The 55,974-nt window shown below is 71.2% G+C and carries 58 protein-coding genes (2 of these 58 only partly in view); 38 read left to right on the top strand and 20 right to left on the bottom strand.

Annotated elements, in window-relative coordinates; genetic code table 11:
• The 7 genes from AB0J53_RS35360 to AB0J53_RS35330 form a co-directional block, all read left to right on the top strand.
• Positions 1-1,907, top strand: the 3' portion of a protein-coding gene (locus AB0J53_RS35360; protein ID WP_364180375.1) for a nitrate- and nitrite sensing domain-containing protein. 850 nt of this gene lie to the left of the window's left edge; only the last 1,907 of its 2,757 coding nucleotides appear in the window; the start codon falls outside the window, past its left edge; the stop codon is at positions 1,905-1,907.
• On the top strand, positions 1,904-2,326 hold the full coding sequence (locus tag AB0J53_RS35355) for a roadblock/LC7 domain-containing protein (RefSeq protein ID WP_219512126.1): 423 nt from the start codon (positions 1,904-1,906) through the stop codon (positions 2,324-2,326). The genes AB0J53_RS35360 and AB0J53_RS35355 overlap by 4 nt, the downstream gene beginning before the upstream one ends.
• Before the next feature lie 58 nt (positions 2,327-2,384).
• Positions 2,385-2,732, top strand: coding sequence for a DUF742 domain-containing protein (locus tag AB0J53_RS35350; protein ID WP_049565051.1), 348 nt, complete (start codon positions 2,385-2,387; stop codon positions 2,730-2,732).
• 13 nt (positions 2,733-2,745) lie between these two features.
• Positions 2,746-3,306 carry an ATP/GTP-binding protein gene (locus AB0J53_RS35345; protein ID WP_219512166.1) on the top strand — a complete coding sequence of 187 codons (561 nt, stop codon included), beginning with the start codon at positions 2,746-2,748 and terminating at the stop codon, positions 3,304-3,306.
• 101 nt (positions 3,307-3,407) lie between these two features.
• Complete coding sequence (locus AB0J53_RS35340; RefSeq protein ID WP_364180373.1) at positions 3,408-4,784, top strand: aldehyde dehydrogenase family protein; 1,377 nt, start codon at positions 3,408-3,410, stop codon at positions 4,782-4,784.
• A gap of 3 nt (positions 4,785-4,787) precedes the next feature.
• Positions 4,788-5,231 (top strand): DUF3598 family protein, encoded by a 444-nt coding sequence (locus AB0J53_RS35335; RefSeq protein WP_364180371.1) that lies wholly within the window; start codon positions 4,788-4,790, stop codon positions 5,229-5,231.
• Complete coding sequence (locus tag AB0J53_RS35330; protein ID WP_364180369.1) at positions 5,228-6,226, top strand: nitrilase-related carbon-nitrogen hydrolase; 999 nt, start codon at positions 5,228-5,230, stop codon at positions 6,224-6,226. The genes AB0J53_RS35335 and AB0J53_RS35330 overlap by 4 nt, the downstream gene beginning before the upstream one ends.
• 4 nt (positions 6,227-6,230) lie before the next feature.
• Here the strand turns inward: AB0J53_RS35330 and AB0J53_RS35325 are convergent, their stop codons facing one another.
• The 8 genes from AB0J53_RS35325 to AB0J53_RS35290 all read right to left on the bottom strand — a co-directional run bounded on the left by AB0J53_RS35325 (position 6,231) and on the right by AB0J53_RS35290 (position 13,642).
• A complete protein-coding gene (locus tag AB0J53_RS35325) occupies positions 6,231-7,007 on the bottom strand; it encodes an ABC transporter permease (RefSeq protein ID WP_364180367.1) in 777 nt (258 codons plus the stop codon).
• Positions 7,004-7,771: an ABC transporter permease gene (locus tag AB0J53_RS35320; protein ID WP_364180365.1), complete on the bottom strand. Its 768-nt coding sequence runs from the start codon at positions 7,769-7,771 to the stop codon at positions 7,004-7,006. Before AB0J53_RS35320 ends, AB0J53_RS35325 begins: the two co-directional genes overlap by 4 nt.
• A gap of 11 nt (positions 7,772-7,782) precedes the next feature.
• Complete coding sequence (locus AB0J53_RS35315; protein WP_364180363.1) at positions 7,783-8,754, bottom strand: ABC transporter substrate-binding protein; 972 nt, start codon at positions 8,752-8,754, stop codon at positions 7,783-7,785.
• 23 nt (positions 8,755-8,777) lie between these two features.
• On the bottom strand, positions 8,778-10,019 hold the full coding sequence (locus AB0J53_RS35310; protein ID WP_364180361.1) for a flavin-dependent oxidoreductase: 1,242 nt from the start codon (positions 10,017-10,019) through the stop codon (positions 8,778-8,780).
• A gap of 55 nt (positions 10,020-10,074) precedes the next feature.
• Positions 10,075-11,010, bottom strand: a complete 936-nt coding sequence (locus tag AB0J53_RS35305; protein ID WP_364180359.1) for a methyltransferase — start codon at positions 11,008-11,010, stop codon at positions 10,075-10,077.
• 93 nt (positions 11,011-11,103) lie between these two features.
• Entirely contained in the window at positions 11,104-11,916 is an 813-nt protein-coding gene (locus AB0J53_RS35300) for an ABC transporter permease (protein WP_308126088.1), read from the bottom strand.
• Entirely contained in the window at positions 11,880-12,656 is a 777-nt protein-coding gene (locus tag AB0J53_RS35295; RefSeq protein ID WP_219512059.1) for an ABC transporter permease, read from the bottom strand. Before AB0J53_RS35295 ends, AB0J53_RS35300 begins: the two co-directional genes overlap by 37 nt.
• Positions 12,653-13,642, bottom strand: coding sequence for an ABC transporter substrate-binding protein (locus AB0J53_RS35290; protein WP_219512049.1), 990 nt, complete (start codon positions 13,640-13,642; stop codon positions 12,653-12,655). Before AB0J53_RS35290 ends, AB0J53_RS35295 begins: the two co-directional genes overlap by 4 nt.
• A gap of 429 nt (positions 13,643-14,071) precedes the next feature.
• Here AB0J53_RS35290 and AB0J53_RS35285 point away from each other — a divergent pair, with 429 nt between their 5' ends.
• From AB0J53_RS35285 to dprA, 17 genes are all read left to right on the top strand, one after another.
• Positions 14,072-16,915: a nitrate- and nitrite sensing domain-containing protein gene (locus AB0J53_RS35285; protein WP_364180356.1), complete on the top strand. Its 2,844-nt coding sequence runs from the start codon at positions 14,072-14,074 to the stop codon at positions 16,913-16,915.
• On the top strand, positions 16,912-17,334 hold the full coding sequence (locus tag AB0J53_RS35280) for a roadblock/LC7 domain-containing protein (protein WP_219512032.1): 423 nt from the start codon (positions 16,912-16,914) through the stop codon (positions 17,332-17,334). Before AB0J53_RS35285 ends, AB0J53_RS35280 begins: the two co-directional genes overlap by 4 nt.
• Positions 17,335-17,432: 98 nt before the next feature.
• Positions 17,433-17,741, top strand: a complete 309-nt coding sequence (locus AB0J53_RS35275) for a DUF742 domain-containing protein (protein ID WP_231618833.1) — start codon at positions 17,433-17,435, stop codon at positions 17,739-17,741.
• Complete coding sequence (locus tag AB0J53_RS35270) at positions 17,695-18,309, top strand: ATP/GTP-binding protein (RefSeq protein WP_219512022.1); 615 nt, start codon at positions 17,695-17,697, stop codon at positions 18,307-18,309. Before AB0J53_RS35275 ends, AB0J53_RS35270 begins: the two co-directional genes overlap by 47 nt.
• Before the next feature lie 56 nt (positions 18,310-18,365).
• Positions 18,366-19,913, top strand: coding sequence for a signal recognition particle protein (gene ffh / locus AB0J53_RS35265; RefSeq protein ID WP_364180353.1), 1,548 nt, complete (start codon positions 18,366-18,368; stop codon positions 19,911-19,913).
• A gap of 196 nt (positions 19,914-20,109) precedes the next feature.
• Positions 20,110-20,550, top strand: coding sequence for a 30S ribosomal protein S16 (gene rpsP, locus AB0J53_RS35260; protein ID WP_364180351.1), 441 nt, complete (start codon positions 20,110-20,112; stop codon positions 20,548-20,550).
• Between the two features lies 1 nt (position 20,551).
• Complete coding sequence (locus AB0J53_RS35255) at positions 20,552-20,797, top strand: RNA-binding protein (protein WP_043634919.1); 246 nt, start codon at positions 20,552-20,554, stop codon at positions 20,795-20,797.
• Between the two features lie 69 nt (positions 20,798-20,866).
• Positions 20,867-21,370 carry a ribosome maturation factor RimM gene (gene rimM, locus AB0J53_RS35250; protein ID WP_364180349.1) on the top strand — a complete coding sequence of 168 codons (504 nt, stop codon included), beginning with the start codon at positions 20,867-20,869 and terminating at the stop codon, positions 21,368-21,370.
• A complete protein-coding gene (gene trmD, locus AB0J53_RS35245) occupies positions 21,367-22,149 on the top strand; it encodes a tRNA (guanosine(37)-N1)-methyltransferase TrmD (RefSeq protein WP_219511995.1) in 783 nt (260 codons plus the stop codon). The genes rimM and trmD overlap by 4 nt, the downstream gene beginning before the upstream one ends.
• 138 nt (positions 22,150-22,287) lie before the next feature.
• Positions 22,288-22,650: a 50S ribosomal protein L19 gene (rplS, locus tag AB0J53_RS35240; protein WP_219511985.1), complete on the top strand. Its 363-nt coding sequence runs from the start codon at positions 22,288-22,290 to the stop codon at positions 22,648-22,650.
• Positions 22,651-22,790: 140 nt separating this feature from the next.
• Positions 22,791-23,654: a signal peptidase I gene (gene lepB, locus AB0J53_RS35235; RefSeq protein ID WP_219511964.1), complete on the top strand. Its 864-nt coding sequence runs from the start codon at positions 22,791-22,793 to the stop codon at positions 23,652-23,654.
• Positions 23,651-24,241, top strand: coding sequence for a signal peptidase I (gene lepB / locus AB0J53_RS35230; RefSeq protein WP_364180346.1), 591 nt, complete (start codon positions 23,651-23,653; stop codon positions 24,239-24,241). Before lepB (AB0J53_RS35235) ends, lepB (AB0J53_RS35230) begins: the two co-directional genes overlap by 4 nt.
• A gap of 95 nt (positions 24,242-24,336) precedes the next feature.
• Positions 24,337-24,954, top strand: a complete 618-nt coding sequence (locus AB0J53_RS35225) for a ribonuclease HII (RefSeq protein ID WP_364180498.1) — start codon at positions 24,337-24,339, stop codon at positions 24,952-24,954.
• Between the two features lie 39 nt (positions 24,955-24,993).
• Positions 24,994-25,317, top strand: a complete 324-nt coding sequence (locus AB0J53_RS35220; RefSeq protein WP_219511909.1) for a DUF2469 domain-containing protein — start codon at positions 24,994-24,996, stop codon at positions 25,315-25,317.
• Positions 25,318-25,628: 311 nt separating this feature from the next.
• Positions 25,629-25,982, top strand: a complete 354-nt coding sequence (locus AB0J53_RS35215; RefSeq protein WP_219511891.1) for a YraN family protein — start codon at positions 25,629-25,631, stop codon at positions 25,980-25,982.
• Positions 25,983-27,725, top strand: coding sequence for a YifB family Mg chelatase-like AAA ATPase (locus AB0J53_RS35210; RefSeq protein WP_364180343.1), 1,743 nt, complete (start codon positions 25,983-25,985; stop codon positions 27,723-27,725).
• Between the two features lie 66 nt (positions 27,726-27,791).
• Positions 27,792-29,687 carry a DNA-processing protein DprA gene (gene dprA, locus AB0J53_RS35205; RefSeq protein ID WP_364180341.1) on the top strand — a complete coding sequence of 632 codons (1,896 nt, stop codon included), beginning with the start codon at positions 27,792-27,794 and terminating at the stop codon, positions 29,685-29,687.
• A 15-nt stretch (positions 29,688-29,702) separates the two neighbouring features.
• Here dprA and AB0J53_RS35200 read toward each other — a convergent pair whose 3' ends face one another.
• On the bottom strand, positions 29,703-30,206 hold the full coding sequence (locus tag AB0J53_RS35200; protein ID WP_364180339.1) for a hypothetical protein: 504 nt from the start codon (positions 30,204-30,206) through the stop codon (positions 29,703-29,705).
• Positions 30,207-30,808: 602 nt separating this feature from the next.
• Here AB0J53_RS35200 and AB0J53_RS35195 point away from each other — a divergent pair.
• Together AB0J53_RS35195 and AB0J53_RS35190 are read left to right on the top strand one after the other, a co-directional pair.
• Positions 30,809-31,774 (top strand): hypothetical protein, encoded by a 966-nt coding sequence (locus tag AB0J53_RS35195; protein WP_364180337.1) that lies wholly within the window; start codon positions 30,809-30,811, stop codon positions 31,772-31,774.
• A gap of 221 nt (positions 31,775-31,995) precedes the next feature.
• Positions 31,996-32,901, top strand: a complete 906-nt coding sequence (locus AB0J53_RS35190) for a tyrosine recombinase XerC (protein ID WP_364180335.1) — start codon at positions 31,996-31,998, stop codon at positions 32,899-32,901.
• A 22-nt stretch (positions 32,902-32,923) separates the two neighbouring features.
• On the opposite strand, the gene AB0J53_RS35185 is transcribed toward AB0J53_RS35190, so the two are convergent.
• Complete coding sequence (locus AB0J53_RS35185) at positions 32,924-33,793, bottom strand: M23 family metallopeptidase (protein ID WP_364180333.1); 870 nt, start codon at positions 33,791-33,793, stop codon at positions 32,924-32,926.
• Between the two features lie 86 nt (positions 33,794-33,879).
• Positions 33,880-35,142: an MFS transporter gene (locus AB0J53_RS35180; protein ID WP_364180331.1), complete on the bottom strand. Its 1,263-nt coding sequence runs from the start codon at positions 35,140-35,142 to the stop codon at positions 33,880-33,882.
• 111 nt (positions 35,143-35,253) lie between these two features.
• Between AB0J53_RS35180 and AB0J53_RS35175 the strand changes: the two genes are divergently transcribed.
• The 6 genes from AB0J53_RS35175 to AB0J53_RS35150 all read left to right on the top strand — a co-directional run bounded on the left by AB0J53_RS35175 (position 35,254) and on the right by AB0J53_RS35150 (position 41,192).
• Positions 35,254-35,856: a winged helix-turn-helix domain-containing protein gene (locus AB0J53_RS35175; RefSeq protein WP_219510003.1), complete on the top strand. Its 603-nt coding sequence runs from the start codon at positions 35,254-35,256 to the stop codon at positions 35,854-35,856.
• Positions 35,857-36,094: 238 nt separating this feature from the next.
• The gene (gene rpsB, locus AB0J53_RS35170) at positions 36,095-37,045 is read left to right on the top strand and encodes a 30S ribosomal protein S2 (RefSeq protein ID WP_364180329.1); all 951 of its coding nucleotides are present in this window, start codon (positions 36,095-36,097) and stop codon (positions 37,043-37,045) included.
• A gap of 901 nt (positions 37,046-37,946) precedes the next feature.
• On the top strand, positions 37,947-38,780 hold the full coding sequence (gene tsf, locus AB0J53_RS35165; RefSeq protein ID WP_219510001.1) for a translation elongation factor Ts: 834 nt from the start codon (positions 37,947-37,949) through the stop codon (positions 38,778-38,780).
• A gap of 231 nt (positions 38,781-39,011) precedes the next feature.
• Positions 39,012-39,710 (top strand): UMP kinase, encoded by a 699-nt coding sequence (pyrH, locus tag AB0J53_RS35160; protein WP_246646054.1) that lies wholly within the window; start codon positions 39,012-39,014, stop codon positions 39,708-39,710.
• A 43-nt stretch (positions 39,711-39,753) separates the two neighbouring features.
• On the top strand, positions 39,754-40,311 hold the full coding sequence (gene frr, locus AB0J53_RS35155) for a ribosome recycling factor (RefSeq protein WP_219509999.1): 558 nt from the start codon (positions 39,754-39,756) through the stop codon (positions 40,309-40,311).
• A gap of 56 nt (positions 40,312-40,367) precedes the next feature.
• Positions 40,368-41,192, top strand: coding sequence for a phosphatidate cytidylyltransferase (locus AB0J53_RS35150; RefSeq protein ID WP_308125995.1), 825 nt, complete (start codon positions 40,368-40,370; stop codon positions 41,190-41,192).
• A 22-nt stretch (positions 41,193-41,214) separates the two neighbouring features.
• Here AB0J53_RS35150 and AB0J53_RS35145 read toward each other — a convergent pair whose 3' ends face one another.
• Positions 41,215-42,141, bottom strand: a complete 927-nt coding sequence (locus AB0J53_RS35145; protein WP_364180325.1) for a suppressor of fused domain protein — start codon at positions 42,139-42,141, stop codon at positions 41,215-41,217.
• A 184-nt stretch (positions 42,142-42,325) separates the two neighbouring features.
• Between AB0J53_RS35145 and rlmN the strand changes: the two genes are divergently transcribed.
• Positions 42,326-43,426 (top strand): 23S rRNA (adenine(2503)-C(2))-methyltransferase RlmN, encoded by a 1,101-nt coding sequence (gene rlmN, locus AB0J53_RS35140; protein WP_219509996.1) that lies wholly within the window; start codon positions 42,326-42,328, stop codon positions 43,424-43,426.
• A 61-nt stretch (positions 43,427-43,487) separates the two neighbouring features.
• Here the strand turns inward: rlmN and AB0J53_RS35135 are convergent, their stop codons facing one another.
• Together AB0J53_RS35135 and AB0J53_RS35130 are read right to left on the bottom strand one after the other, a co-directional pair.
• On the bottom strand, positions 43,488-44,159 hold the full coding sequence (locus tag AB0J53_RS35135) for a hypothetical protein (protein ID WP_364180322.1): 672 nt from the start codon (positions 44,157-44,159) through the stop codon (positions 43,488-43,490).
• Entirely contained in the window at positions 44,156-44,887 is a 732-nt protein-coding gene (locus AB0J53_RS35130) for an ATP-binding cassette domain-containing protein (protein WP_364180320.1), read from the bottom strand. Before AB0J53_RS35130 ends, AB0J53_RS35135 begins: the two co-directional genes overlap by 4 nt.
• A 118-nt stretch (positions 44,888-45,005) precedes the next feature.
• Here AB0J53_RS35130 and AB0J53_RS35125 point away from each other — a divergent pair, with 118 nt between their 5' ends.
• Positions 45,006-45,527 carry a DivIVA domain-containing protein gene (locus AB0J53_RS35125; RefSeq protein ID WP_364180318.1) on the top strand — a complete coding sequence of 174 codons (522 nt, stop codon included), beginning with the start codon at positions 45,006-45,008 and terminating at the stop codon, positions 45,525-45,527.
• A 15-nt stretch (positions 45,528-45,542) separates the two neighbouring features.
• On the opposite strand, the gene AB0J53_RS35120 is transcribed toward AB0J53_RS35125, so the two are convergent.
• The 6 genes from AB0J53_RS35120 to iolC form a co-directional block, all read right to left on the bottom strand.
• The gene (locus AB0J53_RS35120; protein ID WP_364180316.1) at positions 45,543-46,181 is read right to left on the bottom strand and encodes an HAD-IA family hydrolase; all 639 of its coding nucleotides are present in this window, start codon (positions 46,179-46,181) and stop codon (positions 45,543-45,545) included.
• Positions 46,182-46,230: 49 nt separating this feature from the next.
• Positions 46,231-47,244 (bottom strand): AI-2E family transporter, encoded by a 1,014-nt coding sequence (locus AB0J53_RS35115; protein ID WP_364180314.1) that lies wholly within the window; start codon positions 47,242-47,244, stop codon positions 46,231-46,233.
• A gap of 67 nt (positions 47,245-47,311) precedes the next feature.
• Positions 47,312-49,168, bottom strand: a complete 1,857-nt coding sequence (gene iolD / locus AB0J53_RS35110; protein WP_364180312.1) for a 3D-(3,5/4)-trihydroxycyclohexane-1,2-dione acylhydrolase (decyclizing) — start codon at positions 49,166-49,168, stop codon at positions 47,312-47,314.
• On the bottom strand, positions 49,165-50,004 hold the full coding sequence (gene iolB / locus AB0J53_RS35105) for a 5-deoxy-glucuronate isomerase (protein ID WP_219509988.1): 840 nt from the start codon (positions 50,002-50,004) through the stop codon (positions 49,165-49,167). Before iolB ends, iolD begins: the two co-directional genes overlap by 4 nt.
• Positions 50,001-50,897 (bottom strand): deoxyribose-phosphate aldolase, encoded by an 897-nt coding sequence (locus tag AB0J53_RS35100; RefSeq protein ID WP_364180496.1) that lies wholly within the window; start codon positions 50,895-50,897, stop codon positions 50,001-50,003. Before AB0J53_RS35100 ends, iolB begins: the two co-directional genes overlap by 4 nt.
• A gap of 5 nt (positions 50,898-50,902) precedes the next feature.
• The gene (gene iolC, locus AB0J53_RS35095; protein WP_364180309.1) at positions 50,903-51,841 is read right to left on the bottom strand and encodes a 5-dehydro-2-deoxygluconokinase; all 939 of its coding nucleotides are present in this window, start codon (positions 51,839-51,841) and stop codon (positions 50,903-50,905) included.
• 274 nt (positions 51,842-52,115) lie between these two features.
• Between iolC and AB0J53_RS35090 the strand changes: the two genes are divergently transcribed.
• The 4 genes in view from AB0J53_RS35090 to AB0J53_RS35075 are tightly spaced (each overlapping or abutting the next) and all read left to right on the top strand, a layout consistent with a single transcriptional unit that may run on beyond the window.
• Positions 52,116-53,501, top strand: a complete 1,386-nt coding sequence (locus AB0J53_RS35090; protein WP_364180307.1) for an extracellular solute-binding protein — start codon at positions 52,116-52,118, stop codon at positions 53,499-53,501.
• Positions 53,476-54,411 (top strand): sugar ABC transporter permease, encoded by a 936-nt coding sequence (locus tag AB0J53_RS35085; protein ID WP_364180305.1) that lies wholly within the window; start codon positions 53,476-53,478, stop codon positions 54,409-54,411. The genes AB0J53_RS35090 and AB0J53_RS35085 overlap by 26 nt, the downstream gene beginning before the upstream one ends.
• On the top strand, positions 54,408-55,226 hold the full coding sequence (locus AB0J53_RS35080; RefSeq protein WP_219509985.1) for a carbohydrate ABC transporter permease: 819 nt from the start codon (positions 54,408-54,410) through the stop codon (positions 55,224-55,226). The genes AB0J53_RS35085 and AB0J53_RS35080 overlap by 4 nt, the downstream gene beginning before the upstream one ends.
• Positions 55,227-55,974, top strand: partial view of an ABC transporter ATP-binding protein gene (locus AB0J53_RS35075; protein ID WP_364180303.1) — the 5' portion only. It continues 323 nt past the right edge of the window; the window shows 748 of its 1,071 coding nt (coding positions 1-748); the start codon lies at positions 55,227-55,229; its stop codon lies off the right edge, out of view. It abuts the gene before it with no gap.

Below are 55,974 nucleotides of genomic sequence, written 5' to 3'. Positions count from 1 at the left end.
CCGGCAAGATCGACGCGTTGCGGAACGTGGAGAAGAGCATGTCCGCCTCCGTCATCCTGCGCGCCCGCGCGCTGGAGGACGCGGCCAACAGGTCGGCGCTCATCTCCGGCGTGCTCATCCTGATCCTGCTGGCCGTGGTGATCGCGATCATCTCGCTCATCGCCCGCTCGCTGATCAGGCCGCTGCGCAAGCTGCGGGGCGAGGCGCTGGAGGTGGCGGGCAAGCGGCTGCCCGAGACCGTGCGGACGCTGCGCGAGAGCGGCGACGGCGCGGTCCCGGCGGTCGCGCCGATCGGCGTCACCACCCACGACGAGATCGGCGAGGTGGCGCGGGCGTTCGACGAGGTGCACCGCGAGGCGGTCCGCCTGGCGGGGGAGGAGTCCCGTCTGCGCTCGAACGTGAACGCGATGTTCGTGAATCTTTCACGGCGTTCGCAGACGCTGGTGGAGCGTCAGATCACCCTGATCGACGGGCTGGAGCAGGGCGAGCAGGACGAGCAGCGGCTGGGCAACCTGTTCAAGCTGGACCACCTGGCGACCCGCATGCGTCGCAACAGCGAGAACCTGCTGGTCCTCGCCGGCCAGGACCCGCCGCGCCGGTGGAGCCAGCCGGTCAAGCTCGTCGACGTCGCCCGCGCCTCCCTGTCGGAGGTCGAGAACTACGAGCGGGTCCTGCTCCAGGTCCCCGACGGCATCTCGATCGCCGGCCAGGCCGTCAACGACATCATCCACCTGCTGGCCGAGCTGGTGGAGAACGCCCTGTCGTTCTCGCCCAGGGAGACGCGCGTCTCGCTGTCCGGGAGCAGGATCGACGGCGGCGGCGTCATGCTGTCCATCACCGACTCCGGCATCGGCATGACGCCGGAGGAGCTGGCCCAGGCCAACGACCGGCTGACCGACGCGCCCAGCATGGACGTGTCGGTGTCGCGGCGGATGGGCCTGTTCGTGGTCGCCAGGCTGGCCCACCGGCACGGCATCCGCGTCCAGCTCAGGCCGCACGGCGCGGGCGGGCTCACCGCGATGGTGCTGGTGCCCGAGTCGCTGCTCGCCCAGTCGCCCGCGCTGGCCGGCGCGTCCAGCGGCCCGCAGGAGGAGCCCTACACCGGACCGCAGCCGGCGCCCATGCCCTACCAGCTCGGCCCCGGCCACCCCTCCTACCCTTCCTATCCGTCCAACCCGGAGGGCCCCGGCTGGCCCGCCCCGCCCTGGCCGCCCGAGCAGCGCGGCCTCACCGGCAGCGGCTGGCCCGCCGACCCGCGCGGCAACAGCGGCAACAGCGGCGGCTTCGACTCCGCCGACGTGTGGATGCCCCCGCGCCCGCCCGGCGCCGGCAGCTCCGGGGGCTGGAACGGCTCGTCGGGCTCGCCGCCGCTGCCCCGGCGGCCGACGCCCGGCCCGCAGCTCGGCGACTGGACGCAGGCCGAGCGTCCCGACCCGCCGCTGCCGCCGGAACGGCCCAGGTACGACCTCCCCGAGCCGGAGAGCCCGGCCGGCAAGCCCGCCTCCGCCGGTGACGAGTACCTGCCGATCTACGCGGCGGTCGAGTCGGCCTGGTTCGAGCGGGGCGGCAGCGCGAGCTGGAGCTCGTCCAAGGCGGACGAGGGCTGGTCGGCCGCCAAGGCCGTGGTCGAGCCCGTGCGCGACGGCGCGACGGCCGCCGGGCTGCCGAAACGGGTGCCGAAGGCCAACCTGGTGCCCGGCTCGGCCGAGACCGCGACGGCCCCGTCGGGCGTCTCGCCGGTGCCGTCCGTGTCGCCGGACCGGGTGCGCTCCCGGCTGTCCAGTTTCCAGCAGGGCTTCCGCGCCGCCCGCGACGACATCAACGGCGGCCGCGCGAACGCCGGACCCGGATTCGGCCCGCCGCCCCGCTCCGCGGACGGCGGGGAAGGCCGCGAGGAGGAATCATGAACGAGCTGAGCCATGCCGCCCGTGGCGTGGACTGGTTGATCACCGATTTCGTGAGCACCGTCCCCGGTGTCGCGCACGCGGTGGTGGTGTCGTCCGACGGGCTGCCGCTGGCGGCCTCGTCGGGGTTCCCGGCGGACCGGGCCGACCAGCTCGCCGCGATCGCCTCCGGGCTCGTGTCGCTCACCGCGGGGGCGGCGCGGGTGTTCGAGGGCGGCGCGGTCAACCAGACGATCGTGGAGATGCAGCGCGGGCTCATGCTGATCATGTCCATCTCGGACGGGTCCTGCCTGGCCGTGCTGGCCGCTCCCGACTGCGACATGGGACTGGTGGCGTACCAGATGACGTTGATGGTCGAGCGCGCCGGACAGGTGCTCACGCCGGCGGTGCGCGCGGAGCTGCGCGCGTCCCAGACCAGGTGATGTGGTGACGGATCCACGATGGAACAGCGGCGGCTGGGAGCCGGAGTCCCAGCCGCGGCTGCAGGCCGACCCGGCCTCGCCGGTGCGGCCGTACGCGGTGACGGGGGGCCGCACGGCCCCCCGGGTCAAGCTGGCGATGGAGGCGCTGGTGTCGTCGGCGACGGCCGAGCACCGGGAGTTCTCGCACATCACGCCGGAATACCAGGCGATCTCCCAGCTCTGCCGGCAGGTGCGCTCGGTGGCCGAGGTCTCCGCCCTGCTGCGGATCCCGCTGGGAGTGGTTCGCGTGCTGATCGCGGATATGGCGGCGGAGGGCCTGGTGCGCGTGCACCAGCCCGCGCTGGACGCCGGTCAGCCGGATGTCGACTTGCTGGAGAGGGTGCTCAGTGGACTACGCAGGCTCTAGTTCGGGCGTGGGTCTGACTTCGACGAAGATCGTGGTGGCCGGTGGGTTCGGCGTGGGGAAGACGACGTTCGTGGGGGCCGTTTCGGAGATCATGCCGTTGACCACCGAGGCCGTGATGACCGACGCCTCGGCGGGCATCGACGACCTCGGCATGACGCCGCTGAAGTCCACCACCACCGTGGCGATGGACTTCGGCCGGGTGTCGCTCGACCGTGACCTCATCCTCTATCTGTTCGGCACGCCGGGGCAGCACCGGTTCTGGTTCATGTGGGACGACCTGGTGCGCGGCGCCATCGGCGCGGTCGTGCTGGTCGACACCCGGCGGCTGGCCGACAGCTTCCCGGCCATCGACTACTTCGAGGAGGCGCAGCTCCCCTTCATCGTCGGCGTCAACGGCTGGGACGGGCAGTACCCGCACAGCGACAGCGAGGTCCGCGACGCGCTCACGCTGGCCCCGCACATCCCGCTGATCCGGCTGGACGCCCGCTCCAAGGACTCGGTCAAGGGCGCGCTCATCCACCTGGTCGAGCACGCACTCAACATCAGGACCGCGGTGCCGGGCTGGAGCGGCTGAAGCCGTTGACGCGCCGCCGCCGGCATGATCACAATGGCGGCGGATCGCCTCCAGTCCGAGGGAGCACGCAGCATGGCCGCAGTCCGGGGCACGGCCCTGTCGTGATCAGGAACCCGCTCACCGGGCGGCCGGACCGGCCGCCCGCGCCCGTCCCGCCGGACCGGCTCGCCGCCACGGCGGCCGAGCTGCGCGCGCTCGCCCCCGCGTGGCGGGCCGCCGGGCGCGGTCCCGTCCTGACCCGGTTCGGGCAGGCGATCGCCGCCGACGACGACCTGCTCGCGGCGCTGGTGGCCGACACCGGGCGGGTCGCCGAGTCGGTGCTGGAGCGGCAGATCGTGGCCGGTCTCGTCGACCGATGGGTACGGGCCGCGCCCGCGCTGCTGGAGCCCCCGGCCGAGTTCCCCGCCTCGCTGCCCGGCGTCTTCGTCGGCGGCGACGCGGTCCCGTACGACCTGGTGGGGGTGATCAGCCCGTGGAACTTCCCGCTGCTGCTCGGCCTCATCGACGCGGTGCCGGCGCTGGCCGCCGGGTGCCCGGTGCTGGTCAAGCCGAGCGAGGTGACGCCGCGCTTCATCGAGCCGCTGATGCGGCTGGTGCCTGACGACCTGCCGCTGCGCGTCGTCGAGGGCGACGGCGAGACGGGCGCCGCGCTGGTCGGGCTGGCCGACGCCGTCGTGTTCACCGGCAGCGTGCCGACCGGGCGGCTGGTGGCCGAGGCCGCCGCCCGCGCGTTCGTGCCGGCCTTCCTGGAGCTGGGCGGCAAGGACCCGGCGATCGTGCTGGCCGGCGCCGACCTGGACCGGGCGGCCTCGGCCGTGCTGTGGGGCGGCACGGCCAACGCCGGGCAGTCCTGCCAGTCGATCGAGCGGATCTACGTCGAGCGGCCGGTGCACGACGAGTTCCTGGACCTGCTGGCCGGCAAGGCCGCCAAGGTGGGGCTGACCTGCGAGGGCGGGCCGATCGGGCCGATCATCGGGCCCGGCCGGGAGGACGTGATCGCCGCCCACCTGGCCGACGCGGTGGCCAAGGGCGCCGTCGTGCACACCGGCGGCACGGCCGAGCGCCACGGCGGCGGCCACTGGTTCCGGCCCGCCGTGCTGTCGCGCGTCGACCACTCGATGCTCGTCATGACCGAGGAGACGTTCGGGCCGGTGCTGCCCGTCATGGCGGCCGACCACGCCGACCACGCGGTGGCGCTGGCCAACGACTCGGTCTACGGCCTGTCGGCGGCCGTCTTCGCCGGCTCGGAGGAGCGCGCGCTGGCCGTCGCCGCCCGGATCAGGGCGGGCGCGATCAGCGTCAACGACGCCGCCCTGACCGCGCTCGTGCACGAGGGCGAGAAGCACTCCTTCCGCCTCTCCGGCCTCGGCGGCTCGCGCATGGGCGCCGCCTCCATCGGCCGCTTCCTGCGCCGCCGGGCCTTCCTGGTCAACCGATCCCACGCCGCCGACCCCTGGTGGCACCCGAGCGAGGAGTGAGAGATGGGACTGCGCGCCGAGATGCCGCTGCTGGCGCGGCACGAGGGCGAGTGGGACGGCACGTACGTGCACGTCGACGCCGACGGGACGGTCGTCGACCGGCACCGCGCCCAGCTCACCTGCGCCATCGTGGACGACGCCGTCTACCACCAGACCAACCGCTACACCTGGGACGACGGGCGCGCCGAGGTGCACGAGTTCCCCGGGACCTACCTGGGCGGCGGCCGGTGCGGCTTCGACACCGACCGGCTCAGGGGCGAGTTCTGGGAGCTCGACGAGAGCAGCATCTACCTGTCGTGGCAGTTCAAGGCCGAGGGGGAGGACCTGAGGCTGTTCGAGCTGATCGTGCTCAGCGACGACGGCGACACCCGCAGCCGCGTCTGGCAGTGGATCAAGGGCGGCGAGGTCGTCCGGCGCACGCTGATCAACGAGCGCAGGGTCGGATGACGGCGCTGCGCGCGCTGGCGCTCCAGCTGGAGACCCGGGCGGTCAACGACGCCGCCGACCCGCGCGCCGCGATCGGCGCGGCCGTCACCCGGATCGACCGGCAGGTCGGCGCGTCCAAGGCGTGGATCGGGCCGGACCTGCGGCTGGTGGTGCTGCCCGAGTACGCGCTGACCGGCTTCCCGCTGCGGGAGAGCCTCGGCGAGTGGCGGGACAAGGCGGCGCTCGCCCCCGGCGGCCCCGAGTACGCGGCGCTGGCCGGCGTCGCCCGGCGGCACGGCGTGTTCCTCTGCGTCAACGCCTACGAGAGCGACGAGCACTTCCCCGAGCTGTACTTCCAGGCGTCGGTGATCTTCTCTCCCGAGGGCGAGCCGGTGCTGCGCTACCGGCGGCTGCACTCGATGTTCACCCCGAGCCCGTACGACGTCTGGGAGCGCTACCTGGAGGTGTACGGGATCGACGGGGTCCTGCCGGTCGCCGAGACGGAGATCGGCGTGCTCGCGGTGGTCGCCTCCGAGGAGATCCTCTACCCCGAGCTGGCCCGTTCGCTGGCGCTGCGCGGCGCGGAGATCATCTGCAACCCGACCTCCGAGGCGTCGTCACCGGAGCTCACCCCCAAGGCGATCGCCCGCCGCGCCCGCGCCGTGGAGAACCTGGCCTACGTGGTCTCCGCCAACAGCGGCGGCCTGAGCGGGATCGCCATCCCCGGCGACTCGACCAACGGCGGCTCGGAGATCGTCGACCCGGAGGGCCGGGTGCTGGCCAGGGCCGGGGCGGGGGAGTCGCTGGTCGCCGCCGCCGAGCTGGACCTGGCCGCGCTGCGCCGGCTGCGCCGCAGGCCCGGCATGGGCAACCTGCCCAGCCGGGTCAAGTCGCGGCTGTGGGCCGAGGAGTACGGCCGCCACGACGTCGAGCGGCCCGGGGCGCTGACCGGCGCCCCGGACCGCGCCTGGTTCGCCGCCCGCCAGCGCGAGGTGATCGAGCGGCTGTACGGCTGACCGCTCAGGCGCGGGCGCCGTGGTGCCAGCGCAGCACCAGCCGCTCGACGGCCAGGAACCCCGCGTTCAGCAGCACGCCCAGCAGGCCGAGCAGCACGATCCCGGCCCACATCGCGGGAATGTCGAACTGGCTCTGCGCCTCCAGCAGGCGGTGGCCGATGCCCTCGGTGCTGCCGTACAGCTCCGAGATCACCATCATGATCAGCGCCAGGGACACGCTGAGCCGCAGCCCGGCGAAGATCTTCGGCGCGGCGGCGGGCAGGATGATCCGCAGCAGCCGGGCGCCCGCCCCCATCCTGAACACCAGGCCGGTCTCGACGTACTGGCGGTCCACGTACCGGCTGCCGTCCATCGAGTTGATCAGCACCGGCCACACCACGCCGTACACGATCGAGGCCACCTGCATCGGCGTGCCGATCTCGAACAGCAGCAGGAACACCGGCAGCAGCGCCGACGGCGGCACCGAGCGGCCGAAGTGCAGCAGCGGCTCCACCAGCGCCGACAGCGTGCGCGAGCGGCCCAGCGCGACGCCGAGCACGACGCCCGCGAGCGCCGCCAGCGCCCACCCGCCGAACAGCCGCGCCAGGCTCGGCAGCAGGTCGGCCACCGCCTCGTCCGTCAGGAACAGCCGCCCGGCCGGCCCGGAGAACCACAGCTCCCGCAGCCGGGGCACGATCACGCTCGGCGGCGGGAAGTAGACGGCCTGCGCCGCGCGGGCGGCGACCTCCCAGGCCAGCGCCGCCACCGGCAGCATCCAGTACCAGCCCAGCCGGGTGATCATGACGTCTCTCCCGTCCTGGCGTGGTGCCAGCGGAACAGCCGCCGCTCCCCGGCCGTGAACAGCAGGTTGGCGGCCAGGCCGAGCACGCCCGCCCACACCGTCGCCGCCAGCACCCGGTCGGTGCGGGCGGCGCTGCCCGCCTGCACCAGGTAGGCGCCGATGCCGCCGTCGCCGCCCGCGATCAGCTCCACGCTCACCGCCACGATCAGCGTCACCCCCACCGCGATGCGCACCCCGGTCGCGATGAACGGCGCCGCGCTCGGCAGCGACACCCGCACCGCCACCGCCACCGGCCCGAACCCGAAGGCCCGCAGCGTGTCCTTGCCCAGCGGGTCCACGTCCGCCAGGCCGTACAGCGTGTTGACGAGCAGCGGCCACGCGCACGTGTAGACGATCAGCGATGTCTTGGCGTCGCCGCTGTCGGGGAACAGGAACATCGCCAGCGGGATCAGCGACACCGACGGGATCGGCCGCAGGAACTCCACCAGCGGACGCACCGAGCGCTCCACCACCGGCACCGTGCCCAGCAGCAGCCCCGCTGGCACCGCCACCGCCACCGCGATCAGCAGCCCGGCCGCGCACGCCGACAGCGTGATCAGCACGTGCCGCAGGAACTCGCCGTCCGCGGCCAGCTCCGCCGCCGTCACCAGCACCACCGAGACGTACGGCAGCGCGTCGCGGTCGATCAGGCCGATCCGGCCCGCGGCCTCAAGCAGGACGAGGAAGCCCAGGACGCCGGCGGCGCCCAGGACCCCCCGCCTCATGCGCGCTCCGGTCATCCGCCGACGGCGGCGATCTGCTGCGTCACGTCCGGCTTGGTCTTGAGGTAGCCGTAGCCGGCCAGCAGGTCGGCCAGCTTCTGCAGGCTCGCCTTGTCGACCTCCATCGAGAACACGCCGAGCTTCATCGCGGCCGCCGCCTGCGCGTCGATCTGCGTGTAGGTCGGGATGACCTCGTTGATGGCGGCGCGGTCCTCGCTCGCGATCTTCTGCGCCTTGGCCAGCGCCCGGTGGAAGGCGGCGGCGGTCTTCGGGTTCTGCGCCAGCCACGCCTCCGACACGCCCCAGCCGTCGATCGGGATGCCCGCGGTCACGCCGTCGGTGGTGTCGATCACCTCGGTCGCGCCCATCTTCGTCTTGGCCGCCGTCAGGAACGGCTCCACCAGCCAGGCCGCGTCCACCTGGCCGCCCGACAGCGCGTTGAGCTGGTCGGCGAACGGCACCGCGACGAACTTGACGTCCTCCGGCTTCAGCCCGGCCTCCTGCACGTGCGCGTTCGTGAGCGTCTGGCCGAGCGCCTTCAGCACGTTGACCGCCACCGTCCTGCCCTTGAGGTCGGCCGCCGTCTTGATCGGCGAACCCTTGGGCACCACCACGCCCGCCACCCCGGGCGCCGCCTCCTGGCTGTGCTGGAGCAGCTTCAGTTTCGCGGCCCCCGAGTCGTTGATCGCCAGCAGCGACACGTAGCTCGTCAGGAAGGCATCCATGCTGCCGTTCAAAATCTTCGGCATGACGGCCTGCGGCGCCTGGATCACCTCGGTCTTGACCGTCAGGCCCTCCTCCTTGAAGAAGCCCCGCTTCTCCGCGATGAACAGCGGCGCCGACGACGGCACCGGGACGATGCCCACGGTGAGCTGGGTCTTCTCCAGCCCGGAGCCGCCGGTGGCGGGGGCCGGGCCGTCGTCGCCACAGGCCGCGAGGCCGAGGACCAGCGCGAGCCCGAGGGCGCACGTGCGTGCCAACCGCATGTCACTCCTTACTGAACGCAGGTTCAGCGCACGCTCCACGAGGGTCGCTCGTTGAGCGCGCGCACATCGGAATCGGTGATCGCGTGCTGGGCGTCCGCCAGGGCCGCCAGCTCGTCCTCGGCCAGGACGTCCCGGATGTCGGCGAAGCCGCCGGGAGCCCGCCGCTCCACCAGCAGGACCATCTCGTCGGCCGGCAGCGAGCGGTGGCCCAGCACCAGCTCGGAGGTGACCGGCCGGCGTTCGGCCTCGTAACCGGCCAGCGCCTCGGCCGGATCGGCCGTGGTCGCCAGGTGGCGGGCCAGCACCCGGGCGTCCAGCACCGCCTGCGACCCGCCGTTGGAGCCGACCGGGTACATCGGGTGCGCGGCGTCGCCGAGCAGCGTCACCCGGCCCGTCCCCCAGAACGGCAGCGGATCGCGGTCCACCATCGGGTATTCGAGGATGCGCGCGGAGGAGGCGATGAACGACGGGATGTCGAAGTGCCGGTACGCCCACCCGGCGTAGTGCGGCGCCACGTCCTCCAGCCGCCCCGGCCGCGACCAGTCGGCCGCGCCCGTCACGCCCGGCTCGGCCACCTTGACCTCGGCGACCCAGTTGACCCGGCGCGGATGGGCGGGGGAGATGTGGTACGAGACGAACTTGCCCGCCGCGTTGGTGCCGGAGACCAGCACGGTCGAGCCGTCGAGCACCCGGTCGGCGTCGGCCACGCCGCGCCACATGCGGATCCCGTTCCAGCGCAGCGGGTCGCCCGACGGATGGAGCTGGGCGCGCACCGCCGACAGCACGCCGTCGGCGCCGACCAGCACGTCCGCCCGCTCGCGCAGCACCTCGCCCGACGCGGTGTCGCGCAGCGTGACCGTGACCCCCGCGGCGTCCTGCTCGAACTCCTCGAACCGGACGCCCAGCCGGACCGGCCCGACCCGCTCGCGCACCGCGGCGAGCAGGAGCATCTGCAGCTCACCCCGGTGGATCGAGTACTGCGGCCAGCGGTAGCCCGCCAGCCGGCCGCGCGGCAGCGCCAGGATCTCGCCGCCGAACCGGTCGGTGAAGGTCATGTACGTGGTCTCGACGCCGGTCGCGGCCAGCTCGGCGGCCAGGCCCAGCTCGGTGAGCTCGCGCACGGCGTGCGGCTGCAGGTTGATGCCCACGCCGAGCGGCAGCATCCGGGCGGCGCCCTCGACGACGACGCAGCCGATCCCCGCGGCGTGCAGGCTGAGCGCGGCCGTCAGGCCGCCGATCCCCCCGCCGACGATCAACACCCGCATCGGATGTCCCCCTGTCATGAGGCGGGGAGCGCCGCACCGGACGCTCCCCGGGCGATCACTTGGGAACGGCCTCGATGAGGCTCGCCGCCGCGCCCAGCTCGATGACCTCCGTCAGCCGGAGACCGGCCTCATCGAGAAGTGTGGCGTACTGCGCGGCGCTGCGCTCGGTGCCGCCGTCGAAGATGGCCAGCATGCGCATGTCCAGGTCGTTGCCCAGGTGCGGAGCCGGCTCGTCCGGCAGCACCACCTCCAGCACCAGCACCCGGCCGCCGGGGCCCATCGCGGCGCGGACGTTGCGCAGGATCCGCACCGCGTCCTCGTCGTCCCAGTTGTGCAGGACGCTGGACAGCAGGTAGACGTCGGCGCCGGCCGGGACCCCGTCGAAGAAGCTGCCCGCCACGACCTCGGTCCGGTCGGCCAGGCCCTCGGCCGCCAGCGCCTCGCGGGCGCTGCCGGTCACGTGGTCGAGGTCGAACAGGATGCCGCGCATGCCGGGGTTGGCGTGCAGCACCGTGGCCAGGATGTGCCCCCGGCCGCCGGCGACGTCCACCATGGAGGCGGCGCCGGCGAAGTCGTAGCGCTTGACCAGGCCGTCGGTGAACGTGATGGCCCGGGTGCTCATGTACTCGTCGAACAGGCGGCTGGCCTCCGGCTGCGCCGCCAGGTGGTCGTACAGGTGGCCGTGGCGCCTGGCGAACGCCGAGCTGCCCTCGCGCACGGTGGACGGCAGGTTGCCCATGGCGTACCAGAAGCTCTCCTCGCCCAGCATGCGGATCGAGCTGCGGATCGAGCCGGGCACGTCGGAGCGCAGCGCGGTGCCCCGGGCGGTCAGGTCGTAGCCGTCGTCCCCGTGCGGCCTGACCACGTCCATGCCGGCCAGCTCGCGCAGCACCCGGCGGAGCGCGGGCGGGTGCGCCCCGCTGCGCCGGGCCAGCTCGCCGGTGTCGAGCGGCCCGTCCGCCAGGTGGTCGGCCAGGCCCAGCTCCGCCATGGTCAGCAGAGCCGCGAATCGAGAAATGTCGGATACGGCCCCCCAGAGGAGGTCTTCAGATGGGGACATGTGCCCTTCCGTAGAGATAAGAGGTCAAACCGTGCGGTTGGCCTGCCGGTGCCACACCAGCACGCGGCGCTCCGCCAGCACGAACAGCCCGTTGACGGCGTACCCGAGCACGCCGAGCAGCGCGATGGCCGCCCAGACGCCGGGCGCGTCGAAGGTGCGCTGCGCGTACAGGAGCTGGTAGCCGATGCCGTCGGTGCCGCCGAACAGCTCCGAGATCACCATGAGGATCAGCGCGAGCGACAGGCTCATCCGCAGTCCGGCGAAGATCTTCGGGGAGGCCGCCGGGATGACGACCACGCGCAGGCGCTCGGCCCTGGACAGGCCGAACACGGTCGCGGTCTCGGTGTAGGTCCGGTCGATGGCCCGGGCCCCGTCGATCGTGTTGAGCAGCACCGGCCAGATCACGCCGAACACGATCACCGCGAGCTGCGTCGCCAGCAGGCCCTGCAGCAGGACCACGAACAGCGGCAGCAGCAGGGGCGGCGGGATGGCGCGGCCGAACTCGATCAGCGCGTCGACGTAGTCGGTGGCCACCCGGGAACGGCCGAGCAGCACGCCCAGCACCACGCCGATCAGCGAGGCGAGGATCCACCCGCTGAACATGCGCCCGAGGCTGGGCAGCACGTTGTCCATCGCGTCGTCGGTCAGGAACAGCCGGGAGGCCGGGCCCGAGAACCACAGCTCGTACATGCGCGCGACGATCGTCGTCGGCGGGGGGAAGTCGAGGTCGCCGGCGGCGCGCGTGACGAGTTCCCACACGACGAGGACCACCGGGACGAACCACAGCTTGTTGAGCGTCTTCACGAGCGTGCCGCCCCCGTCCGCAGCGCGTGCCACCGGAACAGGCGGCGCTCCCCGGCCAGCAGGGCGAGGTTCGCCAGCACGCCGAAGACGCCCGCCCACACGGTCGCCGCCATGATGAGGTCCATCCGGTTGGCGCTGCCGGCCATCACCACGTACACCCCCAGCCCGTCGGAGCCGCCGGCGACCAGCTCGGCGCTCACCGCCAGCACCAGCGCGATGCCGGCGGCGATCCGCACGCCCGTCGCGACGAACGGCGCGGCGTTCGGCAGGCTCACCCGCCTCAGCACGGCCAGCTCCCCGAACCCGAAGGTCCGCAGCGAGTCCTTGGCCAGCGGATCGACGTCGTGCATGCCGTACAGCGTGTTGATCAGGATCGGCCACAACGACGCGAACACGATGACCGAGACCTTCATCCACTGGTCCGACGGGATCAGCAGGATCGCGAGCGGGATGATCGCGACGGACGGGATGGGACGCAGGAACTCCACCAGGGGCCGCACCGCCTGCTCCACCGGCGGCACCGCGCCGAGCAGCACGCCCAGGGGGACGGCCACGGCCACGGCGATCAGCAGGCCGAGCCCCCAGTTGCCGATCGTCGTCAGGCTCCCGGCCAGGAAGTCCGGGTCGGCGGGGAGCCGCGCGGCCTCCAGGAAGATGACGGACGGCGGCGGGAACAGCAGATCCTCGCTCATGACGAAGCGGATGAACAGCTCGCCGGCCACAAGGAAGCCCGCGGCGCCGATGACGCCGCGGGTCAGGCGCGCTCTGGTCATCCGCTCGTCGGCGCCGGGACGATGACCGAGGAGACGTCGATGGGGCTGCTCAGGTACTTATACTCGGCCATGAGGTCGGCGACCTTCTGCAGGCGGTCGCGGTTCAGCTCACTCGGGAAGGTGCCCAGGGTGATGACCGACGCGGTCTTGGCGTCGATCTTCGTGTAGGTCGGGATCATCTTCTCGATCTCCTTGCGGTCGCTGGAGGCGAGCTCCTGCGCCTTGGAGATGGCCCGCTGGAACGCGGCCAGCGTCTTCGGGTACTTCTGCACCCACTCGTCGGTGGCCATCCAGCCCGCGATGGGCAGGTTCTCGGTCTGGCCGGTCATCGTGTCGGCGAGCTTGGTGAAGCCGAACTGGCTCTGGTTGGCGGTGATGAACGGCTCGGTGATCCAGGCCGCGTCCGCCTGGCCGCTGTTGACCGCGTTGCCCATTTCGGGGAACGGCTTCTCGGCGAATTTGACGTCGTCTTTAGTTAGCCCCGCGACCTTCAGCTGAGTCTCGACCGCGAGCTGGGCGACGTTGTTCAGGTTGTTGACCAGGATGGTCTTGCCCTTGAGTTCAGCCACCGTCTTGATGGGAGAATCCTTGGGCACCATGATGTTGAAGGTGTTCGGACCTGCCTGATACATGTCGGCAACGAGTTTGATCTTCTCGCCCTGTGCCACGGCGGCGAACGTCGAGACGTAGTTGGTCTGCGAGATGTCGAGCTCGCGGCTCTTGATTTTCGGGATGGCCGCCGCGCCACCGGTGATGATGACCGGCTCCACGGTGAGGCCTTCCGCCTTGAAGAAGCCCTTCGCGTTGGCGATATAGACGGAAACGGGGTCGGGGATGGGGAGCACCCCGACCTTGATGGTCGTCTTCTCGAGCCCTGAGCCGTTCGCGGACGTCGTGCCGGCCTCCTCGCCGGCACCGCAGCCGGCGAGGGTGAGCGCGAGCGCGGCGCCGACGACGACCGCGCGACCGCGCAAAGTGCGTGTCATGGGAAGGTCTCCTACCAGGGGGGAAGCTTTTAGAGACTGGCAATCGGTTGCCGGGCGTGAGCGTACCGGAGCAGGGGATCATAGCTGAAGCACTATGCCGCGTATATGTTAATTTTTCTGCTTTGAGGTGTAATTATCGCGTTATGCCGCTAGAACCTGCCCTATTGGGTCTTACGGGGTATATGTCCGGATTGGCGGCGGTCGCGCTCCGTGTATGAAACCTCGCGACGTGCACCAAGGCGGGCTTGGAACGGTCTAATACTTGTGAGACGTTGGCTGAACTATGAGGTTTGTGCTCAAATTGGGCCCGAACTTGCCTGCGATCACTCCGTCGGCGTGACAAAGCCGCTCATCCCCCAGCAGGCCATGGCGAGAGGCTCCACAGTGAGGACAACAACGACCGAAGCCGGTCGTCGTAGGGCTCCAGACATGCCGCAAGAGCCCGCGCCGGCTCGGGCGCCGGTGCCGGAGGCGCCCAAACCGGGCAGCGCTTTCGCGCTGCGCAACTGGCGTGTACGCACCCGCCTCATCGCCCTCATCGCCATCCCGACCATCGTCGGCGTCATCCTGGGCGCGCTGCGCATCACCACCTCGTTCAGCAGCGCCCAGGAGTACCAGCGCATCGGCGAGACGAGCGCGCTGGTGGCGCAGGTGGGCGAGCTCTCCCGCGAACTGGCCCTCGAACGCGACCTCGCCACCCGCTTCGTCGCCCAGAACAAGCGGCAGGCCGACCTCCAGGCGCTCACCTCGCAGTACGAAATCGTGAACGTCAGCGTCAAGCGGGCCGAGGAGGCCGCCACCTCGGCCGAGGCGTCGCTGTCCGACCTGGGCCGCAGGCGCCTGGCCAACATCCGCGTCCGGCTGGACCAGATCCCCTCGATGCGCGAGACGGTCACCAAGACCCAGCTGCCGCCGCTGCCGACGATGGAGAAGTACTCCGAGACCATCGCCGAGCTGCTGCAGCTCTACGACGAGGTGGCGCAGGGCTCGACCGACGAGCAGCTCACCGCGACGAGCTCGGCCATGCGCGCCGTCGCCCGCGTCCAGGAGGAGGCCTCCAAGCAGCGCGCCCTGCTGTCCATCGCGCTGATCCGCGGCGAGTTCAGCGAGCCCGGCTTCAACGCGTTCCTGGACGCCCGCGCCCGCCGCGAGAGCGAGCGGACCTCGTTCCGCGCCGTCGCCACCGCCGCCCAGCGCCAGTTCTACGACAACACCGTCACCAGCCAGGAGATCGGCCGCGCCGAGTTCTACGTGGCCAGAGCCGTCTTCCTGCACAACGGCGGCGTGCCGCTCCAGCGGCTCGACACCACCTCCAGGAACGACGTCAGGCTCTGGTTCGACGCCATCAGCGAGACCGTCGACAAGCTGCACGTGGTGCAGAAGTCGCTGTCGCAGCAGATCGCCACCCGGAGCGCCGACCTCCAGAGCGCCGACCGGCAGGCCGCCGCGATCAGCATCGGCGTCGTCGTCGCGCTGCTGCTGCTGGTCCTCGCCGTCACCGCCGTGATGGCCCGCTCGCTCGTGCGCCCGCTGCGCCGCCTGCGCGGCGACGCGCTCAAGGTCGCCGGCAACACGCTGCCCGAGCTCGTCCGCCAGCTCCGCGAGAACGAGGTCCAGCCCGAGCAACTGCACGTGCCGCCCATCGACATCGCCTCCAAAGACGAGATCGGTGAAGTCGCCCGCGCCTTCGACGAGGTCCACCGCGAAGCGGTCCGCCTGGCGGCCGAGGAGTCCCGCCTGCGCTCCAACGTCAACGCGATGTTCGTGAACCTTTCACGGCGTTCGCAGACGCTGGTCGAGCGTCAGATCACCCTGATCGACGGGCTGGAGCAGGGCGAGCAGGACGAGCAGCGGCTGGGCAACCTGTTCAAGCTCGACCACCTGGCCACCCGCATGCGCCGCAACAGCGAGAACCTCCTGGTCCTCGCCGGCCAGGACCCGCCGCGCCGCTGGAGCCAGCCGGTCAAGCTCGTCGACGTCGCCCGCGCCTCCCTGTCGGAGGTCGAGAACTACGAGCGCGTGCTCCTCCAGGTCCCCGACGGCGTCTCCGTCGCCGGCCAGGCCGTCAACGACGTCATCCACCTCATCGCCGAGCTGGTCGAGAACGCCCTGTCGTTCTCCCCGCGCGAGACCCGCGTGACCGTCTCCGGCAGCCGCATCGACGGCGGCGGCGTCATGCTGTCCATCAGCGACTCCGGCATCGGCATGACCCAGGAGGAGCTGGCCCAGGCCAACGACCGCCTGACCGACGCGCCCACCGTCGACGTGTCCGTCTCGCGGCGCATGGGCCTGTTCGTGGTCGCCAGGCTGGCCCACCGGCACGGCATCCGCGTCCAGCTCAGGCCCCAGGGCGGCGGCGGGCTCACCGCCATGGTCCTGGTGCCCGAGTCGCTGCTCGGCGCCCAGACGGCCGCCTTCGACACCCCGGCCGCCGCGGGCGCCGCCCCGGTGGCGCCCGCCCCGGTCGCCGACCGCGGCGGCCGCATGGACGCCTTCACCCCCGCCCAGCCGGCGACGGCCGCGGCGCCCCCGTGGCAGGGCGGCTCGTTCCAGATGAGCCCCGCCCACCCCTCGTACCCGGGCGCCGACCCCACCGGGTCCTGGCCGTCCGCGCCGCAGTGGCCCTCCCAGGCCGACGGCTGGCCGTCCGACCCGCGCAGCACCAGCGGCGGCTACGACACCGCCGACGTGTGGATCCCCTCCCGCGTCCCCGGCGGCTGGGCCGGCGAAGGCGAGCCGCTGCCCAAGCGGCCCACCGAGCAGCCGGTCCCGCGCGAGTTCGACGACTGGCCCGACACCGGCGCGCAGAAGCGCAACCGCTACGACTTCCCGGAGACCGAGTCCGCCGCCACCGGGCCCATGCCCGTGGTGGGCGGCAACGCCCCCTCCGCCGGCGACGAGTTCCTGCCGATCTTCGCCTCGGTGGAGTCGGCCTGGTTCGAGCAGGGCGGCAGCGGCAGCGCCAACTGGGGCTCGTCCACGGCCGACGCCGGGTGGAGCGCCGCCCAGGCCGCCGCCGAGCCGGTGCGCGACGGGGCGACCGCCTCCGGGCTGCCCAAGCGGGTGCCGAAGGCCAACCTGGTGCCGGGCTCGGCCGACACGGCATCGGCCCCGAAGGGCGTCGTCCCGATGCCCACGGTCTCGCCCGACCGGGTACGCAGCCGCCTGTCCAGCTTCCAGCAGGGCTTCCGGGCGGCACGCGACGACATCAGCGGGGGCAGGGCATTCTCCTCTGACCCGAGGAAAGACGACAACAGGGAGGAGGGCGCGTGAACGACCTGAGTCATTCGGCGCGCGGCGTCGACTGGCTGATCACCGACTTCGTGAGCACCGTCCCCGGCGTCGCGCATGCGGTGGTGGTGTCGTCCGACGGGCTGCCACTGGCCGCGTCGTCGGGGTTCCCGGCGGACCGGGCCGACCAGCTGGCCGCCATCGCTTCCGGCCTGGTGAGCCTGACGCAGGGCGCCGCCCGGGTGTTCGAAGGCGGTGCGGTCAATCAGACCATCGTGGAGATGCAGCGGGGGCTGATGCTGATCATGGCGATCAGCGACGGCTCCTGCCTGGCCGTGCTCGCGGCCCCCGACTGCGACATGGGACTGGTGGCGTACCAGATGACATTGATGGTGGATCGCGCCGGACAGGTGCTTACCCCGGCGGTGCGCGCGGAGCTGCGCGCCAGCCAGACCAGGTGATGTAGGTGACGGACCCCAGATGGAACACCGGCGGCTGGGACCCTCAGCCGCCCCCGCAGCCGGCCTCCGACCCCGCGTCGCCGGTCCGTCCCTACGCGGTGACCGGCGGGCGCACCGCGCCCAAGCTGAAACTGGCGATGGAGGCGCTGGTGTCGTCGGCCACGGCCGAGCACCGGGAGTTCTCCCACATCACGCCGGAGTACCAGGCGATCAGCCAGCTCTGCAGGCAGGTGCGCTCGGTGGCCGAGGTCTCGGCGCTGTTGCGGATGCCGCTGGGCGTGGTCCGGGTGCTGATCGCCGACATGGCCGCCGAAGGCCTCGTCCGCGTCCACCAGCCGCAGCTGGAGGCCGGAAGGCCGGATGTCAACCTGCTTGAAAGGGTGCTCAGTGGACTTCGCAGGCTCTAGCCCCGGCCTAACCTCGACGAAGATCGTCGTGGCCGGGGGATTCGGGGTGGGCAAGACGACGTTCGTGGGGGCCGTGTCGGAGATCATGCCGCTCACGACCGAGGCCGTGATGACCGACGCCTCGGCCGGCATCGACGACCTCGGCATGACCCCGCTCAAGTCGACCACCACCGTCGCGCTCGACTTCGGCCGCGTCTCGCTCGACCGCGACCTGATCCTGTACGTGTTCGGCACGCCCGGGCAGCACCGGTTCTGGTTCATGTGGGACGACCTCGTACGGGGCGCCATCGGGGCCGTCGTGCTGGTCGACACGCGGCGGCTGGCCGACAGCTTCCCCGCGATCGACTACTTCGAGGAGGCCCAGCTCCCGTTCGTGGTCGGGATCAACGGCTGGGAGGGGCAGTACCCGCACACCGACGCGGAGGTGCGTGACGCGCTCACGCTGGCCCCGCACATCCCGCTGGTGCGGCTCGACGCCCGTTCCAAGGACTCGGTCAAGAGCACGCTCATCAACCTGGTCGAGCACGCGCTCTCGGTCCGGATGGCCGTGCCAGGCTGGAACGGCTAGCGAAGCGGATAGGCTGAGACCAGACCCACATTCGCTTTCGAGGACTGGCCAACCACGTGTTCGAGACGCTATCCGACCGGCTGACATCGGTCTTCTCCTCCCTCCGATCCAAGGGGCGACTGTCCGAAGCGGACATCGACGCCACCACCCGCGAGATCCGCATCGCGCTGCTCGAGGCCGATGTCGCGCTGCCGGTGGTCAAGGCGTTCGTCGCCCAGGTGAAGGAGCGCGCCCGCGGCGCAGAGGTCTCCCAGGCGCTCAACCCGGCGCAGCAGGTCGTCAAGATCGTCAATGACGAGCTGATCGAGATCCTCGGCGGCGAGACCCGCAGGCTCCGCTACGCCAAGACGCCGCCGACGGTCATCATGCTCGCCGGCCTCCAGGGCGCCGGCAAGACCACGCTGGCCGGTAAGCTGGCCCGCTGGCTGCGCGAGCAGGGCCACGTGCCGCTGCTCGTCGCCGCCGACCTCCAGCGGCCCAACGCCGTCGGGCAGCTCCAGGTCATGGGCGAGCGCGCCCAGGTCGCCGTCTACGCCCCCGAGCCCGGCAACGGCGTCGGCGACCCGATCGCCGTGGCCCGCCAGTCGATCGACGAGGCCCGGCGCCAGCAGCACGACATCGTCATCATCGACACCGCCGGCCGCCTGGGCATCGACCAGGAGATGATGAAGCAGGCCGCCGACATCCGCGACGCGGTGCGGCCCGACGAGGTCCTGTTCGTCGTCGACGCCATGATCGGCCAGGACGCCGTCACCACGGCCCAGGCGTTCATGGAGGGCGTCGGCTTCGACGGCGTCGTGCTGACCAAGCTCGACGGCGACGCCCGAGGCGGCGCGGCCCTGTCGGTCAGGCACATCACCGGCCGGCCGATCATGTTCGCCTCCACCGGCGAGAAGCTGGAAGACTTCGACGCCTTCCACCCCGACCGGATGGCCTCCCGCATCCTCGACATGGGTGACATCCTCACCCTGATCGAGCAGGCGCAGAAGACGTTCGACGAGGAGCAGGCCGCCAAGATGGCGGGCAAGCTCACCTCGGGCGAGAACTTCACGCTCGACGACTTCCTCGAGCAGATGATGATGGTCCAGAAGATGGGCCCGATCAAGAACCTGCTCGGCATGATGCCCGGCATGGGGCAGATGCGGGACCAGCTCAACGCCATCGACGACCGCGACCTCGACCGCATCGCCGCCATCATCCGCTCGATGACGCCCGGCGAGCGGCAGGACCCGAAGATCATCAACGGCTCCCGCCGCGCCCGCATCGCCGCCGGCTCCGGCGTGACCGTCAGCGCCGTCAGCAACCTCGTCACCCGCTTCTTCGAGGCCCAGAAGATGATGAAGCGCATGGCGGGCGGCATGGGCATCCCCGGCATGCCGGGCGGCCGGGGCAAGGCGCAGAAGGCTCAGAAGAAGGGCAAGAAGGGGCGCCGCGTGAGCGGTGACCCGCGCAAGGCGGCCCTCGGCAAGCAGGCCCAGGAGGCGCCCGCCGACGAGCCCAAGCCGGGCGGCGTGCTGGGCAACCTGGGCGGCAAGCTGCCTCCGGGCATGGAGCTGCCGCCGGGCTTCGACCCGTCCAAGCTCAGGCTGCCGGGCCAGAAGTAATTTTTGCCGCGCGACGCCGGTGCGGAGTGCGGGGCAGTGGCGCGCGTCTGGCACAATGGCATGTTGGAACACCGTGACCAGGCGGGTGCCCTCTCACCTCCCGCCGGCCGCGTTTGTCCCTGGAGTCGGATTCGCATCGTGCCCCACTCGATGAGGAGCCGCTCACCCGCGCTCTAATGCAGGAGAGACCACACCCGTGGCAGTCAAGATCAAGCTCAAGCGGCTCGGCATGATCCGCAACGCTCAATACCGTATCGTCGTCGCCGACAGCCGCACCAAGCGTGACGGCCGGGCGATCGAGGAGATCGGCCTGTACCACCCGAAGGAGAACCCTTCGCGCATCGAGGTCAACGCCGAGCGCGCCGCTTACTGGCTGGGAGTCGGCGCGCAGCCGACCGAGCCGGTGCTCAAGCTGCTCAAGCTCACCGGTGACTGGCAGAAGTACAAGGGCGAGCCCGCGCCGGCGCCGATGAAGGTCGCCGAGCCCGCGCCCGACCGTCAGGCCCTCTACGAGGCCGCGGCCAAGGAGGCGCTGTCCGGTGGCGACACCGGCACGGCCGCCACCACGCCGAAGAAGGCCAAGAAGAAGGACGAGGCCGAGGCCCCTGCCGAGACCCCGGCCGAGGCGGAGGCCTGAGGTGCTCGAGGAGGCCCTCGAGCACCTCGTCAAGGGCATCGTCGAACATCCCGACGATGTCCGGGTCCGCGCACGCCGCATCCGCAGCGGGCGCGTCCTGGAGGTCCGGGTGCACCCCGAGGACCTGGGAAAGGTCATCGGACGCGGTGGGCGCACCGCCAAGGCGCTGCGCACCGTCGTGAACGCCCTGGCCGACGGGAAGTACGTCCGGGTCGATCTGCTCGACCTGCACGAAGCAGTCCGTTAGCGTCAGGAAATTCCCGCGCCCTCATCGGTTGCCGCCGATGGGGGCGCTCCGCGTTGGAAAGAGGTACAGGTGCAGCTGGTCGTCGGCCGGATAGGCCGCCCGCACGGCGTACGCGGCGAGGTGACCGTCGAGGTGCGCACCGACGATCCCGAGGTGCGCTTCGCCGCCGGCACGTCGATCGCCACCGACCCGCCGGCCCGGGGGCCGCTCGTCGTCGAGAGCCGCCGCTGGCACAAGGGCATGCTCCTGGTCGCCTTCGCCGGCGTCGCGGGCCGTGACGCGGCCGAGGAGCTGCGCGGCACCATGCTGGTCATCGACTCCGCCGACGTGGCGCCGACCGGCGACCCCGACGAGTTCCACGACCACCAGCTCATCGGCCTCGCGGTCGTCACCACCGGCGGCGAGCCCGTCGGCGAGGTCACCGACGTGCTCCACCACGGCCAGGACCTGCTCGTCGTACGGCGCGCGGGCGGTGGGGACGACGCGCTCATCCCGTTCGTCAAGGCCCTGGTGCCGGAGGTGGACCCGGAGGGCGGCAGGCTGGTCGTCGACCCGCCGGAGGGCCTGCTGTGACCCGGCTCGACATCATCTCGATCTTCCCCGAGTACTTCGCGCCGCTCGACGTCTCCCTCATCGGCAAGGCGCGCGAGCGCGGCATCCTCGACGTGCGCACCCACCAGCTCCGCGACTGGGCGCACGACGTGCACAAGACCGTCGACGACACCCCGTACGGGGGCGGTCCCGGCATGGTGATGAAGCCGGAGGTCTGGGGTGAGGCGCTCGACGACGTCATCGGCGACGGGGCCCCGCGCATGATCGTGCCGACGCCGAGCGGCCGCCCCTTCACCCAGGAGCTCGCCCAGGAGCTGGCCGCCGAGCCGTGGCTGCTGTTCGCCTGCGGCCGCTACGAGGGCATCGACTCGCGCGTCATGGCCGAGTACGGCACGCGGCTGCGCGTCGACGAGGTCAGCATCGGCGACTACGTGCTCGCCGGCGGGGAGGTGGCGGTGCTGGTGATGGTGGAGGCCATCGGCCGGCTGCTGCCCGGCGTGCTCGGCAACGCCCATTCGGCCGTCGACGACTCCTTCGCGCCCGGCGCGATGCGCAACCTGCTCGAAGGCCCCGTCTACACCAAGCCGCCGGTGTGGCGCGGGCACGAGGTGCCCGCCGTGCTGCTGTCCGGCCACCACGGCAAGGTCGCCCGCTGGCGCCGTGACGAGGCGCTGCGCCGCACCGTCGCCAACCGGCCCGAGCTGGCGGCGGCGATCGACCCCGCGACGCTCGACAAGCACGACCGGCGGCTGCTCGACGAGCTGTCGTTTCGCCTCCCGCCGGAAGATGTGGCACACTGAAGCGTTGCCAATCGTCAGGTGGTTGGTCAGCCATGCCCGGGAAAGCGTTCCCGGGTCCACCAGATCAGCAAGCGTGTCCGCCACGAGCCCAGGCCGGGTGGACCTCCGCGTGCTCGCGAGACTTGAGGAACAGCTCTCATGCACACGAAGATCCAGGAGCTCGAGAAGGCGACCCTGCGCAGCGACGTGCCGGACTTCCGTCCCGGTGACACGCTCGAGGTTCACGTCCGAGTCGTCGAAGGCAACCGCTCCCGCGTCCAGGTCTTCAAGGGGTTCGTGCTGCGCCGTCAGGGCAGTGGCGCCCGCGAGACCTTCACCGTCCGCAAGGTGAGCTACAGCGTCGGCGTCGAGCGCACCTTCCCGGTGCACAGCCCGGTCATCGAGAAGATCGTCCTCGTGACCCGTGGCGACGTCCGCCGCGCCAAGCTCTACTACATGCGCGACCTGCGCGGCAAGGCCGCCCGCATCCGCGAGAAGCGTGAGAGCACGCCCGCGAAGTAAGCATGCTTTCCCGAATGGCCCGCACCGAGGTGCGGGCCATTCGGTTTTGCGGGGCCCTTTCCTTTATGTGGAGCGACTCGTGAGCGGTGTAACGTCGGTCGAGGCTTGTCGGGCCGGGACATCATCTAGGCTCGTCAGCAATGACTAGCGAGAGCCAGGAGCACGGCGCGCCGCGCCGCCCTGTCGAGGACGAGGTGGACGTGGTCGCCGAAGACACTCAGAAGCCGGCAAAAGATGGGAAGAAAGAGAAGAAGAAGGGGTCGTTCTGGAAAGAACTTCCCGTTCTGGTCGTCGTGGCGCTGGCGCTGGCGCTGATCATCAAGACCTTCGTCATCCAGGCCTTCTACATCCCGTCCGAGTCGATGGAGAACACGCTCCTCACCAACGATCGGGTGCTGGTCAACAAGCTCGTCTACCACACACGCGACATCGAGCGCGGCGACGTGGTCGTCTTCTCCGGCGTCGACTCCTGGGACGGCGAGTTCCAGTTCGAGGAGCCGGCCAACCCCGTCGCGGGCTTCTTCCGCTGGGTCGGCACCGCGTTCGGTGTGGTCCCCGGCGAGAAGGACTACATCAAGCGCGTCATCGGCGTCGGCGGCGACCACGTCAAGTGCTGCGACTCCCAGCAGCGCATCACCGTCAACGGCGTGGCGATCGACGAGAGCGCCTACCTCTATCCGGGCAACCTGCCCTCGCGGGAGCCGTTCGACATCACGGTGCCGCCCAACCGCCTGTGGGTGATGGGCGACCACCGCCAGGTCTCGCTGGACTCGCGCTCCCACACGGGCGACCCCGGCGGCGGGTCCATCCCCGAGAGCCAGGTCATCGGCCGCGCCTTCGTGATCGTCTGGCCGTTCTCCCGCGCGACCACGATCCCGATCCCCGACACGTTCGCCCAGCCCGCGCTCCAGGCGCTGAGCGGGTCAGCCCCGCTGGTCGCCGGATTCGCGCTGGCCGTACCCTTGGTCGTGGTCCGTCGGCGCTGGCTGGTGAAGAGGCGATGACGGCCGTCACCGAGAAGGCAGAGGGCGTGGAGAAGAAGAAAAAGGGCGGCTTCCGCGAGACGATCTACCTGCTGGTGCTGGGCGTGGGGATCGCGCTGGTGCTCCAGGCGTTCGTGATCGGGTCGTTCTACATCCCCTCGGAGTCGATGGAGAACACCCTCAAGATCAACGACCGGGTGTTCGTCAACAAGCTCGCCGGCGCTCCCGGGCGGGGCGACATCATCGTCTTCAAGGGCTGGAACGGCGAGGACACGATCAAGCGCGTCATCGGCGTGGCCGGCGACCGGGTCGTGTGCTGCGACTCCAAGAAGCGCCTGACGATCAACGGCAAGGCGCTGGACGAGCCCTACCTCTTCCCCGACGACTTCCCCTCCGACGAGAAGTTCGACATCACGGTGCCCAAGGGCAAGCTGTGGCTGATGGGCGACCACCGCAGCGCCTCGGCCGACTCGCGCAGCCACATGGAAGAGCCGGGCAAGGGGTTCATCTCGGTCGACGACGTGATCGGCACCGCCGTGGTGCGCTACTGGCCGCTGTCGAGAGGGACGATCTTCACCACTCCCGACAGCTTCGCGAAGATCGAGTAGCTTCGGTCGCGGTATGCGGCGAATGGGGCGTACGCTTCGTGTGTCATGACAGTTGCGTTCCGCCCTCGACCGAGCGTCGTCCGGCGTGATTCCGAATCTACGCCTACGAGCGGGCGCTCGCCCGGCGCGGCCTCACCCCCATCGCTGGGGTCGACGAGGCCGGTCGCGGGGCCTGCGCGGGCCCGCTCGTGGTCGCCGCGGTCATCCTGCGCAAGGAGATCAACGGCCTGGGCGACTCCAAGCTGCTCTCGGCGCCCGTACGTGAGCGCCTCTACGAGCGGATCGTCGACACCGCCCACGTGGGCGTCGTCGTCATCCCGCCCGGCGAGATCGACGCGCGCGGCCTGCACAAGTGCAATGTGTCGGGCATGCGGCGGGCGGTCGCGCGGCTGTCCTGCGACCCTGGGTACATCCTGACGGACGGATTCCCGGTGCCGGGCCTGCCGGCGCCGTCGCTCGCCGTGTGGAAGGGGGATCAGGTGGCCGCCTGTGTGGCGGCCGCGTCGATCGTGGCCAAGGTGACGAGGGATCGGTTGATGGTCGCGCTGGACGACGACTATCCGCTGTACGGTTTCGCCGAGCACAAGGGGTATGTGACACCACAACACCGTCTCGCACTGGGGACGCACGGCCCGTGTCCGCACCACCGTTACTCGTTCGTCACGGTGGCCAGGGAGATGGGCGAGAATGAAATGGGGGCCGGCGTTGCCTAGCCGGGCACACCGGGGGACCGGTACGACAGGAGGACCGCGATGAGCGCAGAGGATCTCGAGAAGTACGAAACCGAGATGGAGCTGCAGCTTTACCGCGAATACCGCGATGTCGTCGGGTTGTTTACGTATGTGGTGGAGACGGAGCGGCGCTTCTATCTGACCAACTCGGTCGACCTGGAAGTCCGCACGGCGGAGAACGGTGACGTGTTCTTCGACGTCAAGATGCAGGACGCCTGGGTCTGGGACATGTACCGACCGGCGCGCTTCGTGAAGAATGTCCGGGTGGTGACGTTCAAGGATGTGAACGTCGAGGAATTGGCCAAGGCCGACCTGGAAATGCCGAAGGAGGGCTTCTCGGGCTGACCGCTTCCGGGGCTGACCGCTTCCTGAGCTGACCGTTGCCGGGGCCGACCGCTTCCTGGGCTGGCGGTTTCCTGGAGCTGTTCGTTTCCTGCAACTGATCGTTTCCGGGGACTGGCCGTTTCCTGGAGCTGGTCATTCCGGGGGCTGGTCATTCCGGGGGACTGGTCGTTTCCGGCGGGCTGGTGACGGCGCGTGCGCGCACGCGTTCGTCCACAGGCCCGGCCCCAGTGCCCCGCACTTATCCCCAGAACCCCGTTCGGCCGCTGCCGGCCCGGCCTCCATGAGCGAAAGTCGCTCCCCGGAGGTGCCACATGGCCGCGAAGAACGACCTGGGCAGGCACGGCGAGCGACTGGCCGCCGACTACCTGCGCTCCCAGGGCATGACCATCATCGACCGCAACTGGCGCTGCCGCCGGGGCGAGATCGACATCATCGCCGAGGACGGCGCCACGCTCGTCGTGGTCGAGGTCAAGACCCGATCGAGCAGATCCCACGGCACGGCGCTCGAGTCCGTCCGCCCCGCGAAAGTGGCCAGGCTGCGCGCACTGGCCGCCACCTGGCTCGCCGCCCAGCCCCAGCCCTACGCGACCGTGCGGGTCGACGTGATCGCGCTGGAGCGCTTCGCCGGCGACTACTCCCTGCGTCACGTGCGGGGGGTGAGCTAGATGGCGGTCGCGTCCACCCGCAGCGTCGCCCTCGTCGGCGTCACCGGCAGCACCGTCGAGGTGGAGGCCGACGTCGGCAGCGGGCTGGCGGGCATGCACCTCATCGGCCTGCCCGACACCGCGCTGAGCGAGGCCCGTGAGCGCGTCCGGTCGGCCATGGTCAACAGCCACTACGCCTGGCCCGACGCCCGCATCACCGTCAGCCTCTTCCCGGCCAGCCTGCCCAAACGCGGCAGCCAGTTCGACCTGGCCATCGCCGTGGCCATCCTGGGCGCTGCCGGGCTGGTGCCCGCCCAGCGGGTCGCCGAGATGTTCTTCCTCGGCGAGCTCGGCCTCGACGGGCGGCTGAGGCCGGTGCGCGGCGTGCTCCCGTCGGTCCTGGGCGCCGCCGGGGACGGGGCCGCCACCGTGGTCGTCCCCGCCGCCAACGCGGCCGAGGCGGCCCTGGTGCCGGGCGTGCGGGTGGTGCCGGTCGCCGACCTGCGCCGGCTCGTCGAGTGGCTGCGCCGAGGCGACCCCCCACCCGCCGTCCCGGCCCCCGCTTCGGGCCCTGCCGTGGCGCCCACTCCAGGCTCCGCGGTGGCGTCCGCTTCAAGCCTCGCTTCAGGCCCCGCTTCAGGCCCCGGTTCGAGCCCCGGTTTGAGCCCCGGTTTGAGCCCCGCTCCAGGCCCGGCTTCGGGGTCCGCTTCGGGGTCCGCTTCGGGCCGCGCTTCGACGTCCGCCGAGGCTTCCGGGCCCGCCGTCCAGGCGGAGGCCGGCGGCCCGGCCCCCGCCGCCCGCCCCGACCTGGACCTGTCGGACGTGGTCGGCCAGCCGATGGCCAGACGCGCCCTGGAGGTCTGCGCCGCGGGCAACCACAACCTCTGGATGCTCGGCCCGCCCGGCACCGGCAAGACCCTGCTGGCCGAACGCCTCCCGACCCTGCTGCCCGACCTGGAGCTCGACCACGCGCTCGAAGTGACGGCCATCCACTCGGTCGCGGGCGTCCTGCCGCCCAACAGCCCCATGGTCAGCCGCCCGCCCTTCGTCAACCCCCACCACACCGCCTCCGCCGCGGCCGTCATCGGGGGCGGCAGCACGGTCGTGCGCCCCGGCGCGATCTCCCTCGCCCACCGGGGCGTGTTGTTCATGGACGAAGCACCGGAGTTCCCGCGCCACGTCCTCGACTCGCTCCGCCAGCCGCTGGAGTCGGGCCAGGTCACGGTGGCGAGATCGGCGGGCTCGGTCACGTTCCCGGCCCGCTTCATCCTGGTGCTGGCCGCCAACCCCTGCCCCTGCGCCCAGCCCCAGGACCAGGGTGAGAGCTGCCACTGCTCGCCCACGGTCCGGCGCCGCTACCTGGGCAGACTCTCGGGCCCGCTGCTCGACCGCATCGACATGAAGGTCACCGTGGCCCGCTCCAGCAGGCGCGAGCTCCTGGCCGACCGGCAGTTCGTCGAGTCCAGCCGCACGGTCGCCCAGCGCGTCCTGCTGGCCCGTGAGCGCGCTGCCAAGCGCTTCGCCGGCACCCCCTGGCGCACCAACGCCGAGATCCCCTCGTCGACCCTGCACGCCGACTATCGCCCGCCGGACGCCGCCATGCGCCCCATCACGAGCTGCCTCGACTCCGGCACCCTCAGCGCGCGCGGCCTCGACCGCGTCGTCCGCGTCGCCTGGACCCTCGCCGACCTGGCCGGCAAGGACCGCCCCGACGAGGACGAGACCTCCGCCGCCCTGGCGCTGTGGCTCGGCCTGACCCCCTGACCCCTGACCCCTGACCCGCCCCTTTCCCCTGCCCGTTCGCCGTCCGTCTCCAGGAGAAGACCCACCGTGCACACCCCCGACCACGAGGCCCGTGCCGCCCTCATGCGCGCCGCCGACGCCGGCGACACCGCGATGGGCCGCCTGGTCTCCCACTACGGCGCCGTCCGGACCGCCGAAGCCGTACGCGCCCAGCGCCTCCCCGACCCTGGCGACCCCCTCCCGGCCGAAGGGGACCACCCCCGAGACCACTCCGGAGACCGCCCCCGAGACCACCCCCGAGACCACCTCGGAGACCGCCCGGGAGACCACCCGGGAGACCACCCCGGAGACCTGAGCCACCGCCTTGCCACCTGGCACACCCGCCTGGCCACCTGGCACGCCCGCTTGACCGCCGCCGACCCCGCGGCGGACCTCGCCGCCGGCCACCAGGCCGGAGCCAGGCTCGTCATCCCGGGCGACCCGGAGTGGCCCACCCAGCTCGACCAGCTCGGCCCCGGCCGCCCGCTCGGCCTGTGGCTCCACGGCAACGCCGACCTCCGCTTCTCTTGCCTCAGATCAGCGGCCGTCGTCGGCGCCCGGGCCGCCACCCCCTACGGCGCCCACGTCGCCGCCCAGTTCGGCATCGGCCTGAGCGAGTCAGGCTGGACCGTCATCTCGGGCGGCGCGATTGGCATCGACGCCGCCGCCCACCGAGGCGCCCTCGCCGCCGACTCCCCGACGGTCGTCGTCCTGGCCTGCGGCGTGGACATCCCCTACCCGGCCGAACACCGGCCCCTCTTCGCCGCCGCCCGAGACCAGGGCGTCCTGGTCAGCGAGTGCCCGCCGGGCGTCCACCCCACCCGAGCCCGCTTCCTCATCCGAAACCGCCTGATCGCGGCACTCTCCCGGGGTACGGCCGTCATCGAAGCCGCCCTGCGCAGCGGCGCGCTCAACACCGCGACCCACGCCCTCACCCTCGACCGCCACCTGGCCGTCGTCCCCGGCCCCATCACCTCGGCCCAGTCCGCAGGCTGCCACCGCCTCCTCAGAGAGCAGAAGGCCGTCTGCGTGACCTCCCCCGAAGAGCTCATCGAACTCGTCGGCACGATCGGCGACGACCTCGCTCCGCCCCAGCGCGCTCCGGCCCTACCCAGAGACGCCCTGTCACCCCAGACCCGCGCCGTCCTGGACGCCATCCCTTCCCGAGGCGGCGCCGGCCCGGCGACCATCGCCGTGGCCGCGGGCGTCCCCCTCAACACCGCCCTGAGCGCCCTGGGCTCCCTAGCGGCCGCCGGCTACGTCGAACGCGTCCCAAAGGGCTGGCGCATCCGCAAACCCCCCTCGCCCGTCTACCCCAAAGCCACCCCCACCGCTGTAGACCAGCCCACGCCCCCTCCGGAACAGCACGCCGTCCCTTCCGAGCACCACGCTTCCGAGCACCACGCTTCGGGGCAGCGCGCTGTCTCGCCGAGGCCGCCCGGGGCGCCTCAAGAGCAGGGCGCCGTCTCCACAGGGCCGTCTGGCGTCCCTTCCGGACAGCCCGCTGTCTCACCGGAATCGCCCAGGGTGCCTCCCGAGCAGCGCGCCGCCCCACCCAGCGTCCCGTCGGAACGAGACGCTGCGCCATCGGAGCCGCCCGCGGGAACAGCGCAACCACCCGCTCATCCGCCCGGAATGCCCGGATCGCCCGTCCCTTCGGACCGCCCACTGCCCGACGCCTCCGCCACACCCGAGCGAACCTCCCCTCCTCGCCCGGCTTCCCCCGAGGGACGGCCCACTCTCATCCCCTCACCCCGCACCGGCTCTCCGGCGCTAACGCCCCCGCCCAACGCCAGCTCACAAGAGGACGAGACGCCGCTCCCCTCACCGACGCCCGCGTCGCAGCCCTGTCACCCGGAGAATCAGATGATCCCGTCACCCCGCCCGGAGCCGCCATGCTCGACGTTCGCCGTACGTCGAGCGCGTCGCTTCCCATACCCCTGAGCAGGGATAGCTCCGTCAATCGGCGCGTATCGACCTCCGGTGCCGCCGGCTCGTGCTCTTGACGACCCGGGCCGCGGAGTCGCCGGATGGCCAGATCTGCAGGAAGTAGCGATCGGGCGCCTGCTCCTCGTAATAATCGCAGTGGCTCTCGTCCAAACCGTGAACGTGATACCGCAATCGGTACTGACCAGGACCGGAGGGAAGGGGCGGGAGCGCGTAAATCTCCTCGTCTCCCCACTCATGAAGCGAAACGCTCCCCGTCGCCGAGGAGAACCCAATCTCCACGATGTCCTCGTACGCGTCCAAGTCCGGATCAGGCTCGAACGGCGTCACTTGAACGTCGAACCGCACCTTGCCGTAGTGTGTGCCGATGGTCAGCAGAGCGGCGCCTTCCATCACGCTGATGACCCCGAGAGGTTGCCCTTCATCGTCCTGACCTAAGCGCTCGGGAATGTCCGTCTCGTCATAGTCGTCGAGCAGGTACGCCTGGCCGTAATCGACACCGAGGGCGATGGTCATGGTGTGAGCGCTGGGCTGGGGTTCCGTCATGAGCCGTGATCGTAAAGCTCAACGCAGACATTCTGACTGGCGCTGGGACCGGCCATTTCGACACGGCAACTGAATGTCCCCGCCCTGTCGCCCGCTCGGAATCCGCCGCCCTTTGTACGGGCGGCCTTCTGTACGGGCCGCCCTCTGTACAGGCTGCCTCCTGCACAGGTCGTTTTGGTGCGGCGCGATTTTGTGCGGGGCGCCATCCGTGCGGGCCGCTACCGTGCGGCGCGATTTCGTGGGGGGCGCCATCCGTGCGGGCCGCTACCGTGCGGCGCGATTTCGTGGGGGGCACCATCCATGCGGGCCGCTTCCTGGTGGGGGTTCTCCATGGGGACCGGGTTCCACTCGGATCGGCTTTCGTGTGGACCAGCTCCCGTGTGGACCGGCTTCCGGGTGGACCGGTTTCGCGCGGGTGTTGCCTAATGTCGGCTTCAGGTATGGGCGGCCCTCAGCAGGGAGGGAGTCGGTGGTAGGGCTGGCCTCCTTGCAGGCCGGGGGTGTGCGGGAATGTGTCCGCATTCGGCGAGGGGGACTCTGGGCGTAGCTCCGGTTGTCCTCCAGGAGGTGCCGTGTCCGCTGTTCTTGGTGCGCTGCTTCGCCGGGTGGCGCGGTGGCATCGGCCGTTGATGTTGATGGTCGCCTCGATGCTGTTGCTGCTGGTCGTCGCGGCGGTTGGGCTCGTGGTCGATGACCGGGTGCTTCTGGGGGCTCCCGTGTGGCTCAAGCCGTTCAAGTTCGCGGTGTCGATGGCCGTTTACGGGACCACGCTGGCCTGGATGCTGTCTCTGCCTCATCGGGGCAGCAAATGGACCTCTGGGCTGGCCACGGTTTTCGCCGTCACCGGGTTCGTCGACACTGCCATCGTCGCGATCCAGGCTGCTCGGGGCACCTTCAGCCATTTCAACAAGTCCACCGAATCGGCCGAGAGAGTCATGCAGGTCATCTTCGGCAACGGAGTGCTTCTGATCATGCTGGCCAACATCGCGCTGGCGGTCATTCTGGCCGTACAGCGCGTCCATGCCGATCGTGCGATGAGCCGGGCGATTCACGCGGGGCTCACCCTGGCCGTCGTCGGCATGGCCCTGGGCTTCCTCATCCCCATGCAGGGCAAGGCGGAGATCGCGCTGACCACCGGGGGTGAGCGGGTGTTGCTGAGCAGCGGGCACAGCGTGGGCGTGCCCGACGGCGGCCCCGGCCTTCCTTTGACGGAGTGGAGCACCACGGGTGGTGACCTGCGGATTCCTCATTTTGTCGGATTGCATGGGCTTCAGGTCATGTTGATCGGCGCTCTGCTGCTGGCTGCTCTGGCGGCTCGCTACCCGCTCTTACGTGACGACCGGACTCGTGCTCGGCTGATCGGTGTGGCCGCCGTCGGCTACACCGGCCTGATTGCTTTGCTCACCTGGCAGGCACTGCGTGCTCAGCCCTTGATCCGGCCTGACGTCCTGACGTTGGCTGCCGGCGCTCTTCTGGCGGCGCTCACTGCTGTTGCGGCTGCTGCGGTGCTGGTAGCGGCTGGGCCAAGGAAACCGTAAACCGTGCTCGCTTTGGCCAGTGGGCTCGCGAGGCGCCCTTGCTGGCCGCAGCCGAACTGGAGATGCAGGTAGTGGGGCGGACGCCCCGGTGTAGCGGCTCCGGGTGGGAGAAGGGGGGAGCTTGGCTTCGGGGTAGGCGGGTGGAGGTGCGGTGAAGGTAGGGGGTGCGGGGGCAGACTGGGAGTGGTGTTCAGGCGTGCAGTTCGTTAGTGGTTGAGCAAATGGAGGCGGTTGTGGGGGATGGGCCTGCGGTTGGGGACGTTGTTGCGGAATTTGAGGCCTATTTGCGGTTTGAAAGGGATTTGTCGCCTCATACCGTGAGGGCCTATCTGGGAGATGTGGCCGAGCTGCTGGCTTATGTGGGCGGGACGGTGGAGGCGCTGGATGTGGTGGCGCTGCGGGGGTGGTTGGCGGCGCAGCATGACGCGGGGAAGGCGCGGGCGACGCTGGCTCGGCGGTCGGCCTGTGTGCGGACGTTCACCGCCTTCTGCCATCGCAAGGGGTGGCTCGGCAGCGATCCCGGGTTGCTGTTGGGGACGGCCAAGGCGCCGCGGCAGTTGCCCGCCGTGCTCGATCAGGAGCAGGCGCGTCGGGTGTTGGACGTGCCGGTGGAGGGGGAGCCCAAGGATCTGCGCGACCAGGCCCTGCTGGAGCTGCTGTACGCCACCGGGATTCGCGTGTCCGAGTTGTGCGGGCTGGATGTGGATGACGTGGATCGGGAGCGGCGGGTCGTACGGGTGCTGGGGAAGGGACGTAAGGAGCGGTCGGTGCCGGTCGGGGGGCCGGCGATGCGGGCGTTGGACGGGTGGTGCGTGTACGGGCGGCCGTTGTGGGTGCGGCCGGGGTCCGGGGCGGCGTTGTTCCTGGGGGTGCGGGGCGGGCGCATCGATGCCGGGACCGTCCGGCGGGTGGTGCATGCGCGGGTGCGGCAGGTGGAAGGGGCGCCCGACATGGGGCCTCATGGGTTGAGGCACAGCGCGGCTACCCATCTCCTGGAGGGTGGGGCGGATCTGCGCAGCGTGCAGGAGTTGCTGGGGCATGCCTCGCTCAGCAGTACGCAGGTGTACACGCATGTGTCGATCGAACGGCTGCGTAGCGCCTATCGGCAGGCGCATCCGAGGGCGTGACCGCGGGACCTCCTGCGGGTGCTCAGCGGGGTGGGCGGCGGCGGGGGCGGCGAGGCTTGCGGTGCTGGCCGGTGAGAGTGGGCGGGGGATCGGCGGTGGGCGTTCTTCTCTTGGAGTGTCTGCCTTCTGGTGGGCGGGGGCGGTGGCGGCGGATCAGGAGGAAGAGGAGAAGGGCGGTGCCGATGAGGGCTGCCAGGGCGATGGGCGGGGGTGCCGGGGTTGAGGCTGAGCGGGGGATGAACGGCGGGGCGGGGGGTTGTTCCGGTCCTGGGGCTGGTCCTGGTCCTGGTCCTGAGGCGGGGGCTGGGGTCGGTGTTCGGGGTTGTTCGGCCTTGAGGCTGAGGGTTGATGCCTGGCTCCGGGTTGGAGGCAGGGATTGCCAGAAAGGAAGGAGGCGGACGGGGGCTCGGGCCAGGAGCAGGAGCGGGTCGAGGTAGGTGGTGTCGCGTTTGAGGCCCCAGTGGAGGCAGGACTCGGGGCAGTGCGGCGGTGGTGAAGGGGCGATGGCGCCCAGGCGGTCTCCGAGCGCTACGGGGTCGCCTCGGCGTACGGCGGGGATGACCGGGAGGTAGGTCGTGCGGAGGCCGTCCGCGTGGTTGACCGTGACCACGCCGCGGCCTGCCACGGGGCCGGCGAAGCCGACCGTGCCCGGGCCTGCGGCGAGGACGGGGGTGGCTGCTGGAGCGGCCAGGTCCACGCCGCGGTGGCCCGCCAGCCAGGGGGCCGGGGGTGGGGCGAAACGGCTCAGGATGCGGGGTGCGCCGTCGAGGGGCCAGCGCCAGGGTGGGCGGTCCGCGGTGGCCGGGGTCGTGGGGACGAGGACGGCGCAGGTCAGGGCGAGGATGATCGCCAGGAGTCTAAGCGCGGTGCGGGGTGAGGGGCGGCGGGGCATGGGGGGAGTCTGCGGCGGGGGCAGGGGGGCGCGGGGGGCCGAGCGGGGTTCTGTGGATAAGGGGTTCTGCGGATAAGGGGAAGGGCTCAGCGGGAGCGGAGCGGGGAGGCCCAGATCCAGGCGGTGCTGAGGGCGATGCCCGCCGCGCAGATGAAGATCACGGGGCGTAGGCCGAGGACCTCGGCGAGGAGGCCGCCTGCGAGGCCGCCGAGGGCCATGACGCCCTGGACGGCGAAGGTCATGGTGGCGTTGACGCGGGCGCGGAGCTCGGTGGGGGAGTCGCGCAGCGTGATGGCGCCCATGCAGGTGGCGAAGGCGACGACGATGCCGCCGGTGAGGACGCCCGTGGTGGCGAGGACGACGAGCTTCCACCAGAGGGCGCCGTCGAGGAGGCCCACCGCGAGGATCTCCAGAGGGAAGAACAGCACCGATCCGAGGAGGATCCGGTTCTCGCCGAAGCGCTTGGCCAGGCGGGTGGTGACCCAGGCGCCCAGCAGGCCGCCGGCGCCGCTGAGGGCGATGAGGACGCCGATCAGGCCCTGGGGGATGCCCAGGGTGTTCACCATGTAGAGGATGTGGACGGCCGTGTAGGCCATGGCGAAGAAGTTGATCGTGACGCCGGCGCCGAGCAGGGCGCGCAGGGTCGGGATGGTGATGCTCGTGCGCAGGCCCTCGACGATGTCGCGCCACATGCCGCGGGTGGGGGCGGGTTCGGCGTGTTCGGGGGTGCGGATCGAACGCAGGAGCAGCGCCGAGCCCAGGAAGGAGAGCGATTCGGCGAGCACGGCCAGCGGTGCGGTGAGGATCTGCACCAGCAGGCCGGCTAGGCCGGGGCCCGCCACGGACGCCATCGAGTAGGAGGCGTGGAAGCCGGCCAGGGCGCTGGTCCGCTGGTTCTCGGGGACGATCGCGGCCAGGTGGGGGAAGTTCGCCGCGCGGAAGGCGACGCCGGCGGTGCCGATCACGAGGGCGACGACGATCAGCCACGGGACCGTGAGCACGCCCAGCAGCCAGGCCACGGGGACGGTCACGGCGGCCACGGCCGACACGAGCTCGCAGGCGATCATCAGGGGGCGGTGGCGGCTGAGGCGGTCCGCGACGGCTCCGGCCTGGAGGCCGAACAGCAGGGCGGGCAGCGAGGCGGCGGCGGTCAGGATGCCCATCTCGGCGGGACCGGCGGCCAGGAGGGTGACCGCCGTCAGGGGGATCGCCAGCTTGGAGACCTCGGAGCCGGTGATGGAGATCGTACGGGCCGACCAGAGCAGCCGGTAGTCGCGCTGCTTGCGAAGAGGAAGGTCGGACAGCGGAGGGTCTGGCAGTGGGGAATCGGTGTGGGGTGCGCCGGTCATGGGGGACTCCAAGAGGATGCAGATTTGTGAAGGGAACCCTTCACAAATCTGAAAGTAGTCCTTCAGAGTTGTGAAGGCAACCTTTCACGAATGTCCCGGTACCGTTGGCGCATGGAGCTGGACGATCCGAAGGCGATGCGGGCACTGGCCCATCCAGCCAGGCTGGCCATACTGAACCGGCTCGGCGCCGGAAGGAGCGCGACCGCCACCGAGGTCGCCGAGGACGCCGGGATCACCCCCAGCGCGGCCAGCTACCACCTGCGGATGCTCGCCAAGTACGGCTTCGTGGAGGACGCCCCGCCGCGCGGCGACGGACGCGAACGGCTGTGGAAGGCCGTCGACAGGTCCCTCGCGATCGGCATCCTGCCCGGCGACCGGCCCGAGGTGCGGGAGGCCAAGGACCTGCTCATCCGGGCGGTGCGCAAGGACGCCGAGAAGGAGCTGGAACGGGCCCTGTCCAACCTGCCGCAGGAGCCCGAGGAATGGCGGGACGCGAGCCGCTTCAGCCGGATCACGCTGCGCCTCGACGCGCAGGAGATGGGACGCCTGTATGCCGACATCGAGAAGCTGCTCGCCCCGTACATCGCCCGTCACCGCAGCCCGGAGGACGCGCCACCCGGGGCGCGGGTGGCGGAGGCGCAGGTGAGCCTGTTCCCGCAAGCCGACCGGCCGGTGCCCGGGCTGCCCAGCGAGGACCACGACGCCGGTGGCTGAGCCGTGCGCGCCGCCGGTTGACCTCGACGGTCAGGCGGGGGTGGCATGGGAGGTAGACTTTTCGATGGCCTGTGACCACAGGCCGACTTCGCATGCCTCACGAAGGACCGCACCATCGGTCCGGGCCTCGGCCCGGCTGGAGCGGTTCCGGGGCATCAGGGCGGTAGCTCGCCGGCTGCCGCGGCACAACCGAGAATCGCGCCCACTCGCGGGGCGCCCTGACTTGGAGGACCAGCACATGGCCCCCGTCGTCACCATGCGACAGCTGCTCGAGAGCGGCGTTCACTTCGGCCACCAGACCCGCCGCTGGAACCCGAAGATGAAGCGCTTCATCTTCACCGAGCGCAACGGCATCTACATCATCGACTTGCAGAAGTCGCTGTCGTACATCGACCGTGCGTACGACTTCGTCAAGGAGACCGTCGCCCACGGCGGCACGATCCTGTTCATCGGCACCAAGAAGCAGGCTCAGGAGGCCATCTCCGAGCAGGCCGCCCGGGTCGGCATGCCGTACGTGAACCAGCGCTGGCTGGGCGGCATGCTCACCAACTTCTCCACCGTGCACAAGAGGCTTCAGCGTCTGAAGGAGCTCGAGGAGCTCGACTTCGACAACGTCGCCGCGTCGGGGCTCACCAAGAAGGAGCTCCTCATGCGCCGCCGCGAGAAGGACAAGCTCGAGCGCACGCTCGGCGGCATCCGTGACATGGGCCGCGTGCCCAGCGCGGTGTGGATCGTGGACACCAAGAAGGAGCACATCGCGATCAGCGAGGCCAAGAAGCTTGGCATCCCGGTCGTCGCGATCCTCGACACCAACTGCGACCCCGACGAGGTCGACTACCCGATCCCGGGCAACGACGACGCCATCCGCGCCGTCGGGCTGCTCACGCGCGTCGTGGCCGACGGTGTCGCCGCCGGTCTGATGGCCCGCTCCGGCGCCGCCCGCGGCGACGAGAAGCCGGCCGCCGCCGAGCCGCTGGCCGAGTGGGAGCGCGAGCTCATCGAGCAGGGTGGTGGCGAGCAGGCCGCCGCGGCCGAGGCGCCCGCCGCTGAGGAGGCCGTCGCCGAGGCTCCGGCCGCTGAGGCCCCGGTCGCCGAGGCCGCTCCCGAGGCTGAGGCGGCTCCCGCCGAGGCTGAGGCCGCGGCCGAGGGTGAGACCGCCGAGACCGCCGAGACCGAGCAGCAGGCCTGACGCCTTCCCGCCCGGGCCTTCGGGTCCGGACCGGGCCAGGGGTTCCGGGGTCCGGCTGATCGAGAGGTCGGCCGGACGCCCACCGGGACGCCGGGGCATCGGACCGGCGGGTCAGGGGCTCGGGGTGGTGGTTCGCCACCGCCCTCGGGTCGACGGCTCGCCGCCGGGCCGGCTCGGCGGCCGCCGCGAGTGGCCGCCAACAGGTGGCACCCGGGGTGAGCCCGCCGCAGCCGACAGGCCGCCGTAAGGGGTGAGCCGCCGGACCGCCGGCCGGACCGGTGGGCCGCCGCAGGCTCCGGTAGGTGGACCGCTAGCTTGGAGCGGTGGCCCGACGCCGCAGGCGACGGGCTGGTGGACTTCCGCAGGCTCAGGCCGGTGGGGTCCGCAGGCCGCAGTCGGTGGGGTTCCGCAGGCTCCGGTCGGTGGATGCCACGGGCCGGGATCGGCGGGCCGCCGCAGGTGGCGGGACGCCTGACCGCACGTTCGGTCGGTGGGCCGCCGCAGGTGGGCGCAGGGCCGGGGTCGCAGGCGGCAGTACGGCGGGCCGCGGGGTTCGGGCGGGTGACCGCCAAAGCCCCGAGACCCAGGGTCCCGAGGCCCCACAAGGCCACGGTCCCAGGCTCCACGGTCCAAGGGCCACGGTCCAAGGGCCACGGCTCACGGGCGACGGCTCAGGGCGTACGGCTTGCGGGTCGGGCTCAGGGGCCGCGGATGAGACGGTGAAGCGGTTCGGGAGCCCCCGGGCGAGGGTCGAAGGGCACGGCCCGGGGCAGAGGGTATGGCTCCCGGGCCCATCGAGAGGCTTCTGTGCGGCACCCGGTGCCGTACCGACAAGCGGGTGGGCGGCCCCCACCCCTTCCACGACGAACAACCCACGACGACATCCCACGAGGAAAACGCAATGGCTTCCGTGAACATGGCCGACGTCAAGCGGCTTCGCGAGATCACCGCTGCAGGCATGATGGACTGCAAGAAGGCTCTTGAGGAGGCTGAGGGCGACTTCGACCGCGCCATCGAGCTGCTCCGTCTCAAGGGCGCCAAGGACGTGGGCAAGCGCGAGGCGCGCACCGCCTCCAACGGCCTGGTCGCGCTCCAGCAGGACGGCGACTCCGCCGCGGCGCTGCTCGAGCTCAACTGCGAGACCGACTTCGTGGCCAAGGGCGAGCGCTTCCAGGAGCTGGCCTCCCAGGTCGTCGCGCACGTGCTGGCCACCAAGCCGGCTGACGTGCCGTCGCTGCTGGAGTCGTCCTTCGACGGCAAGACGGTCAAGGAGCACCTGGACGTGGCCAACGCCGCGCTCGGTGAGAAGATCGAGATCCGCCGCTTCAAGGTGCTGGAGGGCGGCTACATCGGCGCCTACATGCACCGCACCGACCCGGCGCTGCCGCCGGCCGTCGGCGTGCTCGTGCAGCTCGACAAGGCCAACCCCGAGGTGGCCAAGGACGTCGCGCAGCACGCTGCCGCGATGGCCCCGCAGTACCTGAACGCGGACGCCGTGCCGGCCGAGGTCATCGAGAAGGAGCGCAAGCTCTTCGAGGAGATGACCCGCGAGGAGGGCAAGCCCGAGGCCGCGATCGGCAAGATCGTCGAGGGCCGGGTCAACGGCTGGTACAAGGACTTCACGCTGCTCCAGCAGGCGTTCGTGAAGGACAACAAGAAGAGCGTGGGCAAGTACGCCGAGGAGAACGGCGCGCAGGTTCTGGCTTTCGTCCGGTTCAAGGTCGGCCAGGCATAGGCTGGAGCGAAGTTCTCCGGCGTCGCACCGGCCAAGGCCGGTTCCGGTGCGACGTCACGCGACGTAACGCGTGGAATCCGGTCGGATCGGGGTTGAACGCCCCACCGGCCGGAGCAAGTCCAACAGAACCGCCAATAGAGGGAGGCCGCCGCCGTGCAGGACAGTCAGGAGCCCGCCACGTCGGCGGCTTCTTCGTCCCGGAACCAGAGTCCGCTGCGCTGGAAGCGGGTGATGTTGAAGCTGTCGGGTGAGGCGTTCGCCGGCGGCGAGCCGCTGGGCATCGACCCCGGCGTGGTCGAGCAGCTGGCCGATTCGATCGCCGAGGCCGTGCGCGAGGGCGTGCAGGTCGCGGTCGTGGTGGGCGGCGGCAACATGTTCCGCGGCGCGACCTTGTCGGAGGGGGGCATCGACCGGGCCCGCGCCGATTACATGGGCATGCTCGGCACGGTCATCAACTGCCTCGCGCTGCAGGACTTCCTTGAGCGGCGCGGCGTCGAGACGCGCGTGCAGACCGCCATCACCATGCAGCAGGTCGCCGAGCCGTTCCTGCCGCGCCGGGCGATCAGGCACCTGGAGAAGGGGCGCGTGGTCATCTTCGGCGCCGGGCTCGGCTCGCCGTACTTCTCCACCGACACCGCCGCGTCCCAGCGGGCCCTGGAGATCGGCGCGGAGGCGCTGCTCAAGGGCACCCAGGTGGACGGGATCTACGACTCCGATCCACGGAAGAATCCCGATGCGGTGAGGTTCGACCACCTGGACTACGGCGAGGTGCTGATTCGTGACCTGGCGGTCATGGACGCCACCGCGATCAGCCTGTGCAAGGACAACGACCTGCCGATCGTGGTCTTCGACCTGATGGGCGAGGGCAACATCCTGCGTGCGGTCCGCGGTGAGAAAATCGGCACGCTGGTGAGTCCCGCAGGCAAATGAGGGTGCGAGCCCGACACCGCCAGCTAGAAGACAGGGAGCCGCTGTGATCGACGAAACCCTCCTCGAAGCCGAGGAAAAGATGGACAAGGCCGTTTCGGTCGCGAAGGAAGACTTCGCGGGCATCCGTACGGGCCGTGTCACCCCCTCGATGTTCAACAAGATCAACGCTGAGTACTACGGTTCGCCGACCCCGATCCAGCAGTTGGCCTCGTTCCATGTGCCCGAGGCCCGCATGGTCATCATCCAGCCTTACGACAAGGGCTCGATGGCCGCGATCGAGAAGGCGATCCGCGACTCCGACCTCGGCGTCAACCCCGGCAACGACGGCCAGGTGATCCGCGTGTCGTTCCCCGAGCTGTCGGAGGAGCGCCGCAAGGAGTACATCAAGGTCGCCAGGAACAAGGGCGAGCACGCCAAGGTGTCGGTGCGCAACATCCGCCGCTCCGCCAAGGAGATCCTCGACAAGATGGTCAAGGACGGCGAGGCGGGCGAGGACGAGGTCAGGCGTGCCGAGAAGGAGCTTGACGACCTCACGCAGAAGCACGTCGCCAAGATCGACGAGCTGCTGAAGCACAAGGAAGCCGAGCTGCTCGAAGTCTGAGCGGTTCGCCGCGCGGCCCTCGCCTGATGGCGGGGGCCGTGGCTCATGGAGACTCTGTGGAAGAACGTACGGCCGGGACCAGCCGCACCGGCCGGAACCTGCCTGCCGCGATCGCGGTGGGCGTGGGGCTGGGCGCGCTGGTCATCGTCTCCCTCTACACCATCAAGGAGCTTTTCCTCGTGGTGGTCGCGGGGGCCGTGGGCGTCGGCGTGATGGAGCTGGTGCGGGCGTTCGCGACCCGCGGGATCCAGGTTCCGGCCGTGCCGGTGCTGGCGGGCGTGGTCGCCATGCAGGCGGGCGCCTACTGGGGCGGCGGCGTGTGGCTGCTGGGCACGTTCGTGGTGTTCGCGTTCGCGCTGCTGATCTGGCGGATGGTCAGCGCCGGCACCGAGGGGTACGTACGGGACGCGACGGCGTCGGTCTTCACTCTGTTCTATCCGCCGTTGCTGGCCGGGTTCGTGGCGTTGCTGCTGGCGCCGGACGACGGGGCGCACCGGGTGGTGGTGTTCATCGCGGTGACGGTGGCGAGCGATGTCGGCGGCTATGTGGCGGGGGTGCTGTTCGGCAGGCACCAGCTTTCGCCGATCAGCCCGAAGAAGACGTGGGAGGGGCTGGCCGGGTCGGCGGTGGCGTGCACGGCCGTGGGGGCCTGGCTGGTGACGTGGCTGCTGGACGGCGAGCCGTGGCAGGGCGCGGTGATCGGGGTGCTGGCGGCGCTGCTGGCGACCGTGGGCGACCTCATCGAGTCGATGATCAAGCGTGATCTCGGCATCAAGGACCTGGGCACGATCCTGCCGGGGCACGGCGGGCTGATGGACCGGCTGGACTCGCTGGTGGCCACGCTGGTGCCGGTGTGGCTGCTCCTGGCGCTGTTCGTCTGAGGGCCGGCTGCTCGTGTGAAACTCAGCTGAGGGCGTCGGCGGTGGCGGGCGTGAGCCAGAGCCAGCGGACGATCTCCCCGCCAAACGCAAATCCTGACATGTCGGGCATGTTGGGGGCGTCGGCCTTCATGGTCACCCCCGCGTACCGCGCGCCCATCGGGAACGTCGACGGATCGTGATACCACTTCGCGGTGTGCCCGTTGCCGAGCCAGGTGACCGAGTGCCACGGATACTGAGCCAGCCACACCAGCAGCAGCGCCGCGTCGCGCGGATCCTCGCGGGTGGCGACGGCCAGCTCGATCCTGGCGTACGCGCCGGGCGTGTCGAGCCACTGCTCGACCGTCGGCATCCGCTGGCAGCTCATCCCGACCGTCGACAGCACGGTGAACCCGCGCTCGCCGTGGGGCGGACGCTCGGTGATGCCGACCGTGGGCAGCCGGTCGCCGCTGGCGTCCCAGTAGCGGCCCGCCGGGCCGAGCACCCGGTCGAGGTGGCCCAGCACGAACTCCTGGAACGACGGCCACGACCCCTCCGCCTGCCGCCAGCGCCAGTAGGAGTGCGCGTTGGAGATGCGCGGGCGCAGCCCTTCCAGCGCCTCCGACAGCGCCCAGGCGAACGGCGACTCGCCCACCGCGTCACGCGCGTAGCCGGGCATGCCGCGGTGCATGTCGGCCCAGCCGGGGATGACGGCCAGCAGGTCGTCCTCCTCGTAGAGCGCCACCCCGTCGCCCTCCTCGAACCACAGCGGCGTGAGCTGCCCCAGCGGCCGGCGCCCGTCCGGGTGGAGGGTGTTGGGTCGGGGCATCAGCGGCGGCAGCCCGGCGTTGACGCGCGACAGGTCGATCACGGCGGGCGCGGGCCGATGGTTGGCCAGCCAGACCGCGCCCCGCACGGCGCCGTCGGGCGCGCACAGGTAAGCGACCGAGGAGTCCTCGTCCCGTTCGACCACGAGCGTCCGGCTACCGTAGGGATTGCCGGCCGTGAGGACGACCTCGGTATGCCCCTCGCCCGACGCAGACCGGAAAATCGCCATACGTGAGAACTGTAGATCCCCAGCCAGGCTCTCCGGAATGACACCGGCGAGGTAGGCGTTCACTACCCTGGTCGGAAACCGTACGAACAAAGGCAGGAACGTGTCCCAGCAGCCAGGCCAGCTCACCTTCGTCGCGCCGCGCCGGGCCAAGCCGGCCAGGCACCTGGCGGACCTGTCCATGGCCGAGCGCAGGGCGGCCGTCGCCGAGCTCGGCGAGAAGGCGTTCCGCGCCGACCAGCTCTCCCGCCACTACTTCGAGCGGCTGACCACCGACGTCGAGGCGATGACCGACCTGCCCGCCGCCGCCCGCGAGAAGCTGTCGGCGCTGCTGCCGCCGCTGCTCACCTCCGTCAGGGAGATGACCACCGACGGCGGCACCACGCGCAAGACGCTGTGGCGGCTGTTCGACGGCGCGCTGGTGGAGTCGGTGCTCATGCGCTATCCCGACCGCGCCACGATGTGCGTCTCGTCGCAGGCCGGCTGCGGCATGAACTGCCCGTTCTGCGCCACCGGCCAGGCGGGGCTGACCCGTAACATGTCCACCGCCGAGATCGTCGAGCAGGTCGTCTCCGGCGCCCGCGCGCTCGCGGCCGGCGAGGTGCCCGGCGGGCCCGGCCGGGTCAACAACGTGGTGTTCATGGGCATGGGCGAGCCGCTGGCCAACTACAAGCAGGTGATCGGGGCCGTGCGCCGCCTGGTGGAGCCCGCGCCGCACGGCCTGGGCATCTCGGCCCGGGGCGTCACCGTCTCCACGGTCGGCCTGGTGCCCGCCATCGGCAAGCTCGCCGACGAGGGCCTGCCGGTGACGCTCGCGCTGTCGCTGCACGCGCCCGACGACGAGCTGCGTGACACGCTGGTGCCGATCAACACCCGCTGGAAGGTGGCCGAGGTCCTCGACGCGGCCTGGGCCTACGCCGCCAGGACCAAGCGGCGGGTCTCCATCGAGTACGCGCTGATCAAGGACATCAACGACCAGGAGTGGCGGGCCGACCTGCTCGGCAAGCTGGTCAAGAACAAGCTGGTGCACGTCAACCTGATCCCGCTCAACCCGACGCCGGGCTCCAAGTGGACCGCCTCGCGGCCGGAGGACGAGCGGGCGTTCGTGCGGCGGCTGCAGTTCCACGGCGTGCCGGTGACGGTCCGCGACACGCGCGGGCGCGAGATCGACGGCGCCTGCGGCCAGCTCGCCGCCGCCGAATAGCACCGGCCCGCAAGCGAGCAAGCCCAGGCGAAAAGCACCGGCCCGCAAGCTACGCCCCGCCTCAGGGGCGGGTACGGCGTAGCCACGCGTACGCGGCCAGGCCGATCAGGCACCAGGCCAGCGAGGCGGCGGCCAGCGCGGGAAGCCGGTCGGCCAGCAGCCCGGAGTTCGCGGCGCGCATCCAGGCGGTGACCGGCACGCTGAGCCAGTGCAGCGGTGACGCGCTCACCATCAGCATCGCCAGGAAGCCGCCCACCAGCGCCATGATCGAGACGGCCGGTGACGGCAGGATCGCCCGGCTGGTGAGCGCGCCGAGCGCCAGGCCGGTGAGGATCGCCAGGGCGTGCAGGGCCAGGACGGCGGCCAGCTCGGCGCCCTGCGGCGTGGCGCTCACGCCGAGCAGCAGCCCCCACCCCAGGGCCAGCGCGTCGAAGGCGACGCAGGCGGCGAGGGCGGCCAGCAGCCCGGCGGCGAGCTCGCGCCGGCGCCCGCCCGCGAGGGTGGCCGACAGCTCGCGCTGGCGGTCCGGCTCGGTGTCGAGCAGGCTCCTGACGGCCCAGGCGAGGAACGGGATGATCAGGGCCGCCGAGTCGGTCAGCGCCGCCGCCTCCAGCCCCCGGGGCGCGCGGCTGCCGTGCAGGATGGCGAGCAGCGCCAGGATCGCCAGCAGCGCCTGGTAGACGCGGTGGGAGCGGACGTAGGCGGCGACGCGGAAGGTGGCCAGGGCGATCATCGGGTCTCCTCGCTCAGCTCGCGGGCCGCGTAGCCTTCGGCGCGCATGCGGCCGAGGAACGCGGCGACCTCCCCGGCCGGCACCGTGACCTCGACCGTGACGGGCCGCGTCTCCAGGACCGGCTCCGCCGGGGCAGCGGGTTCCGTGAGGAGGCCGCCGGTGAGCGACCAGTGGCGCAGCGACGGCAGGCCGCGCAGCCCGCCCTGGTGGTCGCTGGCCACGACGACGACGCCGCGCGCGGACAGGTCGGCGACGATCGGCGGGAGGGCGTCGCGGGTGTCGGCGTCCAGCCCGGCGAACGGCTCGTCGAGCAGCAGGAGCCCCGGCTCGCCCATCAGCGCCTGGGCCAGCCCCACCTTGTGCGCGCTGCCCTTGGACAGCTCGCCGAGCCGCACGTCCAGCAGGTGTTGCATGGTGAGGCGTTCGGCCCACGGCCGCCAGCGGGCGCCGCCGCGCACCCGGGCCATGTGGTCGAGGTAGCGGGCCACGGTGAACGGCTGCTCGGTGGGGAAGCGGTCGGGGGCCAGGCCGACGACCGCGGGCCGGTCCGCGATGGTCCCGGAGGTGGGGGTGAGCAGCCCGGCCAGCAGGCGCAGGAGCGTGGACTTGCCGGCGCCGTTGACGCCGGTCAGCTCGATCACGTCGCCGGGGGACGCCTGTGCGTTGACATCCCGGATGACGGATTGGTCACGTCTTCTGTAGCGGAAGGACACGTTGGTCAGGCGCATGGTGCTGTAACGGTATAGCCCGGCTCGCATTGTCGTGATAAATGAACTCCACAATGGGAGGCGACCCCGGCAGAACTCAGGAGGAGTGGGCTTGAACCGCTTTCCACGCGTCATGGGTATGCGTTCAGGCTATGACCCCGTCGAGGTCGACACGCTGATCGGGCGGATCGAGGCGACGCTGGGCAGGGGGCCGCGCGACCTGGAGCGCGTCACCGCCGACGAGGTGCGCACGGCGACGTTCCGGGCGCGGCGCGGCGGCTATCAGGAGACGGCGGTCGACTTCGCGCTGGAGGCGTTCGTGGTGGCGCTGGAGACGATGGCCAAGGCGCCGGTCCGGCTGGCGATGGCCGAGCCGACGGGGGAGATGCTGCGCGAGGAGTGGTTCGAGGGCCAGGCGGCGCGGGTGGAGCGGGTGGCGTTCCGGCCCGGCCGGATGGGCACCGGCTACAACGAGGACGAGGTCGACGCGTTCCTGGACCGGATCGTGGCCACGCTGCGGGGCACTACGGACTACCCGGTGTCGGCGGCCGAGGTCAGGGCGGCGAAGTTCGCCACTGTGATGTTCCGGGCGGGCTATCTGATCGCCGACGTGGACGAGTTCCTGGCGGGCATCGCGGACGTGCTGGAGCAGCGGTCCTGAGGACCCGAGGGCGGCTCAGATCGCCCGGACGAGCCCGCGCAGGTCGGGCTGCGTCTCCTGGGGGATCGCGGGGTCGGCGGGCCGCTCGCCCTGCCGGTTGATCCACACGCGGCGGATGCCGAGCTGGTGCGCCGGGACGAGGTCGTGCACGTAGCTCTGCGCCACGTGCACCCAGTGGGTGGGCCGGTGGGCGCGTTCGAAGGCGGTGAAGTGGGCGTGCGACGGCTTGTAGGCGCCCACCTGCTCGGAGGTCACCACGGCGTCGAAGGGCACCGGCAGCCGGCGCAGCGTCCCGGCGATGAGGTCGCGGTCGCAGTTGGTGAGCAGCGCCAGGTTCCAGCCGGCCTCGCGCACGGCCGACAGCTCGGTGCCGACCTCGGGGAAGACCGGCCAGTAGGGCAGGGTGTCGCCGAGCACGAAGGCGTCGTCGGGGCCGAGCGTCACCTTCTCCTGCGCGCAGGCCCGGCGCAGCGCCTCGGCCAGCACCTGCCGGTAGCGCATCGCGGGGTTCTCGGCCTGCACGTCGAGCTCGTGCCTGACGTACGCCTCCAGCAGGCGCTCGCCGTGACCGGGGGCGATCAGCTCGGCGCCGGAGCGGATGCCGTGCCGCCAGTCGACGAGCGTGCCGAAACAGTCGAACGTGACCCATCGCATAAGGCTCATCATGCGCCCTTGGCGATCTTTACGCGACCCGTCGCGCCGGTCAGGCGCGAGCCGGAGCCGGAGTGCCGGATCCTCTGAGGTGCCCGTGGCTCAGCAGGGCCACGATGACCGAGGTCACCGGGGCGGCCAGGAACGCGCCGGTGATGCCGGCGATCACGCTGCCGACCGTGATGGCCACGAGGATGACGGCGCCGGGCAGGTCGAGGGCCTTGCCGTAGATCTGCGGCGCCAGCACGTGGCCCTCGATCTGCTGCACGAGCACGGTCACCGCGACGACGATCAGCGCGACCAGCCAGCCCTTGGCCACGAACGCGACCACCGCCGCCAGCAGCCCGGCCATGAACGCCCCCACGACCGGCAGGAACGCGCCGACGAACGTGAGCACCGCCAGCGGCAGCGCGATCGGCACGCCGAGGATCCACAGCGCGAGCCCGATGAAGAACGCGTCGACGAGCCCGACGAGCGCCACCCCGCGGATGTAGCGGCCGATCACGGAGAACACCAGCTCCCCGGTCTCCATGAGCCGCTGCCGCGCGGAGGCGGGGAACAGCTCGACCAGCCAGTGCCACAGCCGGTCGCCGCCGTGCACGAAGTAGACCGCCAGGATGACGGCCAGCACGCCGCCCACCACGATCTCGCCGGCGGTCCGCACGCCGGCGATCGCGCCCGTGGTGATCTGGTGCTCCTGCTTGGCGAAGTAGTCGCGCGCCTGCTGGAGCAGCTGCTGGTCGTCGAGCCCCAGCCAGGCGGTGAACCGGTGCAGCTCCTCCAGCACCTTGCCGACGCTGGCGTGCATCTCGGCCACGCTGGCGATGGTGGGCGGCACGAGCAGCGCGCCCAGGCCGACCGCCAGCAGCAGGCCGCCGACGAAGACGACGGTGGTGGCGAGCGCCCGGTTGAGCCCGCGTCGCATCAGCCAGCGGGCGGGCGGGTAGAGCAGGGCGGTGATGAACAGGCCGATGATCACCGAGAGGACCACGGTGCTCACGATGGAGTAGCAGTAGAGCACCACCGCGATGATCGCGATCCAGCCCAGCGCCCGCCACGGCCTCATCCCCGCCCCCCCTTTTCGCTGCTCAGAGGCCTTCCCCCCGCGGCCCGGGGCAACCCCTCCGAGAGGGCTAAGCGGGCGGAGCCAGGTGCGGGCGTTGCTCCAGCTTGTCCTTCTCGTACGCGCCGCGCGCCTCGCCCGCCGCCCGGGTGGTGGACACCTCGGCGACCGGGACGTCCCACCACGCCTCGGACGACGGGGTGTCGACGTGCGGGTCGGTGACCACGTGGATCACCGTGGTCGTGGTGGCGGCGCGGGCCTCGTCCAGGGCCTTGCGCAGCTCGGCGAGCGTGCCGGCGCGCACGACGGTGGCGCCGAGGCTGGCCGCGTTGGCCGCCAGGTCCACCGGCAGCGGCCCGCCGTCGTAGCGTCCGCCGCCCCGGTAGGCGTAGGCGGTGCCGAGCCGTTCGGCGCCGACGCTCTCGGAGAGTCGGCCGATGGAGGCGAAGCCGGAGTTGTCCACCAGGACCACGGTCAGCTTGACCCCTTCGGCGACGGCTGTGACGAGCTCCTGCGCCATCATCAGGTAGGACCCGTCGCCCACCATGACGAACACCTCGCGTGACGGGTCGGCGAGCTTGACGCCGAGCCCGCCGGCGATCTCGTAACCCATGCACGAGTAGCCGTACTCGACGTGATAGCTGCCCGGCCCGCTGGGCCGCCAGAGCTTGTGCAGGTCGCCGGGCATGGACCCGGCGGCGCAGATCACCACGCCGTCGTCGCCGGCCGCGGCGTTGACCGCGCCGATCACCGCGGGCTGCGGCAGCGGCGAGCCGTCGAGCGCGTACGCCTCGTCGACCAGCGCGTCCCAGGCGCGCGACAGCTCGGCGGCGCGGGCGCGGTGGGCGGCGGGGGCGGCCCAGCCGTCGCAGGCGGCGGCCAGGTCGGCCAGGCCCTCGCGGGCGTCGGCGACGAGCTGGAGCCCGGACAGCTTGGCCGCGTCGAAGCCGGTCACGTTCAGGTTGACGAACCGGGCGTCCGGCGCGAACAGCGAGCGGGAGGCCGTGGTGAAGTCGCTGTAGCGGGTGCCGATCCCGATGATCACGTCGGCCTCGCGGGCCAGCGCGTTGGCGGCGGTGGTGCCGGTCGCGCCGACGGCGCCCATCGCCATCGGGTGCCCGTACGGCAGCGCGCCCTTGCCCGCCTGCGTCTCGGCGACGGGGACGCCGAAGGTCTCGGCGAAGGCGCGCAGCTCGGCGGACGCCTCGCTGTAGAGGACGCCGCCGCCCGCGACGATCAGCGGGCGCTCGGCCGACCTGATCACCTCGGCGGCGCGGGCCAGGGCGGCGCGTTCGGGCCGGGGCCTGGGGACGTGCCACACGCGCGGGGCGAACAGCTCGGCGGGCCAGTCGGCGGCCTCGGCCTGCACGTCCTGCGGCAGCGCCAGCGTCACCGCGCCGGTCTCGGCCGGGTCGGTGAGCACCCGCATGGCCGCCAGCAGCGACGACGGGAGCTGCTCGGGCCGGTTGATCCGGTCCCAGAACCGGGAGACCGGCTTGAACGCGTCGTTGACGGAGATGTCGTACGAGCGCGTGTCCTCCAGCTCCTGGAGCACCGGGCTGGCCACGCGGGTGGCGAAGATGTCGCCCGGCAGCAGGAGCACCGGCAGCCGGTTGATCGTCGCCCCGGCCGCGCCGGTGATCATGTTGGTCGCGCCGGGCCCGATGGAGCTCGTGCAGGCCAGCGTCGACAGCCGGTTGCTCGCGCGGGCGTAGGCGGCGGCGGTGTGCACCATCGCCTGCTCGTTGCGGCTGAGGTAGTAGGGCAGCTCCGCGCCTGGGGCGGCCAGCGCCTGGCCGAGCCCGGCGACGTTGCCGTGACCGAAGATGCCGAAGCAGCCGCCGAACAGCCGGTGCTCCACGCCGTCGCGCTCGGTGCGCTGGGCGGCGAGGAAGCGGACCACGGCCTGGGCCACGGTAAGCCTCATGAGGTCCTCCCGAAGGGCAGCCTGGGGTCGATCTCCTGGCCGGTCCAGGAGCCGCGGATCCAGGCGTGGCGGGGATCGTCGCAGAACGCCATCGACCGCTCGGCGGCGGGTCCGGCCAGCACGTTCAGGTAGTACAGGTCGTAGCCGGGCGCGGCCATCGACGGCCCGTGGTAGCCGTAGGGCACGAGCACCACGTCGCCGGAGCCGACCTCGGCCAGCGTGTCGACGTGGCCCCGTCCGGAGCCGTAGACGCGCTGGTAGCCGAGGCCCTGGTCGGCCACCTCGAAGTAGTAGATCTCCTCCAGCACGGCCTCGCCTGGGCCGGCGGTGTCGTGCTTGTGCGGCGGGTAGGACGACCAGTTGCCGCCCGGCGTGAGCACCTCGACGGCCACGAGCTTGTCGCACGCGAACGCCTCGGGTGAGGCGAAGTTGTTGACCTGGCGGCTGGCCTGCCCGGCGCCGCGCAGCTCGACGGAGACCGCCGACGCGGGCACGTACCGGGCCTCCAGGCGGCGGCCGGCCCGCGCGGACGGCAGCGCGATCCGGCCGGCGCCCTCCAGCACGACGTGCTCGCCGATCGGGACGTAGGCGAAGTCGGACGGCCCGTCGAACACCGACGGCCGCCCGGACAGCTCGAACGTGCCGGAGCCGTGCGTGACCGTGCACGAGCCCGACAGCGGCAGGACCAGCATCTCCTCGCCGCCGGTGTCGAAGGCGACCGGGGCGCCGTCCAGGTCGGCGATCCGCAGCCCGGAGTAGTCCCACCCGGCCAGGCCGGGGGTGATCTCGACGGCCCAGGGAGCCGCGGCGGCCTTGCCGTACGGAATGTAAGTCATGAACCAGCCTCTCGCACCAGGGCCGCGGCGCCGTCCACGGCGGTGGCGACGTCGTCGTCCGGAGGGTAGAGCAGAGCGCGCCCGACCACGAGCCCCCGCACGCCGGGCAGCAGGAGCGCGCGCCCCCAGTCGGCGTAGGCGGCGGCCACGTCGGGCGGGTCGCCGCCAAGCAGCAGCGCGGGCAGCGTGGTGGCGGCCATGACGCGCTCCATCTCGGCGACCGCGGGGATCTTCAGCCAGGTGTAGGCGGAGGTCACGCCGAGGGCCTGGGCGACGCTGATGGCCCGGATGACGGCGTCGGGCGACAGGTCGTTGCGCACGGCCCCGCTCTCCGAGCGCACCGACCAGAACGGCTCGACCATGGCCACGAGCCGGCGCCGGGCCAGGTCGGTGACGGCGCGGGCGCACGACTCCAGGGTGGCCACGCTGGCGTGGTCGCCGGGGTCGATGCGGCAGAGCATCTTGCCGCCGTCGAGGCGCATGTCGTCGATGGAGGCCGCGTCGAAGCCGGTGAAGCGGTCGTCCAGCTCGAACACCGAGCCCTGGAGCCCGCCCCGGTTCATGGAGCCGAAGGCCAGCTTGCCTTCGAGCGCGCCGAGCAGGAGCAGGTCCTCCAGCACATCGGGGGAGGCCAGGATGCCGTCGACGCCGGGCCTGGCCAGCGCCACCTGGAGCCGGTCGAGCAGGTCGACGCGGCTGGCCATGGCCAGCGGCCGGTCGCGCACGGCCAGCGCGCCGCGCGCCGGATGGTCGGCGGCGATGATGAGCAGGCGTTCGTCCTCGGCGGGCAGGCCGCGCCGCTGCCGGCGGGCCGCGGCGTGGGCGATCTCCTCGGGCCGGGTGGCGCGGATGTGGGTGAGCTGCTCGTAGCCGACGCTTCGGGGCAGCGTGATGTCGCTCAAGGACGGGCTCCCGTCTGGAGCGCGAGCACCTCGTCGGTGGAGGGCATCGCGTCGGCGCAGGCCAGGCGGGCGGCGACGTGCGCGCCGGCCGCGTTGGCGAAGCGGAGGGTACGTTCCAGCGGCCAGCCGCGCACCAGGCCGAGGCAGAGCGCCCCGCCGAACGCGTCGCCGGCGCCGAGCCCGTTGACCACCTCGACGGGCACGGGCTCGACGACGACGTGCTCGTCCTTGGTGCGGGCCAGCACCCCGGCGGGGCCCAGCTTGACCACGGCCACCTCCATGCCGGCGTCGAGCAGCGCCTGCGCCGCCTCTTCGGGGTCGCGGGTGCCGACGGCGATCTCCACCTCGTCGAGGTTGCCGACGGCCACGTTCGCGTGCCCGAGCGCGCGGCGCACCTCGCGGCGGGCGGCCTCGGGCGACTCCCACAGCGTCGGGCGGTGGTCCAGGTCGAACACCGTCCACCCGGACGTGCGGGCCTCCAGCGCGGCGGCGTGCGCGGACCGGCTGGGCTCCTGGCTCAGCCCGGTGCCGGTGAACCAGAACACCGACGCCTCGCGGATCGCGGCCAGGTCCAGCGACTCGGGTGTCAGCCGCAGGTCAGGCGGATGCTCGCCCCGGTAGAAGTAGATCGGGAAGTGGTCGGGCGGGAAGATCTCGCAGAACGTGACCGGGGTGGGCGGCCCCTCGACCGTGCCCACGAAGGCGTCGTCCACACCGAACCCGCGGATCGCCTGCCGTACCCATTCGCCGAAGGGATCCGCGCCCACGGCGGTCACCACGGCGGAGCGCAGCCCGTGTCGGGCCGCCGCCACCGCGACGTTGGTCGGGCTGCCGCCGAGGAACTTGCCGAAGGTCTCGACGTGGGCCAGGCCCACGCCGGTCTGCAGCGGATAGATGTCGACGCCGCAGCGGCCGATCGTGATCAGGTCGAACAACGCACCTCCAGAGATGGAGCCTTCCGCCCAACACTATGGCATATTGTCATGACATTCGGATGTCCGCTATGTTACTCAATGTGCCCTGGCCGTATCCCCCGATGGGCGGCCCCGCCGACGCGTCGCATAGTGTCGGGCTGGCGGTCCGTCTCCCAACGGGCAAAGTCGCAGCATGAGGGCACGCTCCTGGATATGGCAAGGTCTTTACGTCATATGGATGTCATGACATATTGGCCCTGACTTCCTCCCTTTTAGGACGTGTCGGAGGGTTTGCATGGTGTTGCGGAAAAGGTCGGTGGTCGCGGTGTTGGCCGCGTCCGCGCTGGGACTCGCCGGGTGCGGCCAGTCGTCCGGCGGTGGCGGAGGTGACGCCATCGAGCTGACGATCAGCCAGAACGCCATCGCCGGCGGCAAGAACGCGGCAGCCGCCGACCACATCGCCAACTGGGTGATCCCCAAGTTCGAGGAGGCCCAGAAGGCCAAGGGCAAGGACGTCACGGTCAAGTTCGTCCCCAGCGGAGTCGACGACGAACAGTACAAGACCAAGCTCTCCCTGGACCTGAAGTCAGGCAAGGGCGCGGACGTGATCGACATCGACGGCATCTGGGCGGGCGAGTTCGCCGAGGCCGGCTACATCAAGCCGCTGGCCGAGCTGGTCGGCCCCGAGGCGGACAGCTGGGACGGCTGGCAGCAGATCCCCGAGGCCGTGCAGGGCCTGGCCACCTTCGAAGGCAAGAAGTACGCGCTGCCCGTCGGCACCGACGGCCGCGTCCTCTACTTCAACAAGACGCTGTTCACCAAGGCCGGGCTGCCCGCCGACTGGCAGCCCACGAGCTGGCAGGAGATCCTCGACGCGGCCGCCAAGCTCAAGTCGTCCGGCGTCCCCGTGCCGATCCAGCTCAACGCCGGCACCGCGATGGGCGAGGCCACCACGATGCAGGGCGTGCTGCCGCTGCTCGCGGGCGCGGGCGGCGAGGTGCAGAAGGACGGCAAGTGGACCGGCGCGTCCCAGCCGCTGAAGGACACCCTCGGCCTCTACCAGAAGATCTACGGCGGCGGCCTCGGCGACCCCAAGCTCCAGCAGGAGGCCAAGGGCCGCGACAAGTCGTTCCAGCAGTTCGCCGAGGGCAAGATCGGCATCCTGCTCGAAGGCGACTACTTCTGGCGCGGCGTGGTCAACCCCAAGGACGGCGTCGCCAAGATGGACGACCGCGACCAGGTCGTCGGCTACGCCAAGATCCCGGCCATCGAGCCCGGCAAGGGCATCCGCGGCCAGGACTTCGTCAGCATGTCCGGCGGCGCGCTGCGCACGGTCAACCCCAACACCAAGCACCCGAAGGAAGCCTTCGAACTGCTCGCCTTCACGCTCTCGGCCGACGCGCTGAAGGAGGAGACCAAGGACGGCAACGTCCGGATCACCCCGCGCAGCGACGTCAACAAGGAGATCCTGGCCGGTGAGCCGCTGCTGACCTACATCTCCGAGCAGGTGCTGCCGCTGACGGCCTACCGGCCGCCGGTCGCTCTCTACCCGCAGGTGTCGGTCGCGCTGCAGGAGGCCACCGCCGCGGTGGCCGGCGGCACCCCGGCCGACCAGGCGGCCGCGGACTACCAGAAGAAGCTCGAAGGGCTCGTCGGTGGCGCAGGTAACATCGCCTCCTGAGCCGGCCGAGGTCGTCAGCCCGGCCCCCGCCCGCCGCTACAGCTCCGACGCGGCGGGCCTGGGCCGGCTGCGGGCGGGCGCCTTCGTGGCGCCCGCTCTGGCGCTGATCGCGGTCTTCCTGGTCTTCCCCGCGCTCTGGGTGATCTACCTGGGGCTGACGAACTACCGGCTGACCGGCGCCGCCGCGGCCGAGCCGCAGTTCGTCGGGCTGGACAACTTCGTCAAGGCCGTCACCGACCCGGAGTTCTGGGACTCCACCTGGCTGACCTTCCAGTTCGTGCTGGGCTCGGCCGTCATCGGGCAGGTGGTGCTCGGCTTCACCCTGGCCTGGATGCTGAAGGACCGGCGCGGCACGCTCAAGAGCGTGGTCGAGGGCCTGGTCATCCTGGCCTGGATCCTGCCGAGCGCCGTGGTGTCGTTCCTGTGGGTGGCGCTGCTCGACCGCGACGCCGGCACCCTCAACGCGCTGCTCGGCATCCCCGGCTTCGCCTGGCTGCTCGACCACCCGATGCTGTCGATCATCATCTTCAACACCTGGCGCGGCACCGCGTTCTCGATGATGCTCTACGGCGCGGCGCTCGGGAACGTGCCGCCGTCGCACCTGGAGAGCGCCCGGCTGGCCGGGGCGTCCGGCTGGCAGCAGTTGCGTGACGTGGTGTTCCCGCACATCCGCGGGCACATCCTGACCAACCTGCTGCTGATCAGCCTGTGGACGTTCAACGACTTCAGCCCCTTCCTGCTCACGGCGGGCGGCCCCGACGGCAAGTCCGAGGTGCTGGCCGTGCACGTGTACAAGGTCGCGCTGCAGAACGGCGACCTGGGCTACGGCGCGGCGATCTCCACCGTGATCCTGCTCATCAACCTGGTCGTGGCGGTGTTCTACCTGCGGCTGCTCAGGAGCAAGAAATGACCCGCACCTGGGCCGGGCGGATCGGCTTCTACACGCTGATCGCGGTGCTCCTGGCCTTCTTCACGATCCCGCTGCTGTGGCTGGCGGCGGCGCCGTTCACCTCGGACCCGACGTACGAGGTCCGGATGCCGGACTTCACGTTCGAGAACTTCCAGACGATCATCGAGCACCCGTACGCGCTCGGCTCGCTGGTGAACTCGCTGATCCTGGCGATCGGCACCGCGCTGCTCGTCGTGGTGCTGTCGGCGCTGGCCGCCTACGCGCTCAGCCGGGTGCGCATCCCGGGCCGCGACGCGCTGCTCTACGCGCTGCTGCTGCTCTCGTCGATCATCACCGGGACCGCCGCGATGGTGCCGCTGTTCCAGCTCGCCATCGAGCTCGGCCTGATCGACTCGCACACCGGGCTGATCCTCATCCTGACCGGCGGCCTGCTGCCGGCCGCGATCTTCATGATCAAGGACTTCATGGACGCCACGCCGAAGTCCTACGAGGAGTCGGCGCGGGTGTTCGGCGCCTCGCCGCTCCAGATCGTCCGCCACGTGGTCACCCCCGTGGTGCGGCCCGGCCTGGCGACGATCGCGGTGTGGACGATCGCCAACGTGTGGGGCAACTTCCTGATGCCGTTCCTGCTGCTCAGCGACGTGGAGAAGCAGCCGGCCGCGGTGATCATGTACACCCTCTACACCGAGGGCGGCCAGGCCAACCTCAGGGTGCTGTCGACCTTCGGCCTGCTCTACTCGGTACCGGTCGTGCTCATGTACCTGTTCGTCAGCAAGAAGTACGGCTTCCGCTTCCACGGAGGGATCAAGCGCTAAATGGCCGCTATCGAACTTCGGGGCCTGACCAAGGTCTATCCCGGCGGGGTGAAGGCGCTCGACTCGCTCGACCTGACCGTCCCCGACGGCGAGTTCTTCGCCCTGCTCGGCCCCTCGGGCTGCGGGAAGACCACGCTGCTGCGCACGATCGCCGGGCTGGAGACCGCCACCGGCGGCGCCGTCGTGATCGGCGGGCGGGACGTGACCGGCGTGCAGCCGGGCGGACGCGACATCGCCATGGTCTTCCAGGACTACGCCCTGTTCCCGCACATGGACGTCAGCGACAACATCGCCTACCCGCTGCGCATCAAGAAGGTCCCCAAGGCCGCCCGCCTCGCCAAGGCCGCCGAGGTCGGCGCCAGGCTCGGCCTGGAGCAGCTCATGGACCGGCGGCCCGGCCAGCTCTCCGGCGGCCAGCAGCAGCGCGTCGCGCTGGCCCGCGTCATGGCCACCCAGGCGCAGGCGTTCCTGTTCGACGAGCCGCTGTCCAACCTGGACGCCCGGCTGCGGCTGGAGGCGCGCACGTTCCTGAAGAAGCTCCAGCGCGAGCTCGGCGTCACGACCGTCTTCGTCACCCACGACCAGGCCGAGGCGCTGGCGATGGCCGACCGCATGGCGGTCATGGAGGCCGGGCACATCCGCCAGATCGGCACCCCCGCCGAGGTGTTCCAGCGGCCCGCCAACACGTTCGTGGCCGCCTTCATCGGCTCCACCCCGATGAACCTGCTGGACGCCGTCGTCAGGGGTG

The sequence above is a fragment of the Nonomuraea sp. NPDC049725 genome (assembly GCF_040674795.1).
GTDB lineage: Bacteria > Actinomycetota > Actinomycetes > Streptosporangiales > Streptosporangiaceae > Nonomuraea > Nonomuraea ceibae.
Note: the sequence above shows the minus strand (reverse complement) of the source record. Positions and strands in the feature narration are given on the sequence as shown.

Bases quoted from the DNA above. Each gene is read 5' to 3' on its own strand.
- AB0J53_RS35355 (WP_219512126.1), top strand. From the start codon at position 1,904: ATGAACGAGCTGAGCCATGCCGCCCGTGGCGTGGACTGGTTGATCACC.
- AB0J53_RS35335 (WP_364180371.1), top strand. From the start codon at position 4,788: ATGGGACTGCGCGCCGAGATGCCGCTGCTGGCGCGGCACGAGGGCGAG.
- AB0J53_RS35330 (WP_364180369.1), top strand. From the start codon at position 5,228: ATGACGGCGCTGCGCGCGCTGGCGCTCCAGCTGGAGACCCGGGCGGTC.
- AB0J53_RS35325 (WP_364180367.1), bottom strand. From the start codon at position 7,007: ATGATCACCCGGCTGGGCTGGTACTGGATGCTGCCGGTGGCGGCGCTG.
- AB0J53_RS35320 (WP_364180365.1), bottom strand. From the start codon at position 7,771: ATGAGGCGGGGGGTCCTGGGCGCCGCCGGCGTCCTGGGCTTCCTCGTC.
- AB0J53_RS35315 (WP_364180363.1), bottom strand. From the start codon at position 8,754: ATGCGGTTGGCACGCACGTGCGCCCTCGGGCTCGCGCTGGTCCTCGGC.
- AB0J53_RS35310 (WP_364180361.1), bottom strand. From the start codon at position 10,019: ATGCGGGTGTTGATCGTCGGCGGGGGGATCGGCGGCCTGACGGCCGCG.
- AB0J53_RS35305 (WP_364180359.1), bottom strand. From the start codon at position 11,010: ATGGCGGAGCTGGGCCTGGCCGACCACCTGGCGGACGGGCCGCTCGAC.
- AB0J53_RS35295 (WP_219512059.1), bottom strand. From the start codon at position 12,656: ATGACCAGAGCGCGCCTGACCCGCGGCGTCATCGGCGCCGCGGGCTTC.
- AB0J53_RS35290 (WP_219512049.1), bottom strand. From the start codon at position 13,642: ATGACACGCACTTTGCGCGGTCGCGCGGTCGTCGTCGGCGCCGCGCTC.
- AB0J53_RS35285 (WP_364180356.1), top strand. From the start codon at position 14,072: ATGCCGCAAGAGCCCGCGCCGGCTCGGGCGCCGGTGCCGGAGGCGCCC.
- AB0J53_RS35270 (WP_219512022.1), top strand. From the start codon at position 17,695: ATGTCAACCTGCTTGAAAGGGTGCTCAGTGGACTTCGCAGGCTCTAGC.
- rplS (WP_219511985.1), top strand. From the start codon at position 22,288: ATGCACACGAAGATCCAGGAGCTCGAGAAGGCGACCCTGCGCAGCGAC.
- lepB (WP_219511964.1), top strand. From the start codon at position 22,791: ATGACTAGCGAGAGCCAGGAGCACGGCGCGCCGCGCCGCCCTGTCGAG.
- lepB (WP_364180346.1), top strand. From the start codon at position 23,651: ATGACGGCCGTCACCGAGAAGGCAGAGGGCGTGGAGAAGAAGAAAAAG.
- AB0J53_RS35220 (WP_219511909.1), top strand. From the start codon at position 24,994: ATGAGCGCAGAGGATCTCGAGAAGTACGAAACCGAGATGGAGCTGCAG.
- AB0J53_RS35215 (WP_219511891.1), top strand. From the start codon at position 25,629: ATGGCCGCGAAGAACGACCTGGGCAGGCACGGCGAGCGACTGGCCGCC.
- AB0J53_RS35210 (WP_364180343.1), top strand. From the start codon at position 25,983: ATGGCGGTCGCGTCCACCCGCAGCGTCGCCCTCGTCGGCGTCACCGGC.
- AB0J53_RS35200 (WP_364180339.1), bottom strand. From the start codon at position 30,206: ATGACCATCGCCCTCGGTGTCGATTACGGCCAGGCGTACCTGCTCGAC.
- AB0J53_RS35190 (WP_364180335.1), top strand. From the start codon at position 31,996: ATGGAGGCGGTTGTGGGGGATGGGCCTGCGGTTGGGGACGTTGTTGCG.
- AB0J53_RS35185 (WP_364180333.1), bottom strand. From the start codon at position 33,793: ATGCCCCGCCGCCCCTCACCCCGCACCGCGCTTAGACTCCTGGCGATC.
- AB0J53_RS35180 (WP_364180331.1), bottom strand. From the start codon at position 35,142: ATGACCGGCGCACCCCACACCGATTCCCCACTGCCAGACCCTCCGCTG.
- AB0J53_RS35175 (WP_219510003.1), top strand. From the start codon at position 35,254: ATGGAGCTGGACGATCCGAAGGCGATGCGGGCACTGGCCCATCCAGCC.
- rpsB (WP_364180329.1), top strand. From the start codon at position 36,095: ATGGCCCCCGTCGTCACCATGCGACAGCTGCTCGAGAGCGGCGTTCAC.
- tsf (WP_219510001.1), top strand. From the start codon at position 37,947: ATGGCTTCCGTGAACATGGCCGACGTCAAGCGGCTTCGCGAGATCACC.
- pyrH (WP_246646054.1), top strand. From the start codon at position 39,012: ATGTTGAAGCTGTCGGGTGAGGCGTTCGCCGGCGGCGAGCCGCTGGGC.
- AB0J53_RS35135 (WP_364180322.1), bottom strand. From the start codon at position 44,159: ATGATCGCCCTGGCCACCTTCCGCGTCGCCGCCTACGTCCGCTCCCAC.
- AB0J53_RS35130 (WP_364180320.1), bottom strand. From the start codon at position 44,887: ATGCGCCTGACCAACGTGTCCTTCCGCTACAGAAGACGTGACCAATCC.
- AB0J53_RS35125 (WP_364180318.1), top strand. From the start codon at position 45,006: ATGCGTTCAGGCTATGACCCCGTCGAGGTCGACACGCTGATCGGGCGG.
- AB0J53_RS35120 (WP_364180316.1), bottom strand. From the start codon at position 46,181: ATGCGATGGGTCACGTTCGACTGTTTCGGCACGCTCGTCGACTGGCGG.
- AB0J53_RS35115 (WP_364180314.1), bottom strand. From the start codon at position 47,244: ATGAGGCCGTGGCGGGCGCTGGGCTGGATCGCGATCATCGCGGTGGTG.
- iolD (WP_364180312.1), bottom strand. From the start codon at position 49,168: ATGAGGCTTACCGTGGCCCAGGCCGTGGTCCGCTTCCTCGCCGCCCAG.
- iolB (WP_219509988.1), bottom strand. From the start codon at position 50,004: ATGACTTACATTCCGTACGGCAAGGCCGCCGCGGCTCCCTGGGCCGTC.
- AB0J53_RS35090 (WP_364180307.1), top strand. From the start codon at position 52,116: ATGGTGTTGCGGAAAAGGTCGGTGGTCGCGGTGTTGGCCGCGTCCGCG.
- AB0J53_RS35080 (WP_219509985.1), top strand. From the start codon at position 54,408: ATGACCCGCACCTGGGCCGGGCGGATCGGCTTCTACACGCTGATCGCG.